Genomic DNA, 54904 nt, shown 5'->3' with positions numbered 1-54904 from the left:
GGGCCCGCAGTGGCTCCGCGCCCTCTGCGAAGGCTCCCACCCTCCCGCCGAGCTGGCCTCCTGGCTCGACATCCCCATGTTGCGCCAATGGTTGCGCCAGAGCATGCGCAGCCAGCTCCTCTCCTCCACGAGCACCTCTGAGGAACATCACCTCATCCCGAGACTGGCGGCCACCCTGCGCGCCTGGCTGGACTCACCCGAGGCGTACGACCGGGACTGGATTCCCGGACTGCTGGAGTACCTGGTGTGGAACGCCTCGGCCCGGGAGTTGGACCCGGCCTGTGAGAATCTGGCACACGTCCTGCGCCAGCTCCCCCCACGGTGCCTGGACGACCACCTGGCCAGCAAACTCCTGGCCCTCGTGGAGCGCACCCGCCCCTCCTCGGGCTGGCACATCGTCGAGCTCGTCTTCTCCCGCATTCACGCCCGGCTGCTCGAAGACGAGAAGTCCCTGCTTGGCGCATTGGCCTCCCTCCTCACCGGCAAGGACTGGGACAGGGCCAAGCAGTTGCGGCAATGGCTCGTCGATACCTACGTCTCCCTCCACTGGCCTCCCGAGAGCTTCCTGCGCAGCCTGAGGGGCGACCCCCCCCTCTTCTTCAGACTGGCGCATCGGGCCGCACGCACGCCCGCGGGCATGGACTTCCTGCGCCGCCTCCCCTCCGCGCTCGACGCCGCGCCCGAGCTGGCCTCGCGCTGGCGCCGCCCCATCGAGGAAGTACTCGCCAACCCGCACCGCCCGATCGACTTCGAGTGAGCCGTCCTACTCCCGGGGCAGCTCCACGGTGAACGTGGACCCCTCCCCGGGAGCGCTGCGCACCAGGATGTGACCCCCGTGGGATTCAACAATCTCCCGTGAAATCCACAACCCGAGCCCCAGCCCGTTGAACTGCTGGCCATTCACGGCGCGCTCGAAGCGCTCGAAGATGCGGGCCTGGTCCTCGGGAGCGATGCCAATCCCGTTGTCCTTCACCACCAGCCGGGCCCGTCCATCCATCCCCGGCTCCACGCGCACCTCCACGGGCTGGCCGCGCCCGTACTTGGCCGCGTTGGACAGCAGGTTGCCCACCACCTGCTCCAGGCGCACCCGGTCCCAGCGGCCGGGCACGGCGGCATCGGCCTGCAGCTTCACCTCGCTGCCGGTGCGGGCGAGCGCCTCGGACATACGCCCCACCGTGTCGCGCGTGAGCGCCGCCAGGTCCACCTCCTCGCGCTCCAGCTTCAGCCGGCCCGCGGTGATGCGGCCCGCGTCCAGCAGCTCGTCGATGAGGGCGCCCAGCCGCTCGCTGGTGCGCTCGGCCTTCTCCACGCGCTGGGCGAGTCCCGGCGTGGTGGCCACCTCGCGCGCGGTGCGCGCCAGCATTTGAATCTGCAGCCGCAGCGCGCTCAGGGGCGTCTTCAGCTCGTGCCCCGCCACCGAGAGGAAGTCATCGCGCAGGCGCACCGCCTCGGTGGCCGCGCCGTAGAGCCGGGCGTCCTCGATGGCCAGGGCCGCGCGCTCGCCGAGGCTCTGCAGCAGCATCTGGTCCTCCTCGCCATACGGACGGCCGCCGGCCACGTCCCGCACCACGCCGAGGCTGCCGAACACGCGCCCCTTCACCGTGAGCGGCACCACCAGCAGGCTCTGCGGGCCGTAGCGGTCCAGGTAGGGCAGGTACTCGGGCAGTCCACCCGAGGCGCGCGCCTCCTCCACGTCGATGTCCGGCAGCAGCACCGCGCGCCCGTTGGACACGGCGCCACCGTGAAGGCCCTCGCCCAGCTTCTGCCGCCGCGCGTGCACGGTGCCCGCCAGCAGCCAGCGCGCCTCCGGGTCCGGGTGGTGGATGGTGACGGGCTCCAGGAAGGCCCCGTCCTCGGCCATGAGCTGCAGCACGCAGCCATCCCCCAGCACCTCGGACACCTTGCGGGCAATCACATCCAACACCGCGGGCAGGTCCAGGCCGGCTTCCGCCAACAACTTGTCCACCTCCACGAGGCTGCGCAGGCGCGCGGCGTTGCGGCGGGACTCGGCCTCGGCGGAGCGGGCCTTGCGCAACAGCCGTGCGTTGTCGATGGCCATGCCCGTGCGCGCCGCGAGGTCCTCGGCCAGCGAGCGGTCCGCGTCGGTGAAGGGCGAGTGCTCGGGCCCGCGCACGAAGGACATGGCGCCCAGGGTGCGCTGGCGCGCCACCAGCGGAACGATGAGGCACGAGCCGCCCCCGGCGGGCCCCTCTCCGGGACGCGCCTCCGCCCTGCGCGTGAAGGGAGGCACCAGCCCGGTGAAGAGCTGCGAGCGCCCGGTGCGCACCACCTCGGTGATGGCCGAGGGCCGGGACCGCTCCGGAGAGTAGCTCTCAATCTTGTCATGCATCAACGAGCGCTCCGGGCGCACGTGCTGCACGGTGAGCCGCCGCAGGGCGCCGTGGTCGTCGAGGAAGTCCACCGCGCACCAGTCGGAGAAGCCGCCCACGGCGAGCCGTGCCACGCTGGCCACCGTCGACTCCCACTCCAGGGAGCCGGACAGCAGCACGCCCGCGTCGGCGAGCAACTGCAGCCGTTGCCCGGCGGCCTCGGCCTGGAGACGGGCCGCGCGCTCGTTCTCGTAGAGGCGGGCGCGCTCCATGGCCTGGGCGCACTGGCGGGCCAGTCCCAGCATGAGGGTGCGCTGCAGCTCGGTGAAGCGGCGCGCCTGGGCGAAGCCGAAGGCCAGCAGCCCCAGGTTGCGCTGCTCCACGAGCAGCGGCAGGAAGGCGAAGGCCTGGCAGGGCTGGTGCGCCATGTACACCGAGAAGACGGGGTAGCGGGCCCGCGCCTCCTCCGGGGACTCCAGCCACACCGGCACGCCCCGCGCCGCCGCGTCGTAGCCGGGCATCCCGGACATCTCCCGGGGCAGCGTGCGCACCAGGGCGAGCTCCTTCTCCGCCGTGCCCACCGCGGCCACCAGCTCCACCGAGCACCCATCCGCCGAGGCCTGGTGCACCGTGCCGCCCAGCGCGCCCACGGCGGGCACGCCCAGCTCCAGCACGGCCCGGCCCACGTCCTCGCGGGTGAGGGCGCGGCCGAAGGCCTCCGTCACCGCCTGGAAGCTGGTGAGGCGCAGCAGCTCGGCCTGCTCGGCCTCGGCGCGGGCCTGCAGCGCGGAGGTGCGCGCGGACTCCACCCACCGCCCGCGCTCGATGGCCAGCCCCGCCAGCTGCGCGTAGAGGGTGAAGCGCCGCATCTCCTCCGGGGAGAAGCCCCGCGGCTCCGGCGAGGGCCCCAGCAGCACGCCCACGCCGCCGCCGCCCGCGGCCCGCACCGGCAGGGCCAGCAGCGACGCCGCGCCCAGCCCGTCCATCACCCCGGCGAGCCCCGGCGCCAGTCCCCGCTCCGTCTGGTGGAACAACCAGGGCACGGGCTCCGGAGGCGGCGTGTCCAGCAGGCGGCGTCCGCACGCGGCCAGCGCCTCGGGGCACACGCCGGGGGTGGCCTGCGTCAGCAGCCGTCCGTCCACGTCCTGCCAGACGATGGCGGCCCGCTCCAGCCCCACTGAGGACGCGGCGCAGCGCACCACCTCCTGCAGCACGGCCAGGGCCGACGGCGCCGAGGCGAGCTGCTCCAGCGCGCGTGACATGCGCTCCACCGCCGCGACGAAATTGCTTCCGGGCACCTGCATGCCCCACCCCCCACAGGCCCGGGCGACCCCCGCACCGGGCGTGAGGTAGGAGTTTTCCACGGGTACCAGACCGCTGCCCACCACCCCCCCGCCCCGAGCGTCCGATTCAGGATAGTCAGAACTTCCAGTTTTACCCGGATGTCCGACGGCTCACGGGGCGCGCCGTCACTCGAAGACGCGGAGGACGGCGAAGAGGATCTCCAGGACGATGAGCAGGACGATGGTGAGCTCCAGGGTGAGGGAGCGGTCCGTGTCCACCTCGCCCTTGAGCAGGCTGTACGTCTGGGCCAGCAGTTGCTGCTTGCGCGTCACCGAGGCCTGCCACGCCGGAATACGCATGCGCTTGACGGAGGCCTCGTACACCTTGGCCAGGTAGAAATCGCCGATGATTTTCAGGCTGTTCTCCACGCGCTCGATGAACTCGTTGAGGTCCACCAGGGTGGCGAGCGTCTCGCGGGCCAGGGCGCGGTAGGGGCTGCGCAACAGGCCGAGGAAGCCATGGCGCCTGGCCTGCACCTCGTCGTGGATGCGGCCGATGTGCGCGTCCAGCAGGTAGTCGTAGTAGCGGAACTCGAGCAGCTGGGCGTTGGCCACTTCCAGCAGGTCCGGGATGTCGCTGGAGCCGGAGGGCTCGTAGACGAAGGCGCTGTTCCAGTCGATGACGGCCAGGTCCTCCACGGTGTAGCTGAAGCGCGACTGGGTGACGGCCTCGCGCTCGCGCGAGGACAGGGGCTTGTCGTTCACCTCGCCGAGCAGCACCCGGGCCAGGTCCGCGCGCGCCATCAGCTCCTCGGCGGAGGGGTTGCCCTGAATCCGCTCGACGAAGAGGACGGTGTAGCTCTCGTTCTGGTCCCACAGGTGCGGCCCCTGCACGGCGGGGGAGATCATCCTGCGCACGGACTCGATGAGCTCCACGGCGAGCTCCTCGAGGGCCACGCTGTCATAGAGCTCGTCGGCGAGCGAGATGAGGGGCTCGAGCGTGGTGTCCGGGGCGACGGGGACGCGCAGGATGATGGAGGCGGCGCCATGGTCGAAGAGGCGCGCCGTGACGTCCACGGTGACGGGCCCCTGGCGCAGGGCGAGCGCGCGCCGGCCCAGCTCGAAGGCCAGGGGCGGGTTGGGCAGCTGGAGGTACTGGCTGTTCTCCCGGCCGAGCTTCAGGCGGCGGGCATCCGAGGAGATGACCCGGCGGGCCTGCTCGAGGTTGATCTCCTCGGCGATATCAAAGGTGCGGTAGCAGAGGACGTGGGCCTTCTCGAAGACGAGGGGAGCGGAGGCGGCCATGGGGGGCCGTACCTTAGCCGCTCATTCGGCCCAGAGGAGGCGCAACGGAAGCTCCAGGGCGTTGAAAGGTTCGGCACGGACGGTGCTGAGGCCCGAGTGCAGGGCGGTGAGCGCGTAGCGGCGGCCGTCGAGTTGGAGCACCTCCAGGGTGCGCACCTCGGGATCCACCAGCCACACGTGGCGGATGCCCTCGCGGGCGTAGAGGGGCAGCAGGTGGGCGCGCTCCTCGGGGTGGGAGAGCACCTCGCAGACCCAGTCCGGGGCGAGCGCGATGCCGGAGGTGCCGCGGGCCATGCGCGGCAGGCGCTCGCGCCGCCAGCCGATGAGGTCCGGCGAGAGGACGCTCTGGCCGAGGTGGATTTCGAGCCCGGAGAGCAGCAGCCAGCCGCCGGAGGTGCCGCGGCCGGCGCCGTAGGTGGCGATGAGCTCGGCGCCGAGCTGCGAGGCGGCATACGCATGCAGCGCGGCCGAGCGGGAGCTGACGGGGCGCGTGGCCAGCGACAGCCCCTTGCGGCGCAGGGGAAGGGGCTCGGCCTGGGACAGGAAGGCGGTGCTCAACATGGCGGTCATGAGGAATGTCATGTTGCAGAGAGGTCTGACATCCGCCGGGCGTCGTACCGCTCTTTCCGATTTTTCCCTAATCCCCAGTTTCTTGGTTATTGAGAGCGTCGGAGAAGTCGAGCTGGGAGAGGAGGCTGTCGGTGAGGCGCTGGGCGCAGTCGGGGGCGGGGCTGGGGTGGAGGGCGCACTGGCGGCGGGCGAGGGCCTCGGGGGCGGAGGCGGCGCGCTCGAGGCGCTCGAGGTAGGGCTTCCAGTCGTCGCGGGCGAGCTGGCGCACGGGGAGGTCGGACTCCTCGACGTGGGCGGGGGCGCGGGCGGCGGCGGCCTGGGCCTTGGAGCGGTAGGACTGGAGCGTCTCGCGGGCCTTGCGAGCGGACTCGGAGAAGCCCTGGAGGGCCTGTTGAATGGCAGTCCAGTCCTTGCGCGCCCACGCATCGGCGTAGAAGCCACGCCAGGCGAACTGCCGCTGCTGACACTGGCTCTCGGTGAAGCCGTAGCCGGTGCCCATGGAGCGCTCACCGGAGGCGAGGTCCACCCAGTTGGCCTCCTCGACGGCGGCACAGGCATCGGCCATCCAGCGGTTGTAGTCGGCCTGCAAGGACATCCATTCCTTGAAGGCGGGAGGCTTGGACTTCTTGAGGGGGACGATGACCTTGTCGAGTGCCTTGTTCATGGCCTTCTTGAGGCACTCGGCGCGCTGCTGCTCCATGAACTTCATCTCGACGTTGGAGTCAGGCGTCTGCTTTGGAGGAGGACAGGCCTTGCGGGCCCAGGCGTCGACGGGACTGGGATTGGCCGCGAGAACGAGAGCGAGGGTCGGTGCGAGGAGCATGGGGCTGCTCTACCACGGCCAGGAGGGGGCCCGATGCACCCGCCTCCCGCGGTGGACACTCAGTCCTCTGGTGTATGCGGCGGGAAGACGACCGGCTTGCCCGGGCCGGGCGCATCATCGGGAAGATTGCCGATATGCCCCGGGGTGGGAATGGGCCGGTCTCCGGCCTGCCGCGTGGAATGGCCCTCGTCGTCCTCTGGAAGCGCGGGCTCGTGCTTCGGCCTGTCGTGCTCGCCCATGGTGTCTCCTCCTTTTCCTGCTCAAGCTAGGAATGGGAGCCGCCCGGGGCAGCCACGCGAGACGCCCTACCTGGGCGCCGGGGGAGCGAGCACGGTGCGCACGTCCCAGAGCTCCGGGAAGAAGCGCAGATCCAACGCCTTGCGCAGGAATCCCACGCCCGAGGAGCCGCCGGTGCCCTGCTTGAAACCGATGACTCGCATCACCGTCATCATGTGCCGGTAACGCCAGAGCTGGAAACGCTCCTCCACGTCCACCAGCTTCTCGCACATCTCGTACGCATCCCAGTGCTTCTCGGGGCTCTCGTAGATGTGGCGGAACACCTCCATCACCGCCGCGCTCTTCTCATACGGCTCGCGCCAGTCGCGCTCCACCCGGTCCGCCGGCACCGCGTGGCCCTGGCGCGACAGGTGACGCAGGAACTCGTCATACACGCTGGGCGAGTGCAGGATGCGCTCGAGCTGCGCGTGCACCCCCGGCATGTGCTTGAAGGGCCCCAGCGAGTGCTCGTCCTTGTGGCCGAGCAGGAACTCCAGCGCCCGGTACTGGTGGCTCTGGAAGCCCGAGGCCTGTCCCAGCGCGCCGCGGAACTCGAGGTACTCATTGGGCGTGAGCGTCTCCAGCACGCTCCACTGCTCGAAGAGCATCCGCTGGATGTGGCCCACCCGGGAGAAGATCTTGAACGAGGGCTCCAGGTTGTCGGCCTGGATGTAATGGATGACGGCCGTCAGCTCATGGACGAGCAGCTTCATCCACAGCTCGCTCGTCTGATGCTGGATGATGAAGAGCAGCTCATCATGGTGCGGCGGCTGCGAGCGGGGCACCTGCGCGGACAACAGACGGTCCAGCTGCAGGTAATCGCCGTACGTGGTCCGTCCGGCCAGGTCGGTGAAGATTCCGGGTTCCAGCTCGCGCTTGTTCATGATGCCCAACAATGGCGGGCCCGCCACGGGCCCGCAAGAACCGGACCCTCTCCAAGGAGCAGGGAGAGGGTCCGATTCGACTCCGGCTCGGCCGGGGTACGGCTCAGCCCGCGTTCTTGGCCTCGGCGAGCGCCTTGGCGGCGGCGCGGCCACGCGGCAGCTTGATGTCCTCGACGCTGTTGGGCTCGGCGTAGTCCACCCAGTTGTTCGGGCGGCGGTTGGTCTTCTCCAGCATGCGCAGCTTCTGGTAGTGCGCGGCGCAGTAGCCCTTGGTGCGGCTGGGCTTGCCGCAGCCCTTGATGGCGCACTCGCGGGCACCACCCTCGGCGGCCGGCTTGCGGCCGCGCTTCTTGCCACCGGACGCCGCCGGAGCGGGAACCGACGCCGCGCGAGCCGGACGGCCCGGACCCCGGCGGGCCGGAGCCGCGCCACCGCGGCTACCACCGCTCACGCCAAACAGGGGGCCCACCGCGCCCGCCAGCGGCGCCAGCTGCTCCGCCACCGTGCGGAGACGGTCGAGATCCGCCGTGCCCGCCTCCAGACGCGACACCAGGTCACGCAGCGGCTTGATCTGCGCCTCGATCTCGTTGCGAACCATCTCCCGGAATGCCTTGTCGACCGACATGCTCGTGTTTCCTCTCTGGATGAACCGTCTCGGGGGGCGAGCCGGTCATCTGGGGGTTGTGTTCAAGGGCCTGTTCTATTCAACAGCTGCCCAGACATGACGCCACCAATACACGAGTTGTCGCTTAAAAATAAATAAAGATTGCGTCTGACGTGAAGATTGTCGCCAGCAACCAGACACACCTGAACTTCCGTTCACGCCTGAAACAGACAGACATCGGCGTGATCCGCCGGGAATACGGACCGGGCGCGGCGCATCTCCAGCCACAATTCCTCGCGTGTGGCCGCTATCTCCCGGACGAGGTCCGCTTGTTCTCGCGCATCGAGAGCCGCGGCGAGCCGGGGAAAGAGTTGGAGCTCCAGGGAGCGGACGTGGGCCACCGCCGCGTCCTCGAGGGCCATCAACCGCACCTGCCACTCGAGGCTGTCCTGGGGAAACCACTCCAGCTCGGCCATCAGCTCGTGCATGGCCAGGAGGACCTCGGCCTCCTGGAGGGCCCGCGCCTGGCCTTCCACCCGCACCACCAGGGGCTGCAGGTGACGCTCCGTGAGGCGCACGTGCAGCCAGAGCGCCTCGAGCAGCTCCTCCACCCGCTCCGGCGCTGGCGGCCCCTCCGCCCCCGGTGCCAGCGCCTCGAAGCACGCCAGCAACTCCCTCTGCTTCCCTGACAGCATCTCGAAAGGGCCCATGGCCCCACAACCATCGCCACCCCACCCGGGGCGGACAACCACCGGGCCATTTGTCCAATGTCCGAACCAATGCGTGGCAGGCAGGCGGGCGAAGGCCCTCTGTCATCCGGGCCGGGCATCTCCATCTTCCCTCCCCGTGGAAGCCACCCTGAACCCCGTGCGCCGAGCGGTCTTCCGTTTCGCCGAGACCGGCGCGGCGCTCTCCGCCCTCTACCACCGCGCCCGCCTGCTCGGCGCCGAGCACCTGCCTGCCCGGGGCCCCGTCCTGCTCGTGGGCAATCACGGGCTGTGGGGTTATGAAACGCCTGCCTTCTTTCATTTGATACATCGCGCTACAGGCCGCTACCCATTGGGCCTGGCCGAGCGAGGCTTCTTCAAAATCCCCCTGGTGAGAACCGTTCTGCCCTGGTTGGGAGGCGTCGAGGGCACCCGGGAGAATGCCCTCGCCTCCCTGGGACAGGGACACCTCGTCGTCTGTTATCCGGGCGGCGCGTGGGAGACGTTCAAGAAGCCTCGTCACCATTACACGCTGCGGTGGGAAGGCACGCTCGGCTTCGTCCGGCTGGCCGCCCAGGCGGGGGTGCCCATCGTCCCCTTCGCCGGCTTCGGCGTGGATGGCACCTTCCTCTGCCCCGAGGACGAGCGCTGGTGTGTCCCGCTCGCACCCGGTGAAAAATACCGGGTGCCCCTGGGCATGGGCCTGGGTCCCCTTCCTCTGCCCGTGAAGATGACCTTCGCCGTGGGCCCGTCCCTGGAGCCCCCTCCGGCGGATGCACCCGAGTCCCGGTTGAAACACTTCCGTGACCGGATCGCCACCCGGGTGCACCACCTCCTCATCCGAGCCTGCCATGCGTGAAGCCACCCTTCCCGCCCTGCCCCGGCTCGTCCCCGAGCCCGAGGAGATTCAGCAGGGTTATGAGCTGGCCCTCGAGCAGCGCCTGGTGCGCGGCCATCCGGTGCGGCTCTTCACCTTCCCCGGGGGCAGCCTCGACGAGTCGCGCACCGTGCTGTGCCTGCCCGGACTGGGAGCCTCGGGCCGCTCGTTCGCGCCCATGCGGCCCCTGGCGGCCGAGCGGCGGCTCCTCCTGTGGACGCCCACGCCGCAGACGCCGCTGACGCATACGCCGCTGCAGTGGAACCTCGCCGCCCTGAATCACCCGGACGCGCGGCTCCCCGAGCGCTTCGCCCTGGTGGGCTCGTCCTTCGGCAGCCTCATCTCCATCGCCTATGCGCTGGCCCACCCCGAGCGCCTCAAGGCGCTGGTGCTGGTGTCACCGGTGGCCAGCGTGCAACGCGTGCGGCGCTGGGCGCTCGCCCTGTCCACGCTGGTGCGCATGCCCAAACCCTTCGCCTACCTCTTCGCCCCCACCGTGGCGCGGGTGCTCGGCGGCCGTCACCTGCCCCCCGAGGGCCGGTCCGAAATCGTCCGCGAGGCGCGCCGCCTCTCGCCCCTGGAGCTGCTGCGGCGCCTGGAGGACATCCTCGCCGCGGACTACCTGGAGGACCTCGAGCACCTGCGCGTGCCCACCCTCATCCTCCACGGCGCCAGGGATTTGCTGGTGCCCCTCTCCTACGCCCGCGACGTGGCCGCGCGCATCCCCGGCTCGCGCCTGGAGGTCATCCGCGAGGCCAGCCACCTGCCGTACATGAGCCACACCGACGCCTTCAACGCCTTCGTCGGCGACTTCCTCGCCCCACACGGCTCGTAGGACTCCGGACAGGACTCCGAACAGGACACCCTGGACCAGGCCACCCGGCTCTCCCGCGCCGCACGGATGTTCCTCTCGCGCCGCGAGGGATTGAAGGACGTCGCCACCGAAGTCCCCGCCCTGCGCCGCATCGCCCACCGCTTCATCGCCGGAGACACCCTGGAAGAGGCCGTCTCCGCCGTGAAGGAGCGTCTGGTTCGTGATGAAGAACCTGGTGAAGGGTTAGCGCTCCACCCGCTGCCGTCCGGTGAGCCGCAGCGCGGCATCCTGCGCCGTGTGCACCAGCGCCCAGAAGGCGGACACGCCCGCCTGCGCATAGAGCATCCACGCCGGCACGCCGGCCCTGGCCAACTTGTGGATGAGCTCCAGCGCGTCTCCCAGCTCCTCGTTGGCCACGCGGGCACTCGCCCACCGGCCCCACAGCCCGAGGAAGCCCTCCACCCGCCGCACCACCGGGTTCACCGGCGCCGCGGGCTCCACCCACACGAGGCCGTCCTCCTGCCCGGGCTCCTGGGGCTCGAGCGAGGGCTCGTGGGCCTTCCGGGAGAGCTCGGCGGCCAGGACGGGACGGTGCGAGTCCGTGAGCCCATCCTCCACGTCCCCTTCCATCCCAAAGGCGCTCAGCAGGGGGAACGCCTGCCGGGGATCATACGGGTATTGGACGTTCATGACGCTCATTCAGAATGCCTCCGCCGTCTGCAGCAGGCTCAGCAGGGCCGAGCGCTGCTCCCTCGCCACCTTCCGCCCCTCCCCCGTCAACTCGTAATACCGCCTCGGACGTCCGCCTCTTTCGGGCATGGGGTCTCCCTCGAAGCTGCGCAACAACCCCTCCCGCTCCAGCGCCTTGAGCGCCGGGTACACGGACCCTTCGTTCAGGTGGATCTTCCCGTTCGTCCTCTCCCGGACCCGCTCGATGATCTCCAGCCCGAAGCCCTTCCCGCCGATCAGCGACATCAGGATGGCGGTCCGGGCGGAAATCGGAGTGTCCATGGAGCTGGAGACTAACCGGGAATTCCTGGCCTGCAACCTGAAGGTTTGAGGTTGCCCCCTCGTGACGGAAACCGGTCAGACGGGCAGGGACGCGAAGGCCGAGTCCTGGGCGAGCCCCCGCCGGGCCCGCTTGCGGCGCACCGGCGTCCAACGGGCCGGGAGGAGCTTCTCGGTGAGCACCGAGCGGCGCGAGAGCGACAGCCCGTCCTCGCAGCCCTCGTCCAGCCGCGAGCCCTCCACCTGGAAGTAGCACAGCGTGAGCTCCATCATCTCACCCCCGTCCTGCTTCCAGGACTCCATGGCTGGCACGGTATCCTCAATCCCTGAGGATTGCAACATTCCACTCCTGCTGTCCTTCATGAGGCTCCCCCCCTTTCTGGCGTGGCCCCCGACACGGGGGGTCCGACAGACGGACGCATTCAACACGCCCCCTCTGTCACAGAGACGGAGACCCACCGATTGCCTGGCGAAGACGCGGCCAGGGACGCTCGAAGAGCGGACAACCTGACCCGATGGGATGTTCCCGGCGCGGGGCTTGCCGCCCCCCGCGGATGACGATACGTGTGGACGCCTGCCATGCGCCGCGCCCTGTCCACCCTGCTCGCGCTCGCCCTCGCCCTGCTGCTGGGCGCGACGGCCGCGCGCGCGGCGGAGGACACGTCCTGCGACGACTGCCGCGAGAGCACCACTCCGTGCCCCGCCTCGTGCCTGGCTTGTCCCTGTGGCCGCATGGTGTCCCCCCTGCCCGTGGAAGCTCCCTCGCTCCCACCGGCCTGGCTGCAAGACGTGCCGGATGGATGGACGGAACCCCTTCCTCCGCCCCTCCGGTTGCACGCGCGTGACGTATTCCAGCCTCCCCGTGCCTGAAATTCAACTTCCCCTTTGTTCTTTTATTTCTGGGTTCGGGTTTCCGGGGGTTTAGCGCCTCGGAGTCCGTCCGTCCCATTCCTTTCCGCCCGGGCCCCAAGCCCTCGCGGAGGAGCAGACCATGCGTTTCTTGAAGACCCTGTGCGTCCTGGGTGGCCTCGCGGCCGCCGGATGCGCCACCACCTCCACGCCCCACGGCAACCTCAGCTCGCTGAGCGTCGCCTCCTCCCAGGACGCCGCCTTCTGCGAGCACCGCGTCCCCCAGGAGAACTGCACCCGCTGCCACCCCGAGCTCGCCCCGCGCTTCCAGGCCGCCAAGGACTGGTGCGGCGAGCACGGCGTCCCCGAGTCCCAGTGCTTCACCTGCCACCCGGACCTGTCCTTCGAGCCGCTGCCCGTGCTCGCCCCCGGCGCGGACCTGGTGAAGCTGTCCCACGAGGGCGAGGACGTGCCCGAGCTCGCCCCCCACGCCGTGCCCGGCAAGGTCACCGTCTTCGACTTCTATGCCGACTGGTGCCCCCCCTGCCGCAAGGTGGATGCCCACATGTTCCCCCTGCTCAACACGCGCGGGGACATCGCCTACCGCAAGCTCAATGTCGTCTCGTGGGACTCGCCCGTCGCGAAGCGCCACCTCGCGCAGGTGGAGAACCTTCCGTACCTCCTCGTGTATGGGAAGGACGGGAAGCTCGTGCGCGCCGTGAAGGGGTTCGACCCCGCCGCGCTGGATGCCGCCCTGGCCGAGGCGGGTGCGCGATGAGATGGGTGCCCGTCGCCGTGGGCCTGCTGGGGCTCGCCATTCCCAACCGCGCCGCCGCCTGCGCGGGTTGAAGCAATCCCAACCTCCCGGTCGGGAGGGATTCCCTGTCCACCCTTCGCGCCGGAGAAACCGGCGTCTCCCTGTCCACGCTCGCCACGTCCGTCCATGTGGTGCATCCCTCCGAGTGCCCGGACATCGGCCCCATCTGCCAGGTGCGGGACGAGCCTCCGCAGCTCCATGACCAGCACTTCACCATCGCCGAGCTGCGCGCCACGCTGGAGCACGGCATCACCGATGCCCTCGGCGTGGAGGTGCAGCTGCCCCTGCGCCTGAGCGCCACCACCGTGCGCTTCACCACGCTCGAGGGCACGCCCCTGACGCTCGACTACGAGAACATCCACCACCGCGATGAGACGCTGTTCGGTCTCGGAGATCCGTGGGTGCTGGGGCGCCATGCGTGGCGGCTCGGGGACGTGGGCCTGGCCGCGCGGCTCGGGGTGACGGTTCCGCTGGGAAATACGGTGGAGAATCCGTTCGCCCTGGGTGCCCGGGGGCTGCCGCATCAGCATGTGCAGTTCGGTACGGGCACCGTGCAGCCGTTGCTCGGCCTGGAGGCCTCGCGCTCCTGGGGGAACTGGGGCGCTCGCGTCTATGGCCAGGCACAGCTGTCCCTCGCGGAGAACCGGTTCGGATATCAGAGCGGCAGCCGCTTCGCCGCCGGGGTCTCCGCCGAGGGGCCTGTCATCGGTGCGCTGCGCTTCTCGGTCAGCGCCGATGTCGTCAACGAGCAGCCCGAACGCTGGGATGGGCTCGTCCAACAGGATGGCAACCTCGGCCGCACCGATGTCCTCGCTGGCGCGGGACTGGCGTATCCCGTGGGCGCCGTGCGGCTCGGGTTGAACCTCCGGGTGCCCGTGTACCAGCACATCATCGGACACCATGGACAGCTCACGTATCCGGGCATCCTCCAGGTGACCGCGGGCTCCACCTTCGGCGGGAATTGAGCACGGTGGTGCAGACCCTCACCCTTTCCCTCTCCCAGAGGGAGAGGGTGGGGGGCACGGTGTCTCCCGGGGTTCTGTGTGGCTGGCTTTTCAGCCTTGATGGGCTTCGTGGCCCAGGTCCTTCGCCGCCGACTCCACCGGGTCCGGACGCTTGTCCCTCATCGTCACGAACTCCTCCGCCGCCGTCGGGTGGATTCCCACCGTCGAGTCCAACTGCTTCTTCGTCACCCCACACTTCAACGCCACCGCCATCCCCTGGATGATCTCCGGCGCGTCCGCTCCCACCATGTGGAAGCCCAACACCCGCCCACCCTCGCGCTCGACGATGACCTTCATCATCGTCCGCTCGTCCCGCCCGCTCAGCGTGTGCTTCATCGGCCGGAAGTTGGACACGTATACGTCCACCTTGCCGTAACGCTCCCGCGCCTCGAGCTCCGTACACCCCACCGTCCCCACCGGCGGCTGGCTGAACACCGCCGACGCCACCCCCGTGTGGTCCATCTTCGTCGGGTTGTCGTGGAAGACAGTCTCCGCCAACGCCCGGCCCTCGGCGATCGCCACCGGCGTGAGGTTGATGCGGTCCGTCACGTCCCCCACCGCGTAGATGCTCTCCACGCTCGTGCGCGACCACTCGTCCACCTCCACCGCCCCCCGCTCGTCCAGCCGCACTCCCACCTCGCCCAACCCCAGCCCCTTCGTGTTCGGCACCCGCCCCGTCGCGTACAACACCGCGTCCACCTCGAGCGTGTCCCCCATCCGCGTCAGCAGGCTCAACGTCCCGTCCGCCCGCTTCTCGATGTCCCGGATGAACGTCTCGGGCCGGATGTCGATGCCCTTCTTGCGCATCTCCTGCGTGAGCATCGCCCGGATGTCGTCGTCGAAGCCGCGCAGCACCGTGTCGCCCCGGATGAGCATCATCACCTTCGCCCCCAGTGCGTTGAAGATGCCCGCGAACTCCACCCCGATGTAGCCCCCTCCCACGATCGCCAGCCGCTTCGGCAGCTCCGTCAGTCCCAGCGCGCCGTCCGAGGAGAGGGCGTGCTCGATGCCCGGCACCTCGGGAAGGAAGGGATGCGAGCCCGTCGCCACCAGGATGCGCTCCGCCGTGTAGCGCTGGCCATCCACCTCCACCGTGTGCCCGTCCACCACCCGGCCCCGGCCCTCGATGAGTTGGACTCCCGAGTCCTTCAACAGCCGCCGGTAGACGCCGTCGAGCCGCTCCAATTCCTTGTCCTTCGCCGCCTGGAGCTTCTTCCAGTCGAAACCGGGCTCCGAGACCGACCAGCCATAGCCGGCCGCGTCCTCGAACTCCGCGTGGAAGTGGGCACCGTAGACGAGCAGCTTCTTGGGCACGCAGCCCCGGTGCACACACGTGCCACCGATGCGGTTGTCCTCGCAGATGGCCACGCGCGCGCCATACGAGCCCGCCCTGCGGCTCGCCGCCACCCCGCCCGAGCCCGCGCCAATCGTGAACAAGTCGAAGTCGTACTGGGGCATCGCGTGTCCTCCGTGTATGCCCCCTCTCCTCCTGGGAGAGGGTTGGGGTGAGGGATAACCCGAGATGCGCCCGCGTGAATCGGCTCGCCCATTTTACCTTCAGCTTTCCGGCGAAAAACCAACGTTCCGCAAGATTCGAACTGAGCAGGATGATTCCTTCCTCTGGGGTGCTTGACAGCAACCCACGAGTTACATAACTTGATATAAGGTCAAGGCTTGACCCGGACAGGAGAGCAACCTACCGTTCTCCTCATGAAGGAGCCGTTCAACCGCAACGAAGCCAGGAAGCGCATCCAGGAGATCTGTGCCACGGGGGTCATCGAGTCCTCCCGGCACGCCAAGGAAGAGCTGGCCAAGGACGACCTGGACATGTTCGACGTCAGGAACGTGCTGCGTGCCGGAAAGATCCTGGAGGAGGCGGAGTTGGAGAACGGCACGTGGCGGTACAGAGTCCACACCGAGCGGATGGCCGTGGTGGTTGCCTTCGTGTCCGAGTCCAAGCTGAAGATCGTCACGGCTTGGAGAAAGAAGAAATGAGGTGTGAGCGCTGCGGTGCCCAGATGAAGAGTGGCCGGGAAAACTACCTCTACGACGAGTGTGGCCTGGACACCGTGACACTCATGAACGTGGAGGTCCGCCGCTGCCGCGAGTGCGGTGAGTACGAAGTCGATATTCCGCGCCTCGATGAGTTGCACCGGCTCATCGCCCAGGAGGTGGCGTCCAAGAAGACCCGCCTCACCCCGAAAGAAGTCAGGGCCCTACGCAAATATCTGGGCTTCTCCGGTGCCGACTTCGCCGAGGTCCTGGATGTCACGCCCGAGACCGTCTCGCGGTGGGAGACCGGCAAGAAGCAGATGAGCCCCGTCGCGGAGCGGGCACTCCGGCTGATGGTCTTCGTTCGCGCTCCCATCGCCGAGTATCCGCTCGAGATGCTGGCGGAGATTGCCCAGGGAGAAGCCGTTCCCCTGCGCATGAAGCTCCGCGATTCGCGGGCCCACTGGAAGGCCGAAGAAGCCGCGGCAGCGTAGAGCAGCAGGGCACTGACCGAGGCCCGCTTGTCCACCATCCGGTGCATGCCCACCTCCAGCGTACGGGCGGTGCACCGCCGGGGGTCGGTAGATGGAAGTGCTCTCGAGGCAGGCAGCCAGGCTGGCAGTGGATGGGCATGAGCACGGGCAGCACACCTGGAAGCGAGGGCTCGGCGCGGGCGTGCTTGGCACCCTGGCCCTCACTGTTTCCGAGCCCCTCCGCGACTCGCGGCTCGGGCATCCGCCTCCCTACTCGGTGAGCCACATCGCCAGACGAGCCGCTCGCGCGTGGCTCGGCGTCCGGCTGCGTCCCCGTGAAGCCCAACGGTGGGGACTCGCCATGCGCTGGCTCTACGGGCCCACGCTCGGGGTGCTCGGTGTCTGGCTCCGGCCCCTGGCCCCCGTGCCCCTCCATGGCCTCCTGCTCGGCGGCGGCGTGTGGCTCTTCGAGCGGCTCTCCTTTCCGCTCCTGCGCGTCACTCCGCCCCCGCGCACCTGGTCTCCCGCCGAGCGCCGGTGGCTCGCCCTTCAAGCCCTGCTCTTCGGCCTCGTCACCGCGTCCGCGCTCCCGCACAGGCAGGCGGACGTGCTCGCGCGTGCACGCCCGCCTTCCGAGGGATGGCTCCCCGTTGCACCCGGCGCCCCCCTCTCCCCAACTTGAACCCGTCAACGTTTCAAGTGTCCGGAGGAGCGGCGAATGTGGGCTCGCTGGTTGAACGTCATCCTGGGCTTCTGGCTGGTGTCCGCGCCTTTCGTACTCGATTACCGGCTCCAGGAAGCCCAGCTGAATGACCTGTGCGTGGGGCTGGGTGTCATGCTGCTGGCCCTCGCGGCCATCGCCATTCCCAGGCTGCGCTACGCCAACACCCTGCTCGGCGTGTGGCTCATCGTCTCGCCCTTCCTGCTGGGCTTCGGCGGCTACCGCGCCGCCACCCTCAACGACGTCATCGTGGGCCTGCTCGTCACCGCCCTGTCGCTCGTCTGGGACCACCGCGACTGGACGCCTCATCGCAGGCCCGTCACCCCCTGACGCATCGTCCATTGCCAGACGGCCGCACGACACGCTCCCCCGGCACGGCCCGGCACGGGTGTACTGCATGGACTCCCCGCCACCGGAGGAGCACCCCATGCACCCCTTCCTGAAGCCCTGCCTCATCGCGGCGAGCACCCTCGCCCTCACCGCGTGTGTCACGCTCGGCCAGCAGAAGACGGCCGCGCCCCCGCTCACCTGCGCCCCCGGCACCGTGGAGCTCATGAAGAAGCTGCGCCTGGAGCCCGGCCAGCAGGGCGCCCTGCAGCTCGAGGCCTCCCAGCCCGGAGGCCCCAACGACTACGGCGTCTACCGCCAGGGCCAGGTGACGAGCCGCCTGGAGAGCGCCGTGGGAGACCTGCCCGCGGGCACGCTCGTCTCGGGCACGCTGTGGATGGACACCGGCAAGGTCCAGGTGCGCTACACCCAGGCGAGCCTGCCCGATGGAGAGAGCCACCCCGTGTGCCTCGTGCTCGGCGCCTCGGCGCCCGGCGGCGTCTACGCCGAGGCCGGCACCACCCCCACCGCCATCACCCTGCCCAAGAGCCTCCCCTTCACCGTCGTCTCCCAGTTCGAGTGAGCGGAGCCGGGTGTTTTCCGGGGGGCATCCCTACCTTGGAAGGCAATGCCCCTGCGCATCGAAGACTACGCCCTCATCGGTGACACCCAGAGCGCCGCCCTCGTCGGGAAGGATGGCTCCATCGACTGGCTGTGCCTGCCACGCTTCGACGCCGATGCCTGCTTCGCCGCCCTCCTGGGCTCCGAGCAGCATGGGCGCTGGCTGCTCGCCCCCTCGGGAGGCATCCGCCGCGTCCAACGCCGCTACCGCCCCGGCACCCTCATCCTCGAGACGGACTTCGAGACGGACACCGGCACCCTGCGCGTCGTCGACTGCATGCCCCCGCGCGGCCGCGAGCCGGACCTGGTGCGCGAGGTGCTGTGCCTGAAGGGCCACGTCTCCGTCCACATGGTGCTCGCCATCCGCTTCGGCTACGGCAGCCGCACGCCCTGGGTCCACTCCCTCGACGGCCGCTTCTGCGCCATGGCCGGGCCCGATGCCCTCATCCTCTGCTCCGACGTGCCCCCGCGCCTGGAGGGCTCCACCCTCCGCGCCGGCTTCTCCCTCTCCGCCGGCCAGTGCGCCCGCTTCCTCCTCACCTGGTACCCCTCGCACGAGCCCGTCCCCACCTGCATCGACCCGGCCACCGCCGTGGAGAACACGGAGGCGTGGTGGCGCGAGTGGTCCTCGCACTGCACCCATGACGGCCCCTGGCGCGAGCAGGTGCTGCGCTCGCTCATCGTCCTCAAGGCCCTCACCTACTCGCCCACGGGCGGCATCGTCGCCGCGCCCACCACCTCGCTGCCCGAGGCCCTCGGCGGCGTGCGCAACTGGGACTACCGCTACTGCTGGCTGCGCGATGCCACCTTCACGCTGCTCGCCCTGCTGGACGCCGGCTACCGCGAGGAGGCCAGCGCCTGGCGCGACTGGCTCCTGCGCGCCGTGGCCGGCGAGCCCGATGAGCTTCAAATCATGTATGGCGTCGCCGGCGAGCGCCGCCTCATGGAGCAGGAGCTGCCCTGGCTCTCCGGCTACCAGGGCGCGAGCCCCGTGCGCCTGGGCAACGCGGCCGTGTGCCAGTTCCAGCTCGACGTCTTCGGCGAGGTGCTCGACTGCCTGCACATGGCCCGGCGCTCGGGGGTGCCCGCGCGCGAGGAGTCGTGGAACCTCAAGCGCCACCTGCTCGACTTCCTCGAGTCCAACTGGGAGCGCCCCGACGAGGGCATCTGGGAGGTGCGCGGCCCGCCCCAGCACTTCACCTACTCGAAGGTGATGGCGTGGGTGGCGGTGGACCGGGCCATCAAGACCGTCGAGCAGTACGGCCTGCCCGGGCCGGTGGAGCGCTGGAGGGCCCTGCGCGCGCGCATCCACGCCCAGGTGTGCGAGCGCGGCTATGACGCGGGGCGGGGCAGCTTCGTCCAGGCCTATGGCAGCCGGGAGTTGGACGCGGCGCTGCTGCTCATTCCGCAGCTCGGCTTCCTGCCGCCGTCGGACCCGCGCGTGGTGGGCACGGTGGACACCATCCAGCGCGAGCTGAGCGAGGGCGGGCTGGTGCGCCGCTATGACACGCGCCGCTCGGAGGACGGACTGCCGCCGGGCGAGGGGACATTCCTGGCGTGCTCCTTCTGGCTGGCGGACGCGCTCACGCTGCTGTGCCGGCTGGACGAGGCGCAAGCCCTCTTCGAGCGGCTGCTGTCGCTGTGCAACGACGTGGGGCTGCTCGCCGAGGAGTACGACCCGCGCACGAAGCGGCAGCTGGGCAACTTCCCCCAGGCCTTCAGCCACGTGGCCCTCATCAACACCGCGCAGAACCTCACCTCCCCGAGCTGCCCCATCACCGAGCGCCCGCGGGCATAGGGCTGGGAAGAGGTCTGCCTGGCAGGAGTATAGGAGCGCACTCGGGAGCCTGCTTCAGGTGGTGCCCCGGTGAGGGTCGGCGCTACATTGGGACCATGGCGCGTATGACCGTCTCCGATCTCCTGCACTTGAGCGTGGCCGAGCGCATCCAGCTGGCCGAAGACCTGTGGGACAGTGTCGCCGCGCACCCCGAGCAGGTGACGACCTCCGAGGAACAACTGGCGGAGCTCGAGCAGCGGCTGGCCGAGTTGGATGCGAACACCGAGGCAGGTGAGTCCTGGGATGTGGTCAAGGCACGCATTCTCGACTCCCTGTGAAACGCTCGCTGGAGATCCGGAAGCCCGCCCAGGCCGACATCACGGACGCGGCCCGATGGTGTGAACCGCACGGCCAGGCGCTCACGGGTATAGCCCTTGCCCCTCGTGCGGCGGGCCGAGCCCTGACAGGACTCCGGGGAGTGCCCATCCTCCGCGTGAACCGGCTTCACCCACGCTTCACCCACAAGGAGTCACACCATGGCCCCCTCCATTCCCGAGAAGATGAAGGCCGCGGCGCTGGATCGCTTCGGCGGCCCGGAGGTGCTCGGCATCAAGACGGTGCCCGTGCCCGACTGCGGAGACGATGAAATCCTCATCCGCGTCGAGGCGGCGGGGGTGGGCATCTGGGATCCCCTGGAGCGGGAAGGGGAGATGGTGGGGATGATGCAAGGCAAGCCCCACTTCCCCTACGTGCCCGGCACCGACGGCGCGGGCGAGGTGGTGGCCGTGGGGAAGAACGTGCGGCGCTTCCAGGTGGGGGAGCGCGTCTACGCCGCCGCCTTCCTGAGCCCCAAGGGAGGCTTCTACGCGGAATTCGCCGTGGCGAAGGAGAAGCACGCGGCGCGGATTCCCCGGGGAATGAAGGTGGAGCAGGCGGCGGCACTGGCGGCGGATGGCATCACCGCCCTGCAAGGGCTCGAGGACACCTTGCGGCTCCAGACGGGACAACGCCTGCTCGTCTTCGGCGCCAGCGGGGGAGTGGGACACATCGCGCTGCAGCTCGCCCGGCGGCTGGGAGCGCGGGTGCTGGCGGTGGCCTCGGGCGAGGACGGCGTGGAGCTGGCCCGCCGGCTCGGCGCGGAGGCGGTCGTCGAGGGGCACCACGGGGACGTGGAGAAGGCCTGCCGCGACTTCGCCCCGGACGGGCTCGACGCGGCGCTGGTGCTGGCGTGCAATGACAAATGCCTGAGCGCGCTGAAACACGTGCGCCAGGGCGGCCGCATCGCCCACCCGAACGGCGTGGAGCCACCGCCGCGGGGCTCCGGGGGCGTCGAGGTCATCGCCTATGACGGCATCCCGGGTCAGAAGGCGCTCGAGCGGCTCAACGAGCTCATCGAAGCGGGGCCGTTCCACCTGGAGATCGGCCACGTGTACGCGATGGAGGAGGCCGCCCGGGCCCAGAAGGAGGTGCTCCAGCACCACCTGGGCAAACTGACCCTGCGGATCCACTGAGCTGGGAACAGACGGCCCTGGCGCTATGGCATCTTCGCCCGGCCAGGGCCGGGCTTTTTCCGTGCGGCTCGGCCCCGCGCCTGTTCGCGCTGCCGCCGCTTGCGCTCCGCTTCGCTCTTGCGCGTATGGGCGGCGATCTCCCGGTCGATCATCCGCTCCAGCTTCCGCAGGAGCGCCTGGGGAAGAAACTCCGGGTACGTCCTGGGAAACCCCAGGTAGCCCTCATCGCTTCCCTCCCACCGGAGTGCCTCCTCCCCCCCGTTCACCAGGTCTCCAGCGGCTCGGAGGGCGAGTTGCAGCGCCTGCATCGAGTCGATCCCCCAGAGTTCGAACAGCTCCTTCTCGCCTGAGTGGACCCACTCCACGGTGCACTTGTAGTTACCGGTCTGAGAATCCCTGGCGGGTGCACGGACGCGAATGGAGGCACGCTGGCCAGAGCCATCCGCGCTCTCGAACCGGCGCTCCGCCATGATGGGCCCAGAAGGCCGGGTCCCCCGCATCAGTCGAGTCACCGTGGGCATGGCGTCAACCTCTCAGCTCCCGAAGTAGTTGGAACAAAAGCCCCGACACTGTTGCTCGCTCTCATTGGCCTTCGAGAAGCAAACGGCACGTATCGCGGGTTTCTCGATGTCATTGCAGAAGCTGATGAAGACCACGCCACCTGCGGCACAAGAATCGAGGCACCGGCTCAGATTCACCGGCCGTTTCGGCTTCTCCTCCTTCTTTCCTGGTGGCTTGCGAGGCCCTCTTTTCCCTGGGCCTGAGGCGAGGAGTGAAACCAGGGGCCATGCGGACTCTGCTGGCAGTTCGAATCCTGGCAGAGTGCAGGCCGTAATGAGCACGAGAGTGCGTGTCCAGGTCATGGCGCGTCCTTGATGGCCCAAGCTAACCCGAGAGAGTGGGTCCATGCCGAAGAACTCGCGTTACCCCATACCGGCACGCCTCCACCGGGTGGAGCAGGAGCTCGAGCGCAGCCGCTTCATCACCACGGTGGCCCCCGCGCCCACGGTGGAGGAGGCCAAGGCGTTCATCGCCCGCGTCCGCGAGGAGTTCCCCGACGCCAACCACAACTGCTGGGCGTACGTGGTAGGCCCGCCCGGCTCCACGGGCATGGCGGGGATGAGCGATGACGGCGAGCCGCACGGGACCGCGGGCCGGCCGATGCTGACGGCACTGCTCCACGGCAACGTGGGAGACGTGGCCGTCGTCGTCACCCGCTCTTCGGCGGAACGCTCCTGGGCAAGGGCGGGCTGGTGCGGGCCTATACCGGCTGCGTCCAGCAGGGGCTCGAGCACCTGCCCACCACCGAGCGCGTGAGCAAGGCCCGCCTCTTCGTCGAAATCGAGTACGCGAGCGTCGACGGCTTCCGCCGGATGCTCCCGGCCCACGAGGCGGAAGCCGTCTCCGAGGAGTACGCCGCCACCGTGGGCTACCAGCTCCTGCTCCCCGTCACCCGCGTGCAGTCCTTCCAGACCGCACTGCTCGACCTGACCAACGGGCAGGCCCTGATGGAAGTGCTCGACCCCGGGGAGTGACTGGGGAGGGGAGCACCGATGAGCGTCCGCTGGAAGAATTACCTGTGGCAGGAGCCCCTTCCGGCAACCCCGCGGGACATCGCACGGCTCGAGCAGCGCTGGGGCGTCGTGCTGCCAGAGGCCTACAAGCAGGTCATCGCGACCCACCAGGGCAGGGTTCCCATCCCGTCCACCTTCCAGGTGGGCCGAGGCAGCGATTCGATGGGCCCACTGCTCACACCCGGCACCGTCCCCCGGTGGGGCAGCACGTACTGCGCCCTCAGCATCCACGAGCAGCTCGAGCCCCTCCTGCCCGAGGGGGTGTACCCCTTCGCCACCACGCCCGGGGGGGGAGTACCTCTGCTTCGATTACCGGGACGCACCGGGCGAGCCGGGAATCGTCCTCATGACGGTGGAGGCCGACCTCCTCCCGATTGCAGCCCACTTCACGCTCTTCCTGCGGAGCCTCTACAGCAGCGAGGCTTGAGCCGCGGCCTCACTTCTTCAACGAATCACGCACATCCGGCGGCAACTCGTCGACGTCCCCATAGATGAACAACCGGCCCTTCGGCCGGGAAGGGTCAATCTCGCCGTAACGCGCGACCACCTTCGCGTTGGCGACATTGTCCTGGATGATGGCCACGCCTCGGGGAGATGACGGATCCTTCACCTGCCCACCGCTGTCGTCGACCTCGGCACAGAAGGGCATCCGGCTCCCCCCGGGAACCTCGGCCTCGTAATACCACACGGTGACCATCTCTCCCGCCGTCCAGACCTGCCCGAACAGCCGGGTCCTCTCGGGAAGCTGCTCATGGGACGAGTCCAGGTAGCCGACGACAGGACCCTCCTCCAGCCGCGTCACGCCGCGCTCGCCCCACCGCTCATCCACGAGCACCGTGAGGGAGTCCTTGGGATGGATTCCCAGCCGGGCCATGGCGTCGAGGGCCTCCCGTGGGCAGTCCTGGGGCTCGGGGGTTCCATCGGGCCGCAAGCGGACACCGGAGCAGGCGGTGAAGAGAACCGCCAGGGCGCCCAGTGCGGGCAGGTGGAGACTTCTCCTCGGGGACATGTCCATGGACCTCTGTTGGGGAATGAAATGCGAGCGCGGAGCTCAGAGCTGCGCCCCATAGTAGCAAAGCTGCCATCTGGGATCACCCGGCCCCTGGAGTTGGACTTCATAGCGTGCCTTGCTCGCGGAAGGCGGTGTCCGGGTGACGAGCACGACACGCCCACTTCCGCCGGGTGGGATGACGGATGGACGGGCACGGACGATGACGGGGAGCGACTCCCGGGTCCTGTCGTTGAGAATCGCTCCCTGCCCCAGAGTCCAGCTCTCCGTGCGGTGGCGGTTCATCACGAAGAAGACGTAGGCCGAGCGACCGGCGAGACGCACGAACCAGGCGAGTGCCCGCACATCCGCGTTCTTCACCTCGAGGGCTTTGTCCTTCACCAGATGGGAGGAAGCTTCGTCGTCGAGCAGCAGCACCGCGATGGCGACATCGACATTGAACTCGTCGTCGCGATAACGCGCGAGCTCGTCCTGGGACGAAGCGTACTGGAGCTTCAGCGCCTCATGCTCGGCGCTCACCTTCTCCAGAGCAACCCGCAGCGCCCCGGGTGAGAACGGGTGGAGGAAGACGTCCACCTGCACATCCGCCAGGGCGGGAGGGCTGGGGACGAGCACGAGGGTCAGGCCCGTGCCGTCCATCCGCCGGACCTGGAGGTGCATACGAGGCCAGAGCCATGCGCTGGCCGAGGGGTGGAGCAGCAACAGCCGGCCGGAGACGTCCAGCGACTCGAAGGGAGAGGGGCCTTTCTCCCGGAGCCGCGTCCCCGCCGGGTCGAGCTCGGACTCGAAGCGCACCACGATGGGGACGCCAGCGGAGATCCGCAGCTCGGCCATGTGACCCGGAGGAAGCTCGGAGAGGACGATGGGGCGCCACGGCGAGGGCTCCGCCAGCGTGACACGCGGCAGCAGGAGGGCCAGAAGCACGACAGCAGCGTTGGACAGGGCGAGAGCGCGGGGATGCATGCCCGGTGCGTTCTATTCCATGCACCACTTCGAAGGTAGCCCCATGGACCCGACTCACGAAATAGCCCCCCCCCTGAGCCCATGGGGTCAGGTCGAGGCGAGACAGGCCTCTTCGTAACCCCATCGCTCCTGGGCCTCACCTTCGTCCAGGGCCGTCCTCAACACCGCCAGGGAGACGGTCGGGGGAACGTCCACGGAGATCAGCCCCGGGATGTGGCTCTGCTCGATGGAGCAACCCATCTCCTGGAGCAGCGCCCTGACGGAAGGAATGTCCTTCTCGTCGTAGATGATGAGGCGAAGGGTGCTATGGCCCGAGGGGCGCACGACCTCCCGGAAACGAAGCTCCCGCTGCTCGGGTGCAGCGGAAACGATGTCGCCATGGGCAATGCCCCTGGCGAAGAAGGGGACATTGTCGATCTGGAACAGCCCCTCTCCGACGGGGAGAGCCCACAAGCCCTCGTAGTCCAAGGGAGGGTAGTCGTCTTCATCCTTCTCCAGCTTGAAGACGATCTTGACCCGCCCATCCGCGCTGGATGAGGTCACGGCGTTTCCTCCTTCTGTGGCTCCTTGCTCCCCTTCTTGAGGTTGCAGTTCCGACAGAGAACCTGGGCATTGTCCACGTCGCCAGCGCCGCCCTTGACCTTGGGCGTCTTGTGGTCGACCTGGGTCTCATTCCGCGGCGGGGTCACTCCCTTCTCGTGTTTCTTGCCCGCTACTGTCTCGACCTCACAATTCTCACAGTGGTTCGAGCCCCCGTGCGCCTCGGCATTCTTCTGCTTGACGGTCTGCTTCTGCTTCTTGGTGAAAGCCTTCCCCGCTCTGCTACTGCCTGCGAGCACCCCCTCCCCACTGACAAGACCCGAGGGTTCGGTGGAATGGTCCGCATCCACGGAGAGTGCGGTGACCGCAATGCCCGATTCCATGGGAGATGGAATCACGAACGCAGCGAGAAGAAGGCAGAGCGGGAACATGGTTGTGGACCTTGTGTGTGAAGTGGGGAGAAAGCCCGGATTTCAGAGGTCCGCCCCAACGTAGCAGAGCTGTCATGGAGAACCAGCTCGCACAAGCAAGTGCTCGACCCCGGAGAGTGACGGCGTCAGGTCGTGCCATCACTGGCGGTTGAGGAAGGCCAGCGGCCCACGGATGATGCGGGCATGACTGGATGGATCATCTCGGGACTCGTGGCCTTCGGGCTCGGTTGGCTCTTGAGGCAGAGAGATCGACAGGGCCCGACTCGCGGAGAGATCGACAACAGGAAGCTGACCCCCTTGCAGGTCTTGTACAGCTGCCTGTTGGCCTATCCCTTCTGTCTCCTCGCCGTTCTCCTCCACCGCGCACTGTCCTGAGCACCCATCAGACCCGGCTCAGGGCTGACCGGCGGTGCCGCGCTGGAGTTCCTCCAGGATGGCCGGGAGCTGCGCGTGGTCGTTGTAGGGAATGACCCGGATGTTGTACTCGCGCTCGTAGCGGTCGCGGTCGGTGTCGCTCGGGTCCTTCAGGAGCGCGTAGTGGCGGCGGGCCGCGGACTTGAATGCCTCCGCGTTCCACTTCAGCACGAGGTCCAGGTCGAGCGGGTCGTTCATCCCGTAGCCGATGAACAGGAACGTGTATCCCTGGAGCAGATGGCCCAGGACCGCCCGGTAGGACGGATTGGAGCGGACATCCCTGTACTCGCTCTCGGTCATCACCACGGTGTCGAAACGCTCCGCCGTCCCATGGACCTTGAGCAGGACATGGCGTCCGGACTCCAGGTCATTGAGCGCCAGGTCCGATTCCTTCCACGTATACGGCTGCCTGTGCCGCGCCTCCTGGAGCCGTTCGAGGAGCGGGTCGTAGTTCGTGGTCAGGATCGCGCGGACCCCCAGCCGGGCCACGGCCTGATGCGCCGCCCCGGGTGCCGCGTCCGCGGGGCGGAAGATGTCGTTGAGCGCCTTCTGGTAGTCGCGGTCGAGGGCAGCGCGCAGGGAGCCCAGGTCCGCGAGCATGAGCTCGAGACGCATGCGTCCCGTGAACAGACCGCGCCGGGTCTGGATGACCTGCGCGTCGAGCGAGTCCAGACGCGCACAGACATCGAGCAACCGGTGGGGGAGTTGCGCCCACGTGGGGAAGTTGCCCTTGACGTCGCGGCCGAGCGAGAGGCCGGAGCCGATGAAGAAGGCGAGCGATTGAGAGCGGTAGGCCTCGAGAACGGGCTTCGGGAAGGGGACACTCATGGTGGATCCAGACGCTGGCGTGTTCATGAGGGTCGGGATCCCCCTGGCAACAGCCGACTCCATTTCGAGAATCCAGACGTTCCCAAGAACGTCGCCCGCACAAACGACATCGGACGTGGCCGCGACAGAGAGGAAGGCACCCGCACCGAAGAGCGTGGAGAGGCACCGACCCGAGTCGATGTCCCACACCTTCAAGGTCTTGTCGTAGGACGCCGACACCACCCGCCGTCCGTCTGGCGTGACTGCGCAGCCGCTCACCCACCCTTCGTGCCCCCTCAGGGTTGCCAGCTCTCGCCATGTCTCCACGTGCCAGATCTTCAGCGTCCCATCCTCGGACGCCGACACCACGCGCCGCCCATCCGGCGTCACCGCGCAGCCCATCACCCAGCCCCCATGCCCCCTCAAGATAGCGACTTCCCGTCCCGTCTCCACGTCCCAGATCTTCAGCGTCTTGTCATTGGACGCCGACACCACATGCCGCCCACCCGGCGTTACCGCACAACTCCGAACCCCACCCTGATGGCCCTTCAGGGTCGCCAGCTTCCGACCTGTTTCCACCTCCCAGATCCGCAGCGTCCGATTGGCGGATGCGGCGACAACACGCCCACGAGAAATCCCCGCGCAGCCCATCTGCCAATCCCCATCGCCCTCGAGGGTGAGCAGTTCGCGACCTGTTTCCACCTCCCAGATCTTCAACGTCCCATCATCGGACGCGGACACCACACGCCGCCCATCCGGCATCATCGCGCAGCAACTCACCACCCCGCGGTGACCTTCCAGGGTGCGCACCTCTTGCCCCGTTGTGAGGTCCCACACCTTCAGCGTCTTGTCCTCGGACGCGGACACCACGTGCCGCCCGTCCGGCGTCATCGCGCAGCCATTCACCCATCCCGAATGACCCCTGGGAGTGGATGGCTCCCGTCCTGCCTCCACGTCCCAGATCTTCAGCGTCCCATCCTCGGATGCGGACACCACGCGCCGCCCCTCCGGCGTCACCGTGCAGGCCCCGACGCAACCCCCGTGACCTTTCAGGGCGAAAAGCTCTCGGCGTGTCTCCACATCCCAGATTTTCAGCGTCCCATCCTCGGACGCCGACACCACACGTGGCCCGTCTGGCAACACCGCGCAGCACCTCACCCACCCCTCATGGCCCGTCAACGTCGCCAGTTCCCGGCGCGTCTCCACGTCCCAGATTTTCAGCGTTCCGTCGTTGGACGCCGACACCACGCACCGCCCGTCCGGCAGCACTGCGCACCCACGCACCCCGCCCGTGTGCCCTTCCAGGGAGAGCAACTCCTTCCCCGTGACCCAATCCCACACCTTCAACGTCTTATCGTAGGAGGCCGAGACCACACGTCGTCCATCCGGCATCACCGCGCAGCCCATCACCCCACCGACATGGCCTCTCAGGGTTGCCAGTTCCTTCCCTGTATCCACCTCCCAGACTTTCAGTGACTCGTCATCGGATGCCGACACCATGTGCCGCCCATCCGGCATCACCACGCAGCCGTTGACCGCGGCCTCGTGGCCCCTCGAGGTGACCAGCTCCTGCCCGGTCTCCACGTCCCACACCTTCAGCGTCTTGTCCTCGGACGCGGACACCACGCGCCGCCCATCCGGCGTCACCACGCACCCCATCACCCACCCCTCGTGGCCCCTCAGGGTTGCCAGTTCCTGTCCCGTCTCCACGTCCCACACCTTCAGCGTCTTGTCGTCCGATGCCGACACCACGCGCCGCCCATCCGGCGTCACCGCGCACCCTCTCACCCAACCTCGATGTCCCTCCAGGGTGCGTTCACTGCTCCCGGCCCGAACAGGATGCCGCAAACGGAGTGCAGGGAGCCCCTCGGGGAAGTGCAGCGTCTCTTCCAACCTCGCGGCCGTCCACCCGAAGGAGCGCAGCCGATTGTAGACGACCAGGGCCAGTGCCTCCGGAACCTTCCTCAATCCATGGGACTCGGCCTGGATGGCGCGATGGAGCGCCAACGGACACTCCCTCTCCTGGGGAGTCCCCCACTCCGCGCCACTGCGCAGGTCTTCCTCGACCGCGAATACACCCGCGAGCCGGCACTTCGCCTCGAGGTAGCCCAGATCCGTGTAGAGACTGCGTGCCCTCGCCCCCGCCCCGGCCTTCAGCCAGTGCGTCACACCATGGCGCAAGGCATAGCTCCAACGGAAGTCCCGGTCCGCGGTCTCCACCGGCCAACGGCACAACTGCTCCGCCACACGCCGGTGCTCCTCCCGCTCCCGCTCGTCGCCGAGTTTCGACAGGATGAAGTTCCGGAAGGATTCATGGAAGGGCCGCCAGACCTTCTCGCGCCCCGAATGTCCCGGCTCCTCGAGGAGGAACGAGCGTGCCGCGCGCAGGAATCGCTCACCGTCCTCCAACTCCTTCCAGGAGGCCACTGCCGCCACGACCGACAAGGGCAGCGCCTCGCGGGCCACGGCCACCACCCCCAACCCCTCGAGAGCAACCTTGCGAAGCTCACCGGGCAACCTCTGAATTCGCGCCCAGCTTTCCTCGAGCAGCGCTTCCAATCCTCGTGGCAGCAGCTCGGCCCGCCGTTTCTCCACGGGTTGATCCAGCAACCACTCCGCCAGCTTCACGGCGTAGAGCACGTTGCCTTCGGCCCGCTGCACGACCTCGCTGACGAAGGCCGGCTTCACCGGCGGCACGAAGCGGGATGCCGCGTGCGCCCAGAACTGGCGCACCACGTTCTTGTTCGAGCCCGCCCATCGCTCGCCATCCAGGTCGAGGGTGCGAACTCCCTCCAATCCCTCCAGCCAGCTCAGGTATGGGTACGTGGGCCGCGAAGCACACAGCACCTTCACGCCAGGCGGCAACACGTGCGGCAGGAAACGCGGCAGCGGGTTGGAGCCGTCTGACTCGCCCTCGACCTCGTCGAGGCCATCCACCACCAGGACCAACCGCTCATAGCGTGGCTTCAGTATCTTGTCCGAAACCCGCTGCAACAACTCCAGCAGGCGCGACTCGGGCCGTGCGTCTGGCTCAGCCCACTCGGGGTAGAGCCGCTCCACCTGTGCGGCCAGGTTGCGCTTGACCACCTCGGGCCGGTCCCAGTCCTCCACGCCGCGCCGCAGGAAATGGTGCGGCGGCACCGGCCGCCCCGCGCCCTCGCGCCGCTTCAACCACTCGGTCAGCAGCGCGCTCTTGCCCATCCCCGGCCCGCCCTTGACCAGCACCCACCCGCGCGAGGGACCGCCCAGCAGGAGCGCCTCCAGCTCGGTCATCACGTCCTCTCGCCCGAGCAACTCCTCGTGGCGCCCCCGCTCCGACTGGAAGTCGATGATGTCGCTTGCCATGCCCGACCGGCATGCTACCAGAGCGCCCCCCTCAGCTTCGTGAGATCCCCTCGATGATGCCCCGCCGCATCCGGGCAGGTGCCTGCGTGCTCCTGCCCCTCATCCTCCTGGCGTGCAGTACTCCGCGCCCTGTCCCCTCCGAGCGTGTCGTACCTACCCAGGACCGGCTCCTGATCATTCGAGATGCCTCGGATGAGGCGCAGGCAGTGACCTGGCAGGAAGCATCGGAGCTCGACCGGGCCCTGCTCGCTCAAGCGCTCGTCCGGGCAAGGGAGTCAGGCCCGATAGCACTCACCGCGCGTCGCGCCAGGGACTGCGACAAAGAGCAGATCGAGTGCTTCCGACGATGCTGGAAGAGGAAGCCTCCCGATCTCATCGAGCGTGGGGGCCCAGGCCATTATTCGTACTGCCAGAACACGTGCCGTGAAGCGTATGAGGACTGCCTCAAGCTGAAAGAGCTTCACGCATTGGAGTTCACGGCCATGGATGAAGCCATTGACTGGCTGAAGCGCCATCGCCAGGAGCTACTGGTAGGAACCATCGTCACCGCGGCTGGAGTTACATTCATCGTCGTCTCCGCCGGTGCGGGCGTCCTGGTCCTCGCCCCGCTGGTGCTGATGACTCAATCGGGAAGTGTGCTGGAAGGCATCGTCTGTAGGGAATGAATATGAGTTCCAAGCTGGAAGACCTCCTGAGCTCCCTCGAAGCGCTAGCAAGGCAGCACTCCAGCGAGCCGGAAGCCGTAACCACCATCGAAACCTCGGCCAAGGCGCTCCTTTTCCTTCAACACGTTGGCCGGCTGAAGGACTTCTGGGAGTACGCCCGGGTCTTCAACACCGAGGAGGCCTGGCCGAAGCCTCTGCGCTCCTTTGGCACCCGGGATGAGGCTCTCGCCTGGCTGCGGGCTCAGGCGACTGTGCCCTACGAGGCGGTCATTGAGGTGGCAGGCGCTCGCCATAACGTCACACGCATGCGCGACGGGGAGTGGATCCTCATCCGATTCCCCACCATCGAGGAACTGGAGGCGATGGACGAGGAGTCCGAGGAGTAGGCATCCCTCCGAAGCATCAGGGCCCGGGCGCGGGCGTGGACCCGGGCGCCCAGAGCCGCCCCAGGTCCAGGGGTTCGGCGTCGAATGGCTCGGCGTGGATCACGTCCTCTCCTCCGTACCGGGCCAGCCGCCAGCCTCGCGCCCCTCGCCGGTAGACCTCCAGCGTGTGCGCCCGCGGGTCCACCAGCCACGCGTGGTTCACGCCCTCTTGATGGTAGAGCCACAGCTTTCGTCCCCGATCCAACGCAGCAGTGGATGGGGAGAGCACCTCGCAGACCCAATCGGGCGCCAGGTGGAAGAAGGGCGCATCCCTCTCGAGCAGCCCGGGTACTCGTTCGTAGCGCCAGCCCGCGAGGTCCGGCACCAACACCTGCCGGCCGAAGTGCAACTCCGGCTCGTCGAGAATCCACCAACCGCCCGGCTCCCTCTGCCCGACGCCGAAGCCTCCCAGCATCACACCGAGCCGCGAGGCCACCCACGTGTGCCACTTCGCCGGCCGTGGAAGCGCCCACAGCTCGTCGTCGATGATCTCCCCCACCCAGCCCGGTGGTAACGCCTCGATGTCCTCGTAGGTGGCTGGACGCTTTCCCCTGCCCATCCGCATTCCTCCCGCAGGCCTTCCCGCCTGACTGCTCGCATTCTACAGGAAGGTCTGACGGGAGAGGTAGGGTCCCGTGTCCCCTCAGCGTGCCGCGCGGGCCAGTCCCGCCACGCCCAGCATCACGCCGCCCACCAGCGCGGCGAGGCCCGCCGTCGCCGAGAAGCGGATCCACTTCGGCGTCGGTGGCACCGGGCCATGGGGCCCCACGCCCGCCTCCACCGGATGGAAGAGATTGCCCTCGGGCCGATGGATGGGCTCGTCCCTCATCTGCATCCGCGCGCCGAACCGACCCATGATCGCCTTGCCCACCCAGGGGGCGAGCTGGTTGAGCCACAACAGCAACCGCCCTCCGAGGAACACCGGCACCACCGTCCTCCCCGGCCGCCGCGCGCACTGCACCACCGCTCGCGCCGCCACGTCCGGGTCATACGTCGGCGGCACCGGCTTGGGCGCCAGGCCGAACATCGTCGGCGCGTGCGCGAACATGTTCGTCGCCACCGAGGGCACCAGCACGTTGGACACCTGAATCCCCGTGCCCATCAACTCCATCTCCAGACACTTCGCCCACCCCAGGGTCGCGTGCTTGCTCGCGCTGTACGCAGACAGCAGCGGCGCCGAGCCCTTCGACAACATCGACTGCACGTTGAGGATGTGGCCGCTGCCCTGTGCCTTGAAGTGCGGCAGCACCGCCCGCGCGAAGCGCATGAAGCCGAACACGTTGATGTCGAACGTCCGCGTGAGGTGCTCCCACGGCAGCTCGTCGAAGAAGCCGTACGACTGCACCCCCGCGTCGTTCACCAGGATGTCCACCCGGCCGTAGTGCGTCAGGCACTCGCGCACCACCTGCTCCACGTCCGCCTGCACCGTCACGTCCCCAGGCACGGAGATGCACTCCACGCCCTTCGCCTCCAATTCATGGCGCAGCTGCTCCAGTGCCTCCGCCCGGCGCGCGGTGATGCACAGCTTCCCCCCCGCCTCGCCCAGGCGCACCGCCGCCTGCCAGCCCACTCCACTCGAGGCCCCCGTCACGATGGCGACCTTGCCCTTCAGACCCTGGCAAGCCATGTCCTCTCCCCTGTCTTCCGGGCCCCGCGCGGGGCCTCGCTCGAGCCGCACACTCCCACCCGGGAGGATGGGAATTCCCGCCGCCTCCGCGCACCCTGTCCCCTCGTCCCTCGCCTGCCCGCCCGGGTGCCGTGGTGCCGGACAACCTCGGACGTCCACTGGTGAACGCAATCCGGTGGCATCCCGCCCCTGTCCCCATCAGGCCGGGTGAAGCTTCACAACCCATGAGCACCCTGCTCGATGCCGTCGTGGTGGGCGCCGGTCCCAACGGGCTCGCCGCCGCCATCTCCCTGGCGCGCGCGGGCCGCTCGGTGCGTGTCTTCGAGGCCGGCCCCACTCCCGGCGGGGGTGCCCGCTCGGCCGAGCTCACCCTGCCCGGCTTCGTCCACGACGTCTGCTCCGCCATCCACCCGCTCGCCGCCGCCTCGCCCTTCTTCCGCCAGTTGCCCCTCGGCGCCCATGGCCTCGAGTGGATCCACCCCGACGCGCCCCTCGCCCACCCGCTCGAGCAGGGCACCGCCGCCGTCCTCGAGCGCTCCCTCGAGGCCACCGCCCAGGGGCTCGGCCCCGACGCCGAGCGCTATGTGAAGTGGATGCGCCCCATGGTGCGCGCCTTCGACGACGTCATGGCCCAGCTCGGCGACCCGCTGCGCCTCCCCCGCCGTCCCTTCCGCCTCGCCCGCTTCGGCCTGCGCGCCCTGCGTCCCGCGCACTCGCTCGCTTCCCACGCCTTCCGCGGGCCCCTCGCGCGCGCCCTCTTCGCCGGCTCCGCCGCGCACTCCTTCTCCGCCCTGGAGAAGCCCTTCACCTCCGCCTTCGGGATTCTGTTGCTCGCCTCCGGCCACGCCGTGGGCTGGCCCTTTCCTCGCGGTGGCACGCAGAAGCTCGTGGACGCGCTCGTCAGCTACCTGCGCGCGCTCGGCGGCGAGGTGGAGACGGGCCACCGCGTGCTCAACGTGGACGAGCTGCCCCGCTCGCGCGCCGTGCTGCTCGACGTGACGCCCCGGCAGCTCGTGCAGCTCGCCGGCCACCGGTTGCCGCCGTCCTACGTGGAGAAGCTCCAGCGCTTCCGCTACGGGCCCGGTGTCTTCAAGGTGGACTGGGCCCTCTCCGGCCCCATTCCGTGGCGCGCTCCCGCGTGTGCCCGCGCCGGCACCGTGCACCTCGGCGGCACCCTGGAGGAGATCTCCGCCAGCGAGGCCGCCGTCTCTCGCGGGGAGATTCCCGAGCGCCCCTACGTGCTGCTCGCCCAGCACACGCTCTTCGATGCCAGCCGCGCGCCCGCGGGCCAGCACACCGGCTGGGCGTACTGCCACGTGCCCCACGGCTCCACCGAGGACATGACGGAGCGGATTGAAGCCCAGGTGGAGCGCGCCGCTCCCGGCTTCCGCACGCGCATCCTCGCCCGGCACACGCGCTCGCCCGCGCAGTACGAGGCCTACAACCCCAACTTCATCGGCGGAGACATCTCCGGCGGCGCCATGGAGGGCGCGCAGCTCTTCGCCCGCCCCGTGGCCCGGCTCGTCCCCTACGCCACGCCGGATCCGCGTCTGTATTTGTGCTCGGCCTCCACGCCTCCGGGGCCCGGGGTGCACGGGCTGTGCGGCTTCCTCGCCGCCCGCGCGCTGCTCGCCAGCCAGGTGTGGCGCAAGGGCTGAGAGCCAACCGAATTGAAGAACGCCAGAACCAACCTCAAGCCGTAAACCACCTCCGGCGCATTGCATGAATCACGAGGTTGGTTCCCCGCCCCGTCTCGGCCAGAAAGCCGCGTGACCGGAAAATTGACGGTCCTGCACACCTTGGTACATCGCACCGGGCACCATCAGGCAACGAGCCTGTAGCACCAGAAGCGACGAGACAAAAAATCTTGTGATTTCGGGCACTTGGAAGAAAGCCGAGCACGAGCCCCACTAGATTGACAATGTCGACTTGAAATCCGGGACCCAGATCGTTAGATCTGACTTTGTCGGAAGGGCGCGGTGGACCTATATCCTTCAGGAGGGAGCCATGCCGGACCGGGACATCTTCACTACCCTGTCACCGCCCCTGCGCGGAGCAGCACAAAGCCTCGTGCGTGCAGCATGCGGCAAGGAGCCTGAACTCCTCCCCATTGCTGAAGGGGTCAACCACCTTCTTGATGGAGGTGTTGCATCCCTTCACATGACGCTGAGGTGTCTTGCATCCCAAGCTGATGACGAGCGACAAGCGTGGTTCGAGGGATTCACCCACATCCACCGGTCCGCTTTGAACCGCGTGCACGAGCAATACGGCAAGGACTGGAAGGACGAACTCCTCTGCCAGGAAGCCATCCGTGCCTGTGGATTGGGGATCCGTGACGAGCAGTACGTCCTCCGCTGCTTCGTCATGAGCGCCATCAACTCCGCGATCATTGAAGCCAAGGGAGGAGTGGCTGACCGGCTCAACAAGAGAGGTATCCAGCTCGATGTTCAGGAGCTTGAGAGTCACCTAGCGCAACTGGTCGATACCACTGCGGCCTTGATTGCGCGGAATCCAAATTTCAAGCGACTGGGCCTCGCCTCGAAGTTCCGGAGCGAAGTGGACCTGTACGGCGAAAACCTCCTGTGAGACCCAACATGAGCACCTTCCGATATACGGTAGGAAGCTTCGGCGAAGTCCTCATGCATCCATCGGAAGGGAAGCCTCTCCGGTTGGGAAGGATACGGCTGGAGCATGAGCCACTCACTTGGTTGGGACAACTCCGCCCCGTAGCGCGCGACCTTCTCCATGTGGCAACCGCCGTCCACCATATCGATCGGCTCGCTCCACGTAACGCTCATGGAGATCAAGCGCCGCATCACCACAGCCGGCATCGGCGAATCGAGCTGGAGGTGGGCGTTGCAGAACCAGGGCATTTGAACGGGGTACGTTCCGCCTTGGAGAAGTTCCTCCATTGGTTAACTGATGACCAGTGGGCTCTGACGTTTACTCGCTCCAAAGTATGGGCTCCGCAGCAAATCGACTGGAGCATTGAGCGTCTGGTCGGAGCAGAAGAGGTCGCGCTGTTCAGCGGTGGATTGGACTCTGTCGCAGGCGCCTATACTCGCATCCAGGAACGAGGCCGCCCACTTTACCTGCTATCTTCCCTCGGCACCTCTGTGCGAGAGCATTTCCTGAAGAAGGCTCTTTGGGTTCTGCAGCTACGGAATTTGCAGCATCGGTGGATCGGCTTCCGTCACCAAATGCGCGCCGAGCAAGGCCCGCTGAAGCTTGAAACTCCCAACCGAACCAAGCAGGCCAACCATGATCTCTTCCGAGCAACTTGGTGAGCGAATCGCCCAGGCGCGCAAGCGACTGAACCAGACGCAAGAGCACTTGGCCAAGCGCATCGGCGTCGCACGCACGACGTTGGTGGCCATGGAGAAAGGGGAGAGACGTCCAACCAATGCAGAACTGCTCAGGCTCGCGCAGGAACTCTCCACTTCCCTGAACGAACTGCTCCGTGAACACACGGTCGTTGCAGACGCATCCCCCAGGTTCCGGATGGCCCCGCGGCAAGCACGGGGCGACGTGGTGGAAGAAGCCGTCGAGCGCCTCAAAGCGCTTGGACGGAAGTACGTTGAGTTGGAGCAGGTACTCTCCGTCACCCGAGCTCCGGCACCCCTTGAGGCCATCACCGCATATCGCGCCTCCAATTCACCCGTTGGGTTGGAGCCTCGTCTTGCGGCACAGGATGCTGCTGCATTCCTGCGCAGGCACCTTGATCTCGGCGATGGACCCGTGCTCGCACTTGAGTCCCTCTTGGAATTGGAAGCAGGTTTGCGCATCTTCCAGCTTCCGCTCCCCTCCGAAGTCGCCGCCATCTTCCTTTGGAGTGACACGCTGGGCGCTTGCGTCGCACTCAACCGACTTCAACCCCGGGAGCGCAGGCGGTGGTCCCTCGTCCATGAATTGGGGCATTTCCTACGCGACCGCGAAGCCGGGGATGTGCTGCCCGCGAAGTTCGAGGGTCGGCTCGATCCTTCCGAAATATTCAGTGAGACCCTGGCCGCAGAGTTCCTCATGCCCGCCACGGGAGTGCGGCGCCGCTTCGCCGAGCACTTGAGGGACAAGGGAGCCCACTTCTCCGCCGCAGACCTCATCGCCATGGCCCGATTCTACGCCGTGTCCTTTCAGGCCATGACGCTCCGTTTGGAGGAACTGCAACTTCTGTCGGCAGGCACGTACCGAAAATTGGTTCAGCGAAATTTCCGCCCGCAGGCCGCTCAGAAACAAATGGGATTGAAGCCTGTCCGGGAGAACGTCGAGCGATGGCTTCCCCAACGTTACGAAAGGCTGGCCCTGGAGGCCTACGCCCAGGAGATGCTCTCCGAGGGAGAACTCGCGAACTACCTGCATTGCGATCGGATCACGGCGCGCGAGTTGTACCTCGCGCGCCAAGTGGAGGCCACCGAGGGCGGTGAACTCGTTCTGGACCTCGGCGAAGACGTCCTCAACACCCGGGACGCGGGGTAGGTGATGTCGACGAAACAAGTCGTCATTGATGCGTGCTCGGCCATCAACATGCTGGCAACGGGGCGAGCCATCGATTTCCTCCGCGCGATGGGTTGGACGCTGCTCGTCCTCCCCGAGGTAAGGCAGGAGGCTCAGCGTCTCCGCGGTCCGCTGGACGAGGAGGGGCAGCCAACTTGGGTGCCCGCCGATTGGAGCCCACTAGAGCAGGCGGGGCTCTGCACCTTGCATCCCTCGGAGCTCATGGGGGATGCGTTCGTTGATGCCTTTGTCGACGCGGCAGCCCACCTCACCGATGTTGATGCACGCGCCGTAGCCATGGCCGGAACACTCGGGCTCCCGCTGCTTTCAGATGACGGGAAGGTACGTAGGATCTTCCAAATGCTGTACCCGTCCCTTGAGCTCCACGCCACGCTGGGAGTGATACGCGTGGCATCAGGCCAACTCGGACTGGACTCGGGATCGGTGAAGGACGTGCTACGTGCCCTCCGATGGAAGGCAAGGTTCGCTCCCCCCAAGAGTGACACCGATCGAGAGTGGTACCTGTCATATTCGACTGACTGACTCGGGACCTCCCGCCTCCACGCCTCCGGAGCCCGGGGTGCACGGGCTGTGCGGCTTCCTCGACGCCCGCGTGCTGCTCGTCCGCGAATTGTGACGCAAGGGCTGAGCGACTTCTCCCTCAGGTGGATTGGCGCGTGGAGCCATCAACATTCCGGGTTGGACGGTGCAGGTGTACGGCGTACGGCTGGAGGGGTGGGGCGGCACCGTGAGCTCGACCAGGGCCGGGCCGTTCTGGCCAGCCGGCCCATCGGTCTGGGAGATTTCTCGGGGAATTACCATGGCCCGCCCTTGGCCCCGTGGCGTGCAACCACTTGAAATCAGGTCTCATTTGCTTTAAGACTCTTCCCCGTTTACCGGGATTTTTCACTTTTTTGGGATGCGGGAGGATTCAGGGCCTCTTCCAGATAAGGACCCATGACTCCAGAATCCTCCCATCGCTCCGCGTCCCTCCCGGTGAATGACACGGCCCGCCGCGGCCCGAAGGTCGCGATCGCGCTTGGTGCCGTGGCCCTGCTGGCGGCGGTGGCGCTGCTCTCGCGTGGCTCCTCCGCGGTGGGCGGCGAGCCCGAGGCTCCCCAGGCCGCGGCCCCCCAGCCCTCGTCCACCGGCCCCGCCCACACGAAGTCCGGGCACACCGGCCCGGGCGGGCCCGTGCAGGCCGAGTCCAAGCCCAAGCAGTTCAACAGCACCGTGTGCTGGGAGGACCTGGAGCGCTTCAACGAGTCGGTGACGCTGGAGACGTTCCGCGAGTGGGCCGGGCCGCTGCTCGCGGTGAAGGATCCGCTCGTCCTCGAGTACCTCAAGGGCCGCCTGGCCGAGCTCATCGGCGAGGACGCGGGCCGGGCCGGTGAAGTGCTCGACTGGGCGCGCGAGGCCTCGCCCGCGGAGTTCAAGCTGTTCATGGGCGGCCTGCGCGGCTCCAAGGCCCTGCCGAAAATGGCCTCGCGGCTCACCGAGCTCGGGCTCGACGAGAAGCTGGACATGGGGCGGCGCGCGGGCTTCCTGGACGAGCTGCAGCGCATGCCCCGGTTGGAGCCCGCGGCGCTCGACAAGCTGTCCGCCTTCGCGCAGGACGCCGCCTCGGGCGAGGCCGGTTGGGTCACCACGCGCGCCATCGGCCGGGTGATGCAGGAGGACTTCAAGAAGTCCGGCAACTTCAAGCCCTACCTCGACAAGCTCCTCACCATCGGCACCCGGTCGGCGGACGAGCAGGTGCGCTACCTCGCGCTCGAGATGGGGATGAGCGCCGATGCGCCACTCGACACGCCTGCCATGGAGCGGCTCGGCAAGCTGCTGGCCACCGAGGGCAGCGAGGACGTCCGCATGATGGCCGCGCACGAGCTGTCCATGTCCGAGGACAAGGCCCAGGCGCTGGAGCTCTACGGCAAGAACTTCGAAATCGAGAAGGATGTCTGCGTGCGCTGGGCCCTGTTCCGCTTCGCCGCGCGCACCGCGGGCAAGGACGCGCTCCCGGTCATGGCGAACATGGCCATGACGGACCCGCGCTTCCAGGGCCTCTACCAGGAGTTCGAGAAGCTCTACGCCAGCGGCATCGTCGACTTCGGGCGCATCTGGTTCTCCCTGTCCACGGACAATCCCTTCGGCTGTCTGGACCGCCACGAGGAATGAGCTCCGGAGCCCACCCATGACACGCGCCTTCCTTCGCATGAACGTGCTCCCCACCCTGACGCTCACCGTGTGCCTGCTCGCGCCGGCCCTGGCCTTTTCGCAGCAGTCCGCCCCGCGCGACGCCCCCGCCCTCCAGGCCACGACGTGCTCGGTCGAGGGGCTGATGGACTCCATCCGCCGCGGGATGAATTCCAGGTCCGAGGCCTACAAGCTCTACCTGCGCACGCTGCTGCGCGAGTCCGCCGTCAACCTGCCGCGCGCCGAGCTCCAGGCCGCCTTCGAGCGCGAGTACGACCCCGTGATGGTGGAGCACCTGGCGGCGGCCCTGGTGGCGCGCACCGAGCGCGGCCTGGAGGACGATGCCTTCCACGTGGTGGCGAAGCGGGCGCTGGAGGACCGGGACCCCGGCCTGCGCGCCGCCACGGTCCGCGCCATGCGCCGCACCGGCGCGCTGGGGCGCAGCGGGGAGATGTTCGAGCGCCTGGTGAGAGATCCCTCGCCCGAGGTGCGCATGGAAGCGGCGGCCAACCTCGTCGAGGACACCCATCACGTCTACGGCGGGCACCATGGCCCGGCGGCGGATACCGCGGTGTCGGCGGCCGCGGCCTCGGACGACCCGAAGGTGACGGCGAAGGTGCTCGGCCAACTCATGACGGGGGAGATCAGCTCCGGCTCGGCGCGCAAGCTCGAGCGGCTGCTGGGCAGCGACTCCGCCGAGGTCCGCGCCGCGGCGTCCACCGCGCTCGGCGGCGTGCCCGCGGCGGAGATGGCCAACGCCCGTCAGGCGCTGATCGGCATGTACCGCGACGAGAAGGACCCCACCGTCCGCAAGGCCATCCTCCAGAGCATCGCCCGGCTCGGCTTCTCCGGCGCGGTGCCCGAGCTCCAGCGGTTGCGCGCTGTCGACCCGGGCATGGCGCCGGAGATCGACAGCTGGATTCGAGTCCTCAACATGAACCACCAGGATTGGAGCCTGATCCTGAGGGAGAAGCAGCGGCAGCAACAGGCTCGGTAGCGCCCCCCCCCACTGGGGCCGGTCCACCGGTCCAGAGGAACAATGATGCGTAAGACGATGAAGACGACGCTGGCGGTCCTGGCTTCCCTGGCGTTCATCCCCGCGGCCGCGACCGCCGACGTCCGGGTCGGCGCGCCCTTCCCGGGCACGGTGACGGCCACCACGTACTACTCGAGCGGCTCGTTCCACGGCGCGGTGGACCTCTCCAGCGCCAACGCCTGCGGCTACTGGGGCGTGGAGACGGGCGCGTACGGCACCTACCACTGGAACGTCACCATCAACACCACCGGCACCGTGTGCTACGGCAACGGCAGCGGCAACCAGAACGAGGTGAAGCACACCTTCGCCAACGACAAGGTCCTCCGCCAGTGGCACTTCCTCAAGACCGGCGCCTCGTACGACCGCGACTGCGACCGCTGCCAGATTGGCGACGAGGGCGGCACGGGCAACGTCACCGGCCCCCACACCCACATGCAGGTGGACCGCTACGGCAGCAACCTCACCGGCTGGTACGACGGCACCACCACCAGGGGTGAGTTCCTCAGCCGCGGCGAGACCGTCGGAAACATCGCCACGTAACCAGTAGTAACCAGGCCTGACCGGGCCTCGTGATCTCTGGGAGGCCGGGCCCGTCCGGGGCCTCCCAGCCCGTCTCATCCCCCCACTGCTTCACCACCATGACCCGGGCGGCAGGCACGGCCCGGGAGGACCTCGCCCATGACTCGAACCCTGAAGCCGCTGCTGGCGCTCGCCACACTGGCCACGCTCGCCCCCGCCACCGCCCTCGCCGTGCGCAACGTGGGCGCCCCCCTGGCCGGCACCGTGGCCGCCACCACGTACACCTCGAGCGGCGCGTACCACGGCGCCGTGGACATCGACGGCGGCACGTGCGGCACCACCCCCATCACCACGGGTGTCGCCGGCTCGCTGGCGTGGAACGTGGTCATCAACACCCCGGAGACGCTCTGCTACACGGCGCTGACGGGCCCGCAGAACGTGGCGAAGCACCTGTTCGCCGATGGCTTCACCTTCCGGCTGATGGACTTCAACCGGACGGGCCAGACGTATGACCGCACGTGCGACCGCTGCAACATCGGCGCGGCCGGCGACGCGGGCATTCCCGCCAACTCCCTGCACCTGCAGCGCGACAAGTCCGGCACCAAGGACACCTCCTGGTACGCGGGCTACGCCACCGGGGGCGAGGCCCTCTCCCTGGGCGAGCTGATTGGCGTGCTGGACTGAGCCCCCTCGAAGCCAGACCTCCCGGCTCCGCCTCTTCCCAAGTGCTGTCCCCCACGCGAGCCGGTGAAACGGCTCGAAAGGAAACACGATGCGTAACACGATGAAGATGACCCTGGCCGCGGCCCTGGCCTCCCTGGCGCTCGTCCCCGCGGCCGTGACGGCCCACACCGTCAAGTCGCCCTTCCCCGGCACCATCACCGCCACCACCTACTACCCGAGCGGCGGCTACCACGGCGCCATCGACGTCTCCAGCGGCCGCTGCAACTACTGGGGCGCCGAGACGGCCGTGGTGGGCTCCGTCTTCTGGAACGTCACCATCAACACCACCGGCATCGTCTGCGATGGCAACGGCTACGAGAACGCCAACATGGCCATCCACACCTGGGCGGACGGCTGGAAGTTCCACCAGAAGCACTTCATCAAGACGAGCGACTCGTACGACCGCACGTGCGACCGCTGCCAGGTGGGCAACGAGGGCGGCACCGGCCAGGCCACCGGCCCCCACGCCCACCTCATGCAGGAGAAGAACGGCACCAAGGACACCTCCTGGTACTCCGGCTACACCGTCCAGGGCGAGGCCGTGGACCGCAGCGAGACCCTCGGCGTCCTCGACTGAGCCGCCTCCGTCACCCACCGGGGCCCCGCGTGAGGACATGCTCCCCACGGGGGGCCTCCGTTTTTCCTGGCATTCGCTCCCTGTCCTGGAAGGCCGGGCAGCCGAAAATTCCCAAGAAATGGATGATTTAATCATTTTGTGAGATGGCGGTGAGGTCCAGGGTCTCTCTAGAGATGGAACCCCTCGATTCGGGCCCACCGCCATGACTCCCACTTCTCCGCCGCCCTCCTCCTCTTCCGCACCAGGCACCTCTAGCCGGCGCAAGCCATTGCTCGTGGCCGGAGCCGGCCTCGTAGCCCTGCTGGCCGGTGTGGCGCTGATTGGCCGCGGTGGGGAGGCGAAGGAAGGCCCGGCCGAGACGGCCCCCCCTGGCGCTCAGGCGTCCGCGAAGCAGGCCCCCGCCCAGAAGACGGGCGCCGCCGCCCAGGCCGCCGCCCCGCTGGCCCCGGGTGAGGAGGCCAAGGCCCCGCGTTTCCAGGAGACCCTCTGCTGGAAGGATCTGGAGCGCTTCAACCAGGGCGTGAACATCCACAACTTCCGCCAGTGGGCCGAGCCCCTGCTGAACTCGCGGGATGGGCTCGTCCGGGACTTCCTGAAGGAGCGCCTCACGGAGCTCATCGGCAAGGACCCGGCCCACGCGCTCGAGGTGCTGAGCTGGTCGCTCGATGCCCAGGGCAGGTCCTTCGGCGTGTACCTGACGGCGGTGCGGGACAGCGAGGCCGTCCACCAGCCGCAGGTGGCCGCGAAGCTGCTGGACATGGGCCTGGACAACGCCCTCCCCGCCGAGCGGCGCGCGGGCATCCTCTCCGCGCTGGACACGCAGAAGCGGCTGGCTCCGGCGGCGCTCGACAAGCTCACCACCTTCGCCAACGATCCCGTGTCCGGCGAGGCGGGCTGGGCCGCGGCCCGCACCATCGCGCGCGTCATGAAGCGCGAGTTCAAGCAGAACGCCAACATCACCCCCTACATGGACAAGCTGCTCACCATCGGCGCCCAGTCGCCCGACGAGCAGATCCGCTACCTGGGGCAGATGATGCCCATGCACGCCGCGCCCCTGCTCAGCGCGGAGGAGACGGAGCGCTTCGCCAAGATTCTCGTCGGCGAGGGCAGCGAGGAGGGCCGGGACGCGGCGGCCCACAACCTCTCCCTGTCCCTGGACAAGGGGAAGGTGTTGGACCTGTTCGCGAAGACCTTCGAGACCGAGCAGTCCCTGTGCGTGAAGTGGGCCCTGTTCCGCTTCTCCGCGCGCACCGCCGGCAAGCGCGCCCTGCCCGTCATGGCGAACATGGCCGTGCAGGATCCGCGCTTCCAGCCCATCTACCAGGACTTCGAGCGCCTCTACGCGAGCGGCACCCTGGACTTCGTGCGGCTCTTCAACGGCCTGCCCAACCAGGATCCCTTCAGCTGTCTCGACCGCCACGAGTGAGCCCGGGAACGACCATGACACGCACCCCTTCCTTCCCTTCCCGCCCCCTCCTGCTCGCGCTCACGCTGTGCGCGCTGCTGCCCGGCACGGCCGCCGCCCAGGTGGTGGCCCCGGGCCCCGCGCTCCAGGGCGAGCGCTGCTCCGTGGAGGGCCTGATGGACTCCATCCGCCAGGGGCTCAAGTCGAACTCGGAGGCGTACAAGAAGTACATGCGGACGCTGCTGCGCGAGTCCGCCGTCACCCTGCCGGACGGTGAGCTCCGGGCCGCCTTCGAGCGGGAGACGGACCCCGTCATGTCCGAGCACCTCGCGGCCGCCCTGGTGGCGCGCACCGAGCGCGGCGCGGACCCCGAGGCCATCAAGGCGGTGGCGAAGCGGGCCATCGAGGAGCGCGACCCGGCCCTGCGCGCCGCCGCCGTGCGCTCCATGCGCCGCACCAGCGCCCTGGAGAGCACGGACGGCGCGTACGAGAAGCTGGTGCGCGACGCCTCGCCCGAGGTGCGCCGGGAAGCCGCGACGAACATCGTCGAGGACATCCAGCAGGTCTACGCCGGCTTCCACGGCCCGGCCTCGGACGCCGCGGTGTCGGCCGCGGCCGCCTCCACCGACCCGCAGGTGACGGCGAAGATCCTCGGCAACATGGACACGCAGAAGATCAGCGCCGGCTCGGCCGGCAAGATTCAATCGCTGCTGCGCAGCGAGGATGCCGAGGTGCGCAAGGCGGCGGCCCTCGCGCTGGGCGGCGTGCCCGCGGAGCAGATGGCCAGCGCCCGGCAGTCCGTGCTCGCCCTGTACCGCGACGAGCGGGATGCCGGCGTGCGCAAGGCGCTCCTGCAGAGCATCGCCCAGTTGGGCTTCATTGGAGCGATTCCCGAGTTGCAGCGGCTGCGGAGCAGCGACCCCAGCCTGGCGCCGGAAATCGACGCGTGGATTCGAGTTCTCAGTCTGGACCTTCAGGAGTGGAACCTGATCCTGAGGGAGAAGCAGCGGCTGCAGCAGGTTCCGTAGACGTCCACCCCCCCCACGAGGGCCGTGCACCGGCTCGAGAGGAAAAAACGATGCGTAACACGATGAAGATGACCCTGGCGGCCCTGGCTTCCCTGGCGCTGGTTCCCGCGGCCGTGACCGCGCACACCGTGAAGGCGCCGTACCCCGCCACGGTGACCACCACCACGTACTATTCGAGCGGCGCGTTCCACGGCGCGGTCGACGTGTCCAGCGGCACCTGCGACTACTGGGGCGTGGAGACGGGCGTGGTGGGCTCGGTGTACTGGAACGTGTCCATCCGCACCACCACCCACTACTGCAACACGGGCAACGGCAGCGGCAACCAGAACGAGGCGCTGCACACGTGGGCGGACGGCTGGCAGTTCCGCATCTGGCACTTCAACAAGACGGCCGCCTCGGTGGACAAGACGTGCGACCGCTGCCAGGTCGGCGACGAGGGCTCCACGGGTAACTCCACGGGCGCCCACACGCACATGCAGCAGACCAAGAGCGGCACGTACGACACCTCCTGGTACTCCGGCTACACCTCCAAGGGCGAGGCCGTGGACCGCACCGAGACGCTCGGCGTCCTCGACTGATTCGAGCGGGCGTCGTCGAGCCCGGCTCATGGCCAGGGAGCGGAGCCGTCCGGTTCCGCTCTCCGGCCCCGTCGCATGAAAGGAATTCCCATGCACCACACGATGAAGAAGACCCTGGCGGCACTGGCTTCCCTGGCGCTCGTTCCCACGGCCGCGCTCGCGCTCGATGTGGTGGCGCCCCACCCCGGTACGGTGCTGACGACCACGTACTATTCGAGCGGCGCGTTCCACGGCGCGGTGGACATCAGCGGCAACTGCAACGTGGACCCGATCGACCTGCCGCTCATCGGCACCCGGAGCTGGAACTTCACCATCCGGACCACGGGCGTCGTCTGCAGCGGCAGCGGCAGCGGCAACCACAACGCCGTGTCCACCACCCTCTCGGATGGCCGGGTCCTCCGGCTCTGGCACTTCATCAAGACCGCCGCCTCCTACGACAAGACGTGCGACCGGTGCGAGCTGGGCGTCGTCGGCGGGACGGGCGCCGTCAGCACGGCCCAGACCCACATCGAGGTGGACAAGAACGGCACCAACCTCACCTCGTGGTACTCGGGTTACACCGTCAAGGGCGAGTTCCTCGACCGCGGCGAGCTGATTGGCGTCCTCTAGGAATCGAGCCCGGTTGGTTGCCCGGGGGACGAGGGGAGATCGTCCCGCGGTACAGCACCGTGCCCCCCTCGCCTCCCGCTGCCTGAAGCCCCACCTTGCTTTCGGAGTCACGTCTTCTCCGGAGGCATGTCTTGGGACTCTTCGACCTGTTCTCTCGCTGGCCGCTCCTCCGTCAGCTCCGGAACAAGGACTCCACCGCGCTCGGTGAGACGGCGATGTCCGGGCGCAGCCAGACGCTCGAGCCGCGCACCGTCCAGGCGGACACGGTCGTCCGCTCGGTCTGCCCCTACTGCGCCGTGGGCTGTGGCCAGAAGGTCTACGTCCAGGACGGCCGGATTCTCGACATCGAGGGCGACGAGGACTCGCCCATCTCCCGCGGCCGGCTGTGCCCCAAGGGCGCCGCCACCTTCCAGCTCGTCACCGGCAGCCACCGCGTGACGGACGTCCTCTACCGGCGTCCCCGCTCCATGCAGTGGGAGCGCATCCCCCTGCACAAGGCGCTCGACATGATCGCCGAGCGCGTGAAGCAGGCGCGGGATTCCACCTGGGAGTCGCACAACGACAAGGGCGAAACCGTCAACCGCACCATGGGCATCGCGCACCTGGGCGGCGCCACGCTCGACAACGAGGAGAACTACCTCATCAAGAAGCTCTTCACCGCCGGGCTCGGCATCGTCCAGGTGGAGAACCAGGCCCGAATATGACACTCGTCCACGGTGCCCGGTCTGGGCATCTCGTTCGGCCGGGGCGGTGCCACCACGTTCCAGCAGGACCTGGCGAACGCGGACTGCATCCTCATCATGGGCAGCAACATGGCCGAGTGTCACCCGGTGGGCTTCCAGTGGGTGATGGAGGCCCGTGAGCGCGGCGCCACGCTCCTCCACGTGGACCCGCGCTTCACGCGCACCAGCGCCATGGCGGATGTGCACGTGCCCATCCGCACGGGCTCGGACATCGCGTTCCTCGGCGGCCTCATCCACTACATCCTGGAGAACGAGCGCTACTTCCACGACTACGTGGTCCACTACACCAACGCGCCCGCCATCCTGCGCGAGGACTTCCAGGACACCGAGGAGCTCGACGGCCTCTTCAGCGGCTATGACCCGGAGACGGGCAAGTACGGGCCGCACACCTGGCAGTACGAGAACATGGATGGTGTGGTGCCCGCCGCGGGCCACAAGGAGATCTTCAGCGAGCCGGGCGCCGGTGGCCACGGCAAGGTGCGCGGCAAGCACATCACCGAGGTGCCCCGGGACAAGACGCTCCAGCACCCGCGCTGTGTCTTCCAGGTGCTCAAGCGCCACTACGCGCGCTACACGCCGGACGTCGTCTCGCGCATCTGCGGCGTGCCCAGGGAGCTGTTCCTGAAGGTGGCCCAGACGCTCTGCGACAACTCGGGGCGCGAGCGCACCAGCGCCTTCTGCTACACGGTGGGCTGGACGCAGCACTCGGTGGGCGTGCAGTACATCCGCGCCGCGTCCATCATCCAGCTGCTGCTCGGCAACATCGGCCGGCCCGGCGGCGGCATCATGGCCCTGCGCGGCCACGCCTCCATCCAGGGCTCCAGCGACATTCCCACCCTCTACAACCTGCTGCCCGGCTACATCCCCATGCCGCACGCGCCAGATGCGCAGCGGTTGGCTCAGTACCTGCACAACAACGAGTCCGCCAGCGGCTGGTGGAGCGAGTTCCCCAAGTACGTCGTCTCGCTCCTCAAGGCGTACTACGGCGGCGCCGCGACGAAGAAGAACGAGTGGGGCTTCCACTGGATACCGAAGCTCACCGGCGACCACTCGCACATGACCACGGTGGCCAACATGGCCGATGGCCAGGTGAAGGGCTACTTCGTCATGGGCGAGAACCCCGCGGTGGGCTCGATGAACGGGGCCCTCCAGCGCAAGGGTTTGCAGAAGCTCGAGTGGCTGGTGGTCTCGGACCTGACCCTCACCGAGACGGCCGAGTTCTGGCGCACCGCCCCCGAGGTGGTCCGCGGCGACGTGCGCCCCCAGGACATTCCAACCGAGGTCTTCTTCATCCCGGCCGCCGCGCACACGGAGAAGGACGGCACCTTCACCAACACGCAGCGCCTGCTGCAATGGCACCACAAGGCCGTGGAGGCGCCCGGCGAGGCGCGCAGTGATCTGTCCTTCCTCTTCGAGCTCGGGCGGAGGCTGAAGAAGCTCTACGCGGACTCGAAGGAGGAGAAGGACCGTCCCATCCAGGCCCTGACGTGGGACTACCCGACGAAGGGCCCGCGCGAGGAGCCCGACGCCGAGGCCGTGCTGAAGGAGATCAACGGCTGCACGGTGGCGGATGGCGAGCGGGTGTCCGGCTTCACGGAGCTGAAGGACGACGGCTCCACCGCGTGTGGCTGCTGGCTGTACTCGGGGTGCTTCGCGGACGGGGTGAACCAGACGGCGCGCCGCAAGCCGGGCCGCGAGCAGACGTGGGTGGCCTCCGAGTGGGGCTGGGCGTGGCCGGCCAACCGGCGGCTCCTCTACAACCGCGCCTCGGCGGACCTCGAGGGCCGCCCCTGGAGCGAGCGCAAGAAGTACGTCTGGTGGGACGCGCGGCAGGGCAAGTGGACGGGCGAGGACGTGCCGGACTTCATCGCGGACCGTCCGCCCTCGTACCGGGCGGACAAGGGCGACCGGGGATTGGACGTCATCTCCGGGGATGATCCATTCATCATGCAGGCGGACGGGAAGGGCTGGCTGTTCGCGCCGAGCGGGATGATGGACGGCCCGTTGCCCACGCACTACGAGCCGCTGGAGTCACCGGTCCCCAACTTCCTCTACGGGCAGCAGTGCAACCCGGCGCGGCACGAGTGGCGGCGCAAGGACAATCCCATGCACCGGGCGTGGGGGGATCCACGCTACCCGTACGTGGTCACCACGTACCGGCTCACCGAGCACCACACGGCGGGAGGCATGTCGCGCTGGCTGTCGTGGCTGAGCGAGCTGCAGCCGGAGATGTTCGTCGAGGTGTCTCCGGAGCTGGCCGAGGAGGCCGAGCTGGAGAACGGAGGCTGGTGCACGGTGTCCACGGCACGCGGGGAAATCGAATGCCGGGTGCTGGTGACGGAGCGGCTGCGGCCGTTGCAGCTCGACGGGAAGCGGGTGCACCAGGTGGGGCTGCCGTACCACTGGGGCTACACGGGACGCGTGCAGGGTGACAGCACCAATGACCTGATTGGCTTCACGGCGGACCCGAACGTCTCCATCCAGGAGTCCAAGGCCTTCACGTGCAACATCCTGCCGGGGAGGAGGAGCCAGGACCGGCGCGCGGCGTTCGGCTGGGAGCCGTGGCCGCTGCCCCCGGGCGTGGTGGAAGTGCCGAGGGACCTGGAGGGCGTCGGCCCGCCGGAGCAACCGCCGCAGGACAAGGAGTAGCGCCCCATGGGACAGAAGGGCTTCTTCACCGACACCACGCTGTGCATCGGCTGCAAGGCGTGTGAGGTGGCCTGCAAACAGTGGAATCAGCTGCCGGATGACGGCTTCCAGCTCACCGGCATGTCGTACGACAACACGGGGCACCTGGGCTCGGCGACGTGGAGACACGTGGCCTTCGTCGAGCGGCCGGTGCCGCTGCCCACGCAGACGGTGGGGCTGTTGGACTTCTCGTGGTTGATGGCCTCGGACGTGTGCAAGCACTGCCAGCGGGCCGGGTGCCTGGAGGCGTGTCCCACGGGCGCCATCATCCGCACCGGGTTCGACACGGTGTACGTGCAGCCGGACGTGTGCAACGGCTGTGGCTACTGCGTGGCGGCGTGTCCGTTCGGCGTGGTGGACCGGCGCGAGGACGACGGGCGCGCGTGGAAGTGCACGCTCTGCTACGACCGGCTGGGCGAGGACATGACGCCCGCGTGTGCCAAGGCGTGCCCCACGGCGTCCATCCAGTTCGGCGACGTGGACGAGCTGCGCGAGCGGGCGCAGCGCCGGGTGGAGCAGTTGCATGAGAAGGGGTGGGAGCAGGCGTACCTGTATGGCGCGGACGCGGAGAACCAGCCGGGCACGGGGGGGCTGAATGCCTTCTTCCTGCTGGTGGACAAGCCCGAGGTCTACAACCTGCCACCGGATCCAGTGGTGCCGACGATGAAGGGCCGGGAGGCGTGGGTGTCGGCGGGGTGGGGAGCGTTGGGGATGGCGGTGATGGCGCTCGGGGCGGTGTTGCTGGGACGGGAGGTGGTGCGTGGGTGACATCCGGCCCGAGGACCTGGAGAAGCGGCAGGACGGCCGCAACATCGACACGCGGCTGGGAACGCTGTCCGGCGAGGGCGCGCAGCAGCGGGTGAAGGACACGGACGAGGCCAATCCCTCTCGAGCGCTGTTGCGGACGAGGCCCTCGCAGTCGGGGGTGAACGCGGAGTCGCCGAGTTATTACGGGCAGCCGGCCATCAAGGAGCCGGTGTGGATCTGGAGCATCCCGCTGTACTTCTACGTGGGCGGCGTGGCGGGCGCGGCGAGCCTGCTGGGAGCGGCAGCGGAGGCCTTTGGCGGAGAGGGGCTGAGGAAGCTGGGGCACCGGTGCCGGTGGGTGGGCGCGGCGGGAGACATCGTGAGCTCGGGGCTGCTCATCCATGATTTGGGGCGGCCCGCGCGCTTCCTGAACATGCTGAGGGTGTTCCGGCCGACGTCGCCGATGAGCATGGGCTCGTGGGTGCTGGTGGGCTCGGGGGCGATGAACACCGCGTCCGTGCTGTTCGCGGGCCGGCGCGGGTGGCTGGGACGCGTGGGGGATGGCGCCGCGGTGGCGTCGGGGCTGCTCGGGATGCCGCTGGCGGGGTACACGGCGGTGCTGCTCGCGAATACGGCGGTGCCCCTCTGGCAGGCCACGCGCAAGTCGTTGCCGCTGTTGTTCGTGTCCTCGGCGGTGGCGGGCGCGGGGAGCCTGCTGGAGTTGCTGCCCCACGCGAGCCACGAGGCGAAGGTGCTCCACCTGTTCGGCACGATGGGCAAGGTGGGCGAGCTGATGACGGGCGTCGCGGTGCAGCACGAGGCCTCGGGCCTGGAGGTGCTGGAGCGGCCGCTGAAGCAAGGGGACTCGGGGAGACTGTGGAAGGCGGCCCGGGTGTGCGCCGCGGCGTCGCTCGCGCTGAGCCTGTGGCCGGGGCGGACCCGGTGGATGAAGGTGGCGGGGGCGCTGCTCGGCACGGCGGGAGCGGTTGCCACACGGTTCGCGGTGTTCCACGCGGGCAAGGCGTCGGCGAGGGATCCGCAGGCCACGTTCCAGCCGCAACGCGAGGGAATGGGCGCCGCGGAGGTGACGGGGCACACGCACGCCTCGGATGGGAAGCCGTTGAAGTACCCGCTGCCGGTGCTGCGCGAGGAGCCGAGGAGGCCGGAGCGGCCCGAGGCGGCAAGCGGGGCATGGGAGCCGGAGCTTCCCGTGACTTGAGGGCTACGAGACCTCGATCTCGAGGCCGTCATACTCGCCGGAGTGGTCCTGGGCGAGGCGCTCCAGCGCTTCGCGTGCGGAGTCGAGCTCCCGCGCCGCATCGCGCACGTGGTGCTCGACGAGTACCAGCCAGTTATTCCCATCGGCGCTCTTGCGACTCGTCACCACGTAGCCTTGCGTGAAGAGTTGAGCAGCCACCACTTTTCCGACCTTGGCCGTGGCGAAGTAGAGGTAGTGCCGGACATGGCGCGGCTTGTCCGCAGCGGGGACTCGCGGCTCTGGAGGGACGCCGATGTCCTGCTCGGGCCGCCATTCTTGCGTGAGGTAATACACCAGGGCCTCATGATTCCAGATGGAGGCGATGGGCAGACGGCGTTGCACCTCGCTGAGCTCACGGACGAGCGTTTCCCTCCTTCCCTCACAGATGAGCCAGGCCAGGACCCTGCCCTCGCGATTGCTCGCGCATTCTCGACGGTACACGGAGGGAAACACCTCTCCCCGAGGTACCGGGTGCTCCGCGGCGATCTCCACGAGACCCTGAGAGACCGCCGCACCCGCCGGGTAGAAAGTGAAGTAGGCCTCCGGAGGGTCGACCAGCGCCATGAAGTCCGCGGGCCGACTGGCGAAGAAACCAGGCAGGACGCGAATGGCATCTCCGTACTCGCGGTGCCTGCCCGTGTAATGGACATACGCCAGCCCCCGAGGCGTTCGAACCTCGAGAACGTCTCCGGGCCGGACCCGCTTGCGCCTGGTGGTCATCTCACTTCCCCGTGTAGCCGATGGTTTCGAGAAGCTCCAGCCCCCGGCGCAGTGTCGAGTCCACCGCCGTGTGGTGTCTGTTGAAAACCCTCGGCTCGCCCGTGTCCGTGCGCAGGGCACTTGTCGCCGGGTTCACGGCCCACCTCGTCTCCGTCACCCTGGGATTCCCGCTCCCCGGCTGAGCCGCTACGCTCGCGCGCCATGAGCACTCGCGCGACGAGCATCTGGGGCTGGGGGTACGCGGACAAGTTCCCCGACATCGGGACACGCCGCTCCCTCGCCGGACACGTCTCCCCCCTCCTCGGCGGCCCCTCCCTGGAGCCCCACGAGCCCGCCACCTCCCTGCGTCTCCCGCCCTCCCGTGTCGCTCCCCCCGAATCGCTCGCGGACCTGTGCTCGGTGGACGAGGCGGACCGCGCCGCGCACACCTATGGCAAGGGTTATGGGGACCTCGTGCGCGGCTTCCACGGGGACTTCTCCTCCGCGCCCGACTTCGTCGCCCGCCCCCGCTCCGAGGAGGACGTGCGCGCCGTCATGGACTGGTGTGGAGACCACCACGTGGCCCTCATCCCCTTCGGCGGAGGCACCAGCGTCGTGCGCGGTGTCGAGGCCGCCATCGGGAATGGCTTCCGTGGCGCCGTGTCCCTGGACCTGCGCCGCCTGGACCGGGTCGTCGAGGTGGACCCCATCTCGCGCTCGGCCCGCATCCAGGCCGGCGCCACCGGGCCCGTGCTCAAGTCCCAGCTCGCCTCGCACGGCTTCACCCTGCGCCACTTCCCCCAGTCCTTCGAGTTCTCCACGCTCGGCGGGTGGATCGCCACGCGCGCCGGTGGCCACTTCGCCACGCTCTACACGCACATCGACGACCTGGTGCAGTCCACCCGCATGCTCACCCCGCGCGGCCTCTACGAGACGCGCCGTCTTCCCGCCTCGGGCGCCGGTCCCGCTCCGGACAGGCTCGTGCTCGGCTCCGAGGGCACGCTCGGCGTCATCACCGAGGCCTGGGTGCGGCTCCAGTCCCGCCCCCGCTTCCGCGCCAGCGCCAGCGTCCACTTCCCCGGGTTCGATGTCGCCGTGCGCGCCGTCCGCGAGCTCTCCCAGTCCGGACTCCATCCCTCCAATTGCAGGCTCCTCGACGCGCAGGAGTCCTTCCTCAACGGTGTCGCCGAAGATGGCTCCAGCGTGCTCGTGCTGGCGTTCGAGTCCGCCGACCATCCGCTGCACGCCTGGATGGAGCGCGCGCTCGCCATCACCGTCGAGCACGGGGGTGAATGCCGCGAGGGTGCCCGCTACCGCTCCGATGAGGCGGGGGCACAGCCGCGCGCCAGTGGCGCCGCCGAGAGCTGGCGCTCGGCCTTCATCGAGGCTCCGTACCTGCAGAACGTCATGGTGAGCCTCGGCGTCATCGCGGACACGTTCGAGACGGCGTGTACGTGGGACCGGTTCGACTCGCTCCACGGTGCCATCCTCGAGGCCGTGCGCGAGGCCCTCGGGCGCATCTGCGGCGGCGGGACCGTGAGCTGCCGTTTCACCCACGTCTATCCGGATGGGCCCGCGCCCTATTACACGTTCCTCGCCCCCGCGAAGCGTGGGGGCGAGCTGGCGCAGTGGATGGCGCTCAAGCAGGCCGCCAGTGAGGCCATTTCCACGCACGGCGGCACCATCACCCATCACCACGCCGTGGGCCGGCTCCACCGCCCCTGGTACGACCGCGAGCGCCCCGAGCCGTTCGCTCTCGCCTTGAAGGCCGTGAAGGGCGCGTTGGATCCCCAGGGCATTCTCAACCCGGGTGTCCTCGTGGGGCCGTGATCGACGAGGCGCCCGCTACTCTTCGTAGGTGACCTGGACGGACTCCCCCCGGATGAAGGCCTCGAGCTCCTTCCGGCTGGAGACCATGAAGGCGGAGAAGGTGGCCTCCGTGCCGTCTTCGATCGTCTCGCTGTCCCCAGTACGGCTCGTGAGAGACGGGGCACAGGTCAGGAGCTTTCGGATGCCGCCATATACCTGTTTCGCCGGTCTGCCGTTCCAGGTCAGGGTGCCATCGTCATCCCCTTCCTCCAGCCTGCCGAAGTACTCCGCCTTGCGCCGCGCCTCGGCGCTGTCGGGCGCATCAATCAGGTAGACGTTCTCCCAGATGTAGAAGTCGTCCTGCGGCTCATCCTTGAGCTGGAAGTACATGACGACGCTGGCCGCGTACCATGCCATCGGGCCCTTCTCCT

General features: G+C 68.4%; 60 protein-coding genes (1 of these 60 running past the window's edge). 37 read left to right on the top strand and 23 right to left on the bottom strand.

Annotated elements, in window-relative coordinates; all coding sequences use genetic code 11:
• Positions 1-757 carry the final stretch of a hypothetical protein gene (locus VFZ09_RS33980; protein WP_329731889.1) on the top strand. Its footprint begins 1961 nt before the window's first position, so only the last 757 of its 2718 coding nucleotides appear in the window; its start codon lies beyond the left edge, outside the window; the stop codon is at positions 755-757.
• Positions 758-763: 6 nt separating this feature from the next.
• Here VFZ09_RS33980 and VFZ09_RS33975 read toward each other — a convergent pair whose 3' ends face one another.
• The 8 genes from VFZ09_RS33975 to VFZ09_RS33940 all read right to left on the bottom strand — a co-directional run bounded on the left by VFZ09_RS33975 (position 764) and on the right by VFZ09_RS33940 (position 8785).
• Positions 764-3634, bottom strand: coding sequence for a GAF domain-containing sensor histidine kinase (locus tag VFZ09_RS33975; protein ID WP_329731888.1), 2871 nt, complete (start codon positions 3632-3634; stop codon positions 764-766).
• Positions 3635-3799: 165 nt separating this feature from the next.
• Positions 3800-4918, bottom strand: a complete 1119-nt coding sequence (locus VFZ09_RS33970) for a hypothetical protein (RefSeq protein WP_329731887.1) — start codon at positions 4916-4918, stop codon at positions 3800-3802.
• A 21-nt stretch (positions 4919-4939) separates the two neighbouring features.
• Positions 4940-5488 carry a Uma2 family endonuclease gene (locus VFZ09_RS33965; protein WP_329731886.1) on the bottom strand — a complete coding sequence of 183 codons (549 nt, stop codon included), beginning with the start codon at positions 5486-5488 and terminating at the stop codon, positions 4940-4942.
• A gap of 67 nt (positions 5489-5555) precedes the next feature.
• On the bottom strand, positions 5556-6311 hold the full coding sequence (locus tag VFZ09_RS33960) for a hypothetical protein (protein WP_329731885.1): 756 nt from the start codon (positions 6309-6311) through the stop codon (positions 5556-5558).
• Positions 6312-6370: 59 nt separating this feature from the next.
• Positions 6371-6550 carry a hypothetical protein gene (locus tag VFZ09_RS33955; RefSeq protein ID WP_329731884.1) on the bottom strand — a complete coding sequence of 60 codons (180 nt, stop codon included), beginning with the start codon at positions 6548-6550 and terminating at the stop codon, positions 6371-6373.
• Positions 6551-6616: 66 nt separating this feature from the next.
• Entirely contained in the window at positions 6617-7483 is an 867-nt protein-coding gene (locus VFZ09_RS33950; protein WP_329731921.1) for a tryptophan 2,3-dioxygenase, read from the bottom strand.
• Between the two features lie 91 nt (positions 7484-7574).
• Positions 7575-8096, bottom strand: a complete 522-nt coding sequence (locus VFZ09_RS33945) for a cell wall protein (RefSeq protein ID WP_329731883.1) — start codon at positions 8094-8096, stop codon at positions 7575-7577.
• A gap of 194 nt (positions 8097-8290) precedes the next feature.
• Positions 8291-8785 carry a hemerythrin domain-containing protein gene (locus VFZ09_RS33940; RefSeq protein ID WP_329731882.1) on the bottom strand — a complete coding sequence of 165 codons (495 nt, stop codon included), beginning with the start codon at positions 8783-8785 and terminating at the stop codon, positions 8291-8293.
• 157 nt (positions 8786-8942) lie between these two features.
• On the opposite strand from VFZ09_RS33940, the gene VFZ09_RS33935 reads away from it, so the two are divergent.
• Complete coding sequence (locus VFZ09_RS33935) at positions 8943-9641, top strand: lysophospholipid acyltransferase family protein (RefSeq protein WP_329731881.1); 699 nt, start codon at positions 8943-8945, stop codon at positions 9639-9641.
• The gene (locus VFZ09_RS33930) at positions 9634-10494 is read left to right on the top strand and encodes an alpha/beta hydrolase (protein WP_329731880.1); all 861 of its coding nucleotides are present in this window, start codon (positions 9634-9636) and stop codon (positions 10492-10494) included. Before VFZ09_RS33935 ends, VFZ09_RS33930 begins: the two co-directional genes overlap by 8 nt.
• Before the next feature lie 222 nt (positions 10495-10716).
• Here VFZ09_RS33930 and VFZ09_RS33925 read toward each other — a convergent pair whose 3' ends face one another.
• From VFZ09_RS33925 to VFZ09_RS33915, 3 genes are all read right to left on the bottom strand, one after another.
• On the bottom strand, positions 10717-11172 hold the full coding sequence (locus VFZ09_RS33925) for a hypothetical protein (protein WP_329731879.1): 456 nt from the start codon (positions 11170-11172) through the stop codon (positions 10717-10719).
• Positions 11173-11484, bottom strand: a complete 312-nt coding sequence (locus VFZ09_RS33920; RefSeq protein WP_329731878.1) for a PadR family transcriptional regulator — start codon at positions 11482-11484, stop codon at positions 11173-11175.
• A 75-nt stretch (positions 11485-11559) separates the two neighbouring features.
• Positions 11560-11784, bottom strand: coding sequence for a hypothetical protein (locus VFZ09_RS33915; protein ID WP_329731877.1), 225 nt, complete (start codon positions 11782-11784; stop codon positions 11560-11562).
• 276 nt (positions 11785-12060) lie between these two features.
• Here VFZ09_RS33915 and VFZ09_RS33910 point away from each other — a divergent pair, with 276 nt between their 5' ends.
• From VFZ09_RS33910 to VFZ09_RS33900, 3 genes are all read left to right on the top strand, one after another.
• Positions 12061-12351, top strand: coding sequence for a hypothetical protein (locus VFZ09_RS33910; RefSeq protein WP_329731876.1), 291 nt, complete (start codon positions 12061-12063; stop codon positions 12349-12351).
• A 121-nt stretch (positions 12352-12472) separates the two neighbouring features.
• Positions 12473-13108 carry a thioredoxin family protein gene (locus VFZ09_RS33905; RefSeq protein WP_329731875.1) on the top strand — a complete coding sequence of 212 codons (636 nt, stop codon included), beginning with the start codon at positions 12473-12475 and terminating at the stop codon, positions 13106-13108.
• A 170-nt stretch (positions 13109-13278) separates the two neighbouring features.
• Positions 13279-14112: a hypothetical protein gene (locus VFZ09_RS33900; protein ID WP_329731874.1), complete on the top strand. Its 834-nt coding sequence runs from the start codon at positions 13279-13281 to the stop codon at positions 14110-14112.
• A 90-nt stretch (positions 14113-14202) separates the two neighbouring features.
• Here VFZ09_RS33900 and gor read toward each other — a convergent pair whose 3' ends face one another.
• The gene (gor, locus tag VFZ09_RS33895; protein WP_329731873.1) at positions 14203-15609 is read right to left on the bottom strand and encodes a glutathione-disulfide reductase; all 1407 of its coding nucleotides are present in this window, start codon (positions 15607-15609) and stop codon (positions 14203-14205) included.
• A 252-nt stretch (positions 15610-15861) separates the two neighbouring features.
• Here gor and VFZ09_RS33890 point away from each other — a divergent pair, with 252 nt between their 5' ends.
• The 8 genes from VFZ09_RS33890 to VFZ09_RS33855 all read left to right on the top strand — a co-directional run bounded on the left by VFZ09_RS33890 (position 15862) and on the right by VFZ09_RS33855 (position 21573).
• A complete protein-coding gene (locus tag VFZ09_RS33890; protein ID WP_329731872.1) occupies positions 15862-16146 on the top strand; it encodes a DUF4258 domain-containing protein in 285 nt (94 codons plus the stop codon).
• Positions 16143-16637, top strand: a complete 495-nt coding sequence (locus VFZ09_RS33885; RefSeq protein ID WP_329731871.1) for a type II TA system antitoxin MqsA family protein — start codon at positions 16143-16145, stop codon at positions 16635-16637. The genes VFZ09_RS33890 and VFZ09_RS33885 overlap by 4 nt, the downstream gene beginning before the upstream one ends.
• 91 nt (positions 16638-16728) lie before the next feature.
• Entirely contained in the window at positions 16729-17298 is a 570-nt protein-coding gene (locus VFZ09_RS33880) for a hypothetical protein (protein WP_329731870.1), read from the top strand.
• 36 nt (positions 17299-17334) lie between these two features.
• Complete coding sequence (locus VFZ09_RS33875) at positions 17335-17667, top strand: SPW repeat protein (RefSeq protein WP_329731869.1); 333 nt, start codon at positions 17335-17337, stop codon at positions 17665-17667.
• 97 nt (positions 17668-17764) lie between these two features.
• Positions 17765-18247, top strand: coding sequence for a hypothetical protein (locus VFZ09_RS33870; RefSeq protein ID WP_329731868.1), 483 nt, complete (start codon positions 17765-17767; stop codon positions 18245-18247).
• 45 nt (positions 18248-18292) lie between these two features.
• Positions 18293-20083 carry a glycoside hydrolase family 15 protein gene (locus tag VFZ09_RS33865; RefSeq protein WP_329731867.1) on the top strand — a complete coding sequence of 597 codons (1791 nt, stop codon included), beginning with the start codon at positions 18293-18295 and terminating at the stop codon, positions 20081-20083.
• A gap of 104 nt (positions 20084-20187) precedes the next feature.
• Positions 20188-20400: an addiction module protein gene (locus tag VFZ09_RS33860; protein WP_329731866.1), complete on the top strand. Its 213-nt coding sequence runs from the start codon at positions 20188-20190 to the stop codon at positions 20398-20400.
• A 198-nt stretch (positions 20401-20598) separates the two neighbouring features.
• Positions 20599-21573 carry an NADP-dependent oxidoreductase gene (locus tag VFZ09_RS33855; protein WP_329731865.1) on the top strand — a complete coding sequence of 325 codons (975 nt, stop codon included), beginning with the start codon at positions 20599-20601 and terminating at the stop codon, positions 21571-21573.
• 23 nt (positions 21574-21596) lie between these two features.
• Here VFZ09_RS33855 and VFZ09_RS33850 read toward each other — a convergent pair whose 3' ends face one another.
• Positions 21597-22043: a DUF6968 family protein gene (locus VFZ09_RS33850; RefSeq protein WP_329731864.1), complete on the bottom strand. Its 447-nt coding sequence runs from the start codon at positions 22041-22043 to the stop codon at positions 21597-21599.
• 436 nt (positions 22044-22479) lie between these two features.
• Here VFZ09_RS33850 and VFZ09_RS33845 point away from each other — a divergent pair, with 436 nt between their 5' ends.
• From VFZ09_RS33845 to VFZ09_RS51765, 3 genes are read left to right on the top strand one after another with little or no spacing between them, the layout of a single operon-like run.
• Complete coding sequence (locus VFZ09_RS33845; protein WP_329731863.1) at positions 22480-22890, top strand: IMPACT family protein; 411 nt, start codon at positions 22480-22482, stop codon at positions 22888-22890.
• The gene (locus VFZ09_RS33840) at positions 22887-23108 is read left to right on the top strand and encodes a DUF1949 domain-containing protein (protein WP_329731862.1); all 222 of its coding nucleotides are present in this window, start codon (positions 22887-22889) and stop codon (positions 23106-23108) included. Before VFZ09_RS33845 ends, VFZ09_RS33840 begins: the two co-directional genes overlap by 4 nt.
• A gap of 18 nt (positions 23109-23126) precedes the next feature.
• Complete coding sequence (locus tag VFZ09_RS51765; RefSeq protein WP_414640778.1) at positions 23127-23642, top strand: SMI1/KNR4 family protein; 516 nt, start codon at positions 23127-23129, stop codon at positions 23640-23642.
• Here the strand turns inward: VFZ09_RS51765 and VFZ09_RS33830 are convergent.
• The 5 genes from VFZ09_RS33830 to VFZ09_RS33810 all read right to left on the bottom strand — a co-directional run bounded on the left by VFZ09_RS33830 (position 23584) and on the right by VFZ09_RS33810 (position 30656).
• Positions 23584-24156: a serine/threonine protein kinase gene (locus VFZ09_RS33830; protein WP_329731860.1), complete on the bottom strand. Its 573-nt coding sequence runs from the start codon at positions 24154-24156 to the stop codon at positions 23584-23586. The two genes, VFZ09_RS51765 and VFZ09_RS33830, sit on opposite strands and share 59 nt — an antisense overlap.
• A 42-nt stretch (positions 24157-24198) precedes the next feature.
• Positions 24199-25119 (bottom strand): DUF2381 family protein, encoded by a 921-nt coding sequence (locus VFZ09_RS33825; RefSeq protein ID WP_329731859.1) that lies wholly within the window; start codon positions 25117-25119, stop codon positions 24199-24201.
• Between the two features lie 87 nt (positions 25120-25206).
• Positions 25207-25662, bottom strand: a complete 456-nt coding sequence (locus tag VFZ09_RS33820) for a DUF4265 domain-containing protein (protein ID WP_329731858.1) — start codon at positions 25660-25662, stop codon at positions 25207-25209.
• Complete coding sequence (locus VFZ09_RS33815) at positions 25659-26090, bottom strand: HNH endonuclease signature motif containing protein (protein ID WP_329731857.1); 432 nt, start codon at positions 26088-26090, stop codon at positions 25659-25661. Before VFZ09_RS33815 ends, VFZ09_RS33820 begins: the two co-directional genes overlap by 4 nt.
• A 393-nt stretch (positions 26091-26483) precedes the next feature.
• Positions 26484-30656, bottom strand: coding sequence for an SIR2 family protein (locus tag VFZ09_RS33810; RefSeq protein WP_329731856.1), 4173 nt, complete (start codon positions 30654-30656; stop codon positions 26484-26486).
• A gap of 482 nt (positions 30657-31138) precedes the next feature.
• Between VFZ09_RS33810 and VFZ09_RS33805 the strand changes: the two genes are divergently transcribed.
• Positions 31139-31321: a hypothetical protein gene (locus tag VFZ09_RS33805; protein ID WP_329731855.1), complete on the top strand. Its 183-nt coding sequence runs from the start codon at positions 31139-31141 to the stop codon at positions 31319-31321.
• Positions 31322-31323: 2 nt separating this feature from the next.
• Positions 31324-31707, top strand: coding sequence for a hypothetical protein (locus VFZ09_RS33800; protein ID WP_329731854.1), 384 nt, complete (start codon positions 31324-31326; stop codon positions 31705-31707).
• 16 nt (positions 31708-31723) lie between these two features.
• Here the strand turns inward: VFZ09_RS33800 and VFZ09_RS33795 are convergent, their stop codons facing one another.
• Positions 31724-32305, bottom strand: coding sequence for a Uma2 family endonuclease (locus VFZ09_RS33795; protein ID WP_329731853.1), 582 nt, complete (start codon positions 32303-32305; stop codon positions 31724-31726).
• Between the two features lie 84 nt (positions 32306-32389).
• A complete protein-coding gene (locus VFZ09_RS33790; RefSeq protein ID WP_329731852.1) occupies positions 32390-33373 on the bottom strand; it encodes an SDR family NAD(P)-dependent oxidoreductase in 984 nt (327 codons plus the stop codon).
• A 224-nt stretch (positions 33374-33597) separates the two neighbouring features.
• Between VFZ09_RS33790 and VFZ09_RS33785 the strand changes: the two genes are divergently transcribed.
• From VFZ09_RS33785 to nrfD, 17 genes are all read left to right on the top strand, one after another.
• Positions 33598-35031, top strand: coding sequence for an NAD(P)/FAD-dependent oxidoreductase (locus VFZ09_RS33785; RefSeq protein ID WP_329731851.1), 1434 nt, complete (start codon positions 33598-33600; stop codon positions 35029-35031).
• Positions 35032-35380: 349 nt separating this feature from the next.
• Entirely contained in the window at positions 35381-35959 is a 579-nt protein-coding gene (locus VFZ09_RS33780) for a hypothetical protein (RefSeq protein WP_329731850.1), read from the top strand.
• Positions 35960-36267: 308 nt separating this feature from the next.
• Positions 36268-36660 (top strand): hypothetical protein, encoded by a 393-nt coding sequence (locus tag VFZ09_RS33775; RefSeq protein WP_329731849.1) that lies wholly within the window; start codon positions 36268-36270, stop codon positions 36658-36660.
• Positions 36635-37846 (top strand): XRE family transcriptional regulator, encoded by a 1212-nt coding sequence (locus VFZ09_RS33770; RefSeq protein ID WP_329731848.1) that lies wholly within the window; start codon positions 36635-36637, stop codon positions 37844-37846. The genes VFZ09_RS33775 and VFZ09_RS33770 overlap by 26 nt, the downstream gene beginning before the upstream one ends.
• Positions 37847-37849: 3 nt before the next feature.
• Positions 37850-38407, top strand: a complete 558-nt coding sequence (locus tag VFZ09_RS33765; RefSeq protein WP_329731847.1) for a hypothetical protein — start codon at positions 37850-37852, stop codon at positions 38405-38407.
• Between the two features lie 414 nt (positions 38408-38821).
• On the top strand, positions 38822-40036 hold the full coding sequence (locus VFZ09_RS33760; RefSeq protein WP_329731846.1) for a hypothetical protein: 1215 nt from the start codon (positions 38822-38824) through the stop codon (positions 40034-40036).
• Between the two features lie 16 nt (positions 40037-40052).
• The gene (locus tag VFZ09_RS33755; protein ID WP_329731845.1) at positions 40053-41051 is read left to right on the top strand and encodes a HEAT repeat domain-containing protein; all 999 of its coding nucleotides are present in this window, start codon (positions 40053-40055) and stop codon (positions 41049-41051) included.
• Positions 41052-41096: 45 nt separating this feature from the next.
• Positions 41097-41630: a hypothetical protein gene (locus tag VFZ09_RS33750; protein WP_329731920.1), complete on the top strand. Its 534-nt coding sequence runs from the start codon at positions 41097-41099 to the stop codon at positions 41628-41630.
• 138 nt (positions 41631-41768) lie between these two features.
• On the top strand, positions 41769-42293 hold the full coding sequence (locus VFZ09_RS33745; RefSeq protein WP_329731844.1) for a hypothetical protein: 525 nt from the start codon (positions 41769-41771) through the stop codon (positions 42291-42293).
• A gap of 88 nt (positions 42294-42381) precedes the next feature.
• Positions 42382-42909 (top strand): hypothetical protein, encoded by a 528-nt coding sequence (locus tag VFZ09_RS33740; RefSeq protein ID WP_329731843.1) that lies wholly within the window; start codon positions 42382-42384, stop codon positions 42907-42909.
• Between the two features lie 274 nt (positions 42910-43183).
• A complete protein-coding gene (locus tag VFZ09_RS33735; protein ID WP_329731842.1) occupies positions 43184-44335 on the top strand; it encodes a hypothetical protein in 1152 nt (383 codons plus the stop codon).
• Between the two features lie 14 nt (positions 44336-44349).
• Positions 44350-45342, top strand: coding sequence for a HEAT repeat domain-containing protein (locus VFZ09_RS33730; protein ID WP_329731841.1), 993 nt, complete (start codon positions 44350-44352; stop codon positions 45340-45342).
• A 50-nt stretch (positions 45343-45392) separates the two neighbouring features.
• The gene (locus VFZ09_RS33725; protein WP_329731840.1) at positions 45393-45920 is read left to right on the top strand and encodes a hypothetical protein; all 528 of its coding nucleotides are present in this window, start codon (positions 45393-45395) and stop codon (positions 45918-45920) included.
• A 90-nt stretch (positions 45921-46010) separates the two neighbouring features.
• Positions 46011-46529, top strand: a complete 519-nt coding sequence (locus VFZ09_RS33720) for a hypothetical protein (protein ID WP_329731839.1) — start codon at positions 46011-46013, stop codon at positions 46527-46529.
• Positions 46530-46660: 131 nt separating this feature from the next.
• Positions 46661-49921 carry a formate dehydrogenase gene (fdh, locus tag VFZ09_RS33715; protein WP_414640777.1) on the top strand — a complete coding sequence of 1087 codons (3261 nt, stop codon included), beginning with the start codon at positions 46661-46663 and terminating at the stop codon, positions 49919-49921.
• Between the two features lie 6 nt (positions 49922-49927).
• Positions 49928-50728, top strand: coding sequence for a 4Fe-4S dicluster domain-containing protein (locus VFZ09_RS33710; RefSeq protein ID WP_329731838.1), 801 nt, complete (start codon positions 49928-49930; stop codon positions 50726-50728).
• Complete coding sequence (nrfD, locus tag VFZ09_RS33705) at positions 50721-51926, top strand: NrfD/PsrC family molybdoenzyme membrane anchor subunit (protein WP_329731837.1); 1206 nt, start codon at positions 50721-50723, stop codon at positions 51924-51926. The genes VFZ09_RS33710 and nrfD overlap by 8 nt, the downstream gene beginning before the upstream one ends.
• 3 nt (positions 51927-51929) lie before the next feature.
• On the opposite strand, the gene VFZ09_RS33700 is transcribed toward nrfD, so the two are convergent.
• A complete protein-coding gene (locus tag VFZ09_RS33700) occupies positions 51930-52685 on the bottom strand; it encodes a ribonuclease E inhibitor RraB (RefSeq protein WP_329731836.1) in 756 nt (251 codons plus the stop codon).
• 1 nt (position 52686) lies between these two features.
• Entirely contained in the window at positions 52687-52821 is a 135-nt protein-coding gene (locus VFZ09_RS33695) for a hypothetical protein (RefSeq protein WP_329731835.1), read from the bottom strand.
• A gap of 65 nt (positions 52822-52886) precedes the next feature.
• On the opposite strand from VFZ09_RS33695, the gene VFZ09_RS33690 reads away from it, so the two are divergent.
• On the top strand, positions 52887-54494 hold the full coding sequence (locus VFZ09_RS33690) for an FAD-binding oxidoreductase (protein ID WP_329731834.1): 1608 nt from the start codon (positions 52887-52889) through the stop codon (positions 54492-54494).
• Positions 54495-54509: 15 nt separating this feature from the next.
• Here VFZ09_RS33690 and VFZ09_RS33685 read toward each other — a convergent pair whose 3' ends face one another.
• Positions 54510-54890 (bottom strand): DUF4288 domain-containing protein, encoded by a 381-nt coding sequence (locus VFZ09_RS33685; protein WP_329731833.1) that lies wholly within the window; start codon positions 54888-54890, stop codon positions 54510-54512.
• Between the last annotated feature and the right edge of the window lie 14 nt (positions 54891-54904).

It is taken from the genome of Archangium sp., from assembly GCF_036277355.1.
GTDB lineage: Bacteria > Myxococcota > Myxococcia > Myxococcales > Myxococcaceae > Archangium.
Note: the sequence above shows the minus strand (reverse complement) of the source record. Positions and strands in the feature narration are given on the sequence as shown.

Bases quoted from the DNA above. Each gene is read 5' to 3' on its own strand.
- VFZ09_RS33975 (WP_329731888.1), bottom strand. From the start codon at position 3,634: ATGCAGGTGCCCGGAAGCAATTTCGTCGCGGCGGTGGAGCGCATGTCA.
- VFZ09_RS33970 (WP_329731887.1), bottom strand. From the start codon at position 4,918: ATGGCCGCCTCCGCTCCCCTCGTCTTCGAGAAGGCCCACGTCCTCTGC.
- VFZ09_RS33965 (WP_329731886.1), bottom strand. From the start codon at position 5,488: ATGACCGCCATGTTGAGCACCGCCTTCCTGTCCCAGGCCGAGCCCCTT.
- VFZ09_RS33960 (WP_329731885.1), bottom strand. From the start codon at position 6,311: ATGCTCCTCGCACCGACCCTCGCTCTCGTTCTCGCGGCCAATCCCAGT.
- VFZ09_RS33955 (WP_329731884.1), bottom strand. From the start codon at position 6,550: ATGGGCGAGCACGACAGGCCGAAGCACGAGCCCGCGCTTCCAGAGGAC.
- VFZ09_RS33945 (WP_329731883.1), bottom strand. From the start codon at position 8,096: ATGTCGGTCGACAAGGCATTCCGGGAGATGGTTCGCAACGAGATCGAG.
- VFZ09_RS33940 (WP_329731882.1), bottom strand. From the start codon at position 8,785: ATGGGCCCTTTCGAGATGCTGTCAGGGAAGCAGAGGGAGTTGCTGGCG.
- VFZ09_RS33930 (WP_329731880.1), top strand. From the start codon at position 9,634: ATGCGTGAAGCCACCCTTCCCGCCCTGCCCCGGCTCGTCCCCGAGCCC.
- VFZ09_RS33925 (WP_329731879.1), bottom strand. From the start codon at position 11,172: ATGAGCGTCATGAACGTCCAATACCCGTATGATCCCCGGCAGGCGTTC.
- VFZ09_RS33920 (WP_329731878.1), bottom strand. From the start codon at position 11,484: ATGGACACTCCGATTTCCGCCCGGACCGCCATCCTGATGTCGCTGATC.
- VFZ09_RS33915 (WP_329731877.1), bottom strand. From the start codon at position 11,784: ATGGAGTCCTGGAAGCAGGACGGGGGTGAGATGATGGAGCTCACGCTG.
- VFZ09_RS33910 (WP_329731876.1), top strand. From the start codon at position 12,061: ATGCGCCGCGCCCTGTCCACCCTGCTCGCGCTCGCCCTCGCCCTGCTG.
- VFZ09_RS33905 (WP_329731875.1), top strand. From the start codon at position 12,473: ATGCGTTTCTTGAAGACCCTGTGCGTCCTGGGTGGCCTCGCGGCCGCC.
- gor (WP_329731873.1), bottom strand. From the start codon at position 15,609: ATGCCCCAGTACGACTTCGACTTGTTCACGATTGGCGCGGGCTCGGGC.
- VFZ09_RS33890 (WP_329731872.1), top strand. From the start codon at position 15,862: ATGAAGGAGCCGTTCAACCGCAACGAAGCCAGGAAGCGCATCCAGGAG.
- VFZ09_RS33885 (WP_329731871.1), top strand. From the start codon at position 16,143: ATGAGGTGTGAGCGCTGCGGTGCCCAGATGAAGAGTGGCCGGGAAAAC.
- VFZ09_RS33880 (WP_329731870.1), top strand. From the start codon at position 16,729: ATGGAAGTGCTCTCGAGGCAGGCAGCCAGGCTGGCAGTGGATGGGCAT.
- VFZ09_RS33875 (WP_329731869.1), top strand. From the start codon at position 17,335: ATGTGGGCTCGCTGGTTGAACGTCATCCTGGGCTTCTGGCTGGTGTCC.
- VFZ09_RS33870 (WP_329731868.1), top strand. From the start codon at position 17,765: ATGCACCCCTTCCTGAAGCCCTGCCTCATCGCGGCGAGCACCCTCGCC.
- VFZ09_RS33865 (WP_329731867.1), top strand. From the start codon at position 18,293: ATGCCCCTGCGCATCGAAGACTACGCCCTCATCGGTGACACCCAGAGC.
- VFZ09_RS33860 (WP_329731866.1), top strand. From the start codon at position 20,188: ATGACCGTCTCCGATCTCCTGCACTTGAGCGTGGCCGAGCGCATCCAG.
- VFZ09_RS33855 (WP_329731865.1), top strand. From the start codon at position 20,599: ATGGCCCCCTCCATTCCCGAGAAGATGAAGGCCGCGGCGCTGGATCGC.
- VFZ09_RS33850 (WP_329731864.1), bottom strand. From the start codon at position 22,043: ATGGCGGAGCGCCGGTTCGAGAGCGCGGATGGCTCTGGCCAGCGTGCC.
- VFZ09_RS33845 (WP_329731863.1), top strand. From the start codon at position 22,480: ATGCCGAAGAACTCGCGTTACCCCATACCGGCACGCCTCCACCGGGTG.
- VFZ09_RS51765 (WP_414640778.1), top strand. From the start codon at position 23,127: ATGAGCGTCCGCTGGAAGAATTACCTGTGGCAGGAGCCCCTTCCGGCA.
- VFZ09_RS33830 (WP_329731860.1), bottom strand. From the start codon at position 24,156: ATGTCCCCGAGGAGAAGTCTCCACCTGCCCGCACTGGGCGCCCTGGCG.
- VFZ09_RS33825 (WP_329731859.1), bottom strand. From the start codon at position 25,119: ATGCATCCCCGCGCTCTCGCCCTGTCCAACGCTGCTGTCGTGCTTCTG.
- VFZ09_RS33815 (WP_329731857.1), bottom strand. From the start codon at position 26,090: ATGTTCCCGCTCTGCCTTCTTCTCGCTGCGTTCGTGATTCCATCTCCC.
- VFZ09_RS33810 (WP_329731856.1), bottom strand. From the start codon at position 30,656: ATGGCAAGCGACATCATCGACTTCCAGTCGGAGCGGGGGCGCCACGAG.
- VFZ09_RS33805 (WP_329731855.1), top strand. From the start codon at position 31,139: ATGGATGAAGCCATTGACTGGCTGAAGCGCCATCGCCAGGAGCTACTG.
- VFZ09_RS33800 (WP_329731854.1), top strand. From the start codon at position 31,324: ATGAGTTCCAAGCTGGAAGACCTCCTGAGCTCCCTCGAAGCGCTAGCA.
- VFZ09_RS33795 (WP_329731853.1), bottom strand. From the start codon at position 32,305: ATGGGCAGGGGAAAGCGTCCAGCCACCTACGAGGACATCGAGGCGTTA.
- VFZ09_RS33790 (WP_329731852.1), bottom strand. From the start codon at position 33,373: ATGGCTTGCCAGGGTCTGAAGGGCAAGGTCGCCATCGTGACGGGGGCC.
- VFZ09_RS33785 (WP_329731851.1), top strand. From the start codon at position 33,598: ATGAGCACCCTGCTCGATGCCGTCGTGGTGGGCGCCGGTCCCAACGGG.
- VFZ09_RS33780 (WP_329731850.1), top strand. From the start codon at position 35,381: ATGCCGGACCGGGACATCTTCACTACCCTGTCACCGCCCCTGCGCGGA.
- VFZ09_RS33770 (WP_329731848.1), top strand. From the start codon at position 36,635: ATGATCTCTTCCGAGCAACTTGGTGAGCGAATCGCCCAGGCGCGCAAG.
- VFZ09_RS33765 (WP_329731847.1), top strand. From the start codon at position 37,850: ATGTCGACGAAACAAGTCGTCATTGATGCGTGCTCGGCCATCAACATG.
- VFZ09_RS33760 (WP_329731846.1), top strand. From the start codon at position 38,822: ATGACTCCAGAATCCTCCCATCGCTCCGCGTCCCTCCCGGTGAATGAC.
- VFZ09_RS33755 (WP_329731845.1), top strand. From the start codon at position 40,053: ATGACACGCGCCTTCCTTCGCATGAACGTGCTCCCCACCCTGACGCTC.
- VFZ09_RS33750 (WP_329731920.1), top strand. From the start codon at position 41,097: ATGCGTAAGACGATGAAGACGACGCTGGCGGTCCTGGCTTCCCTGGCG.
- VFZ09_RS33745 (WP_329731844.1), top strand. From the start codon at position 41,769: ATGACTCGAACCCTGAAGCCGCTGCTGGCGCTCGCCACACTGGCCACG.
- VFZ09_RS33740 (WP_329731843.1), top strand. From the start codon at position 42,382: ATGCGTAACACGATGAAGATGACCCTGGCCGCGGCCCTGGCCTCCCTG.
- VFZ09_RS33730 (WP_329731841.1), top strand. From the start codon at position 44,350: ATGACACGCACCCCTTCCTTCCCTTCCCGCCCCCTCCTGCTCGCGCTC.
- VFZ09_RS33725 (WP_329731840.1), top strand. From the start codon at position 45,393: ATGCGTAACACGATGAAGATGACCCTGGCGGCCCTGGCTTCCCTGGCG.
- VFZ09_RS33720 (WP_329731839.1), top strand. From the start codon at position 46,011: ATGCACCACACGATGAAGAAGACCCTGGCGGCACTGGCTTCCCTGGCG.
- VFZ09_RS33710 (WP_329731838.1), top strand. From the start codon at position 49,928: ATGGGACAGAAGGGCTTCTTCACCGACACCACGCTGTGCATCGGCTGC.
- VFZ09_RS33700 (WP_329731836.1), bottom strand. From the start codon at position 52,685: ATGACCACCAGGCGCAAGCGGGTCCGGCCCGGAGACGTTCTCGAGGTT.
- VFZ09_RS33690 (WP_329731834.1), top strand. From the start codon at position 52,887: ATGAGCACTCGCGCGACGAGCATCTGGGGCTGGGGGTACGCGGACAAG.
- VFZ09_RS33685 (WP_329731833.1), bottom strand. From the start codon at position 54,890: ATGGCATGGTACGCGGCCAGCGTCGTCATGTACTTCCAGCTCAAGGAT.